Annotated in this window: 56 protein-coding genes, 4 tRNA genes and 1 other RNA gene (1 of these 61 running past the window's edge); 26 read left to right on the top strand and 35 right to left on the bottom strand. The window is 55.6% G+C overall.

Annotated features, from left to right (window positions below):
* On the bottom strand, nt 1-628 hold the 5' portion of the coding sequence (locus SynMITS9220_RS03100) for a response regulator transcription factor (protein ID WP_186990644.1). The gene continues 113 nt to the left of window position 1, outside the view; only the first 628 of its 741 coding nucleotides appear in the window; its start codon is at nt 626-628; the stop codon falls past the left edge of the window.
* A 173-nt stretch (nt 629-801) separates the two neighbouring features.
* Here SynMITS9220_RS03100 and SynMITS9220_RS03105 point away from each other — a divergent pair, with 173 nt between their 5' ends.
* Complete coding sequence (locus SynMITS9220_RS03105; protein WP_255483200.1) at nt 802-1,377, top strand: prepilin-type cleavage/methylation domain-containing protein; 576 nt, start codon at nt 802-804, stop codon at nt 1,375-1,377.
* Between the two features lie 129 nt (nt 1,378-1,506).
* Here the strand turns inward: SynMITS9220_RS03105 and SynMITS9220_RS03110 are convergent, their stop codons facing one another.
* Nucleotides 1,507-1,875 carry a hypothetical protein gene (locus SynMITS9220_RS03110; RefSeq protein WP_186990646.1) on the bottom strand — a complete coding sequence of 123 codons (369 nt, stop codon included), beginning with the start codon at nt 1,873-1,875 and terminating at the stop codon, nt 1,507-1,509.
* Nucleotides 1,872-3,293, bottom strand: a complete 1,422-nt coding sequence (locus SynMITS9220_RS03115) for a sensor histidine kinase KdpD (RefSeq protein ID WP_186990648.1) — start codon at nt 3,291-3,293, stop codon at nt 1,872-1,874. Before SynMITS9220_RS03115 ends, SynMITS9220_RS03110 begins: the two co-directional genes overlap by 4 nt.
* A 119-nt stretch (nt 3,294-3,412) precedes the next feature.
* On the opposite strand from SynMITS9220_RS03115, the gene SynMITS9220_RS03120 reads away from it, so the two are divergent.
* Nucleotides 3,413-4,231 (top strand): ABC transporter permease, encoded by an 819-nt coding sequence (locus SynMITS9220_RS03120; protein ID WP_255483268.1) that lies wholly within the window; start codon nt 3,413-3,415, stop codon nt 4,229-4,231.
* 21 nt (nt 4,232-4,252) lie between these two features.
* Nucleotides 4,253-4,513, top strand: a complete 261-nt coding sequence (locus SynMITS9220_RS03125) for a hypothetical protein (RefSeq protein WP_067094117.1) — start codon at nt 4,253-4,255, stop codon at nt 4,511-4,513.
* Between the two features lie 27 nt (nt 4,514-4,540).
* On the opposite strand, the gene trmH is transcribed toward SynMITS9220_RS03125, so the two are convergent.
* Nucleotides 4,541-5,230, bottom strand: a complete 690-nt coding sequence (gene trmH / locus SynMITS9220_RS03130) for a tRNA (guanosine(18)-2'-O)-methyltransferase TrmH (RefSeq protein WP_186990652.1) — start codon at nt 5,228-5,230, stop codon at nt 4,541-4,543.
* Between the two features lie 181 nt (nt 5,231-5,411).
* Between trmH and SynMITS9220_RS03135 the strand changes: the two genes are divergently transcribed.
* On the top strand, nt 5,412-5,735 hold the full coding sequence (locus tag SynMITS9220_RS03135) for an AIR synthase (RefSeq protein WP_186990654.1): 324 nt from the start codon (nt 5,412-5,414) through the stop codon (nt 5,733-5,735).
* 77 nt (nt 5,736-5,812) lie between these two features.
* Here the strand turns inward: SynMITS9220_RS03135 and SynMITS9220_RS03140 are convergent, their stop codons facing one another.
* Nucleotides 5,813-6,007: a hypothetical protein gene (locus SynMITS9220_RS03140; RefSeq protein ID WP_186990655.1), complete on the bottom strand. Its 195-nt coding sequence runs from the start codon at nt 6,005-6,007 to the stop codon at nt 5,813-5,815.
* Between the two features lie 67 nt (nt 6,008-6,074).
* The gene (locus tag SynMITS9220_RS03145) at nt 6,075-6,614 is read right to left on the bottom strand and encodes a hypothetical protein (RefSeq protein ID WP_186990657.1); all 540 of its coding nucleotides are present in this window, start codon (nt 6,612-6,614) and stop codon (nt 6,075-6,077) included.
* 41 nt (nt 6,615-6,655) lie between these two features.
* Between SynMITS9220_RS03145 and SynMITS9220_RS13495 the strand changes: the two genes are divergently transcribed.
* Nucleotides 6,656-7,156, top strand: a complete 501-nt coding sequence (locus tag SynMITS9220_RS13495; protein ID WP_370594358.1) for a glycine zipper 2TM domain-containing protein — start codon at nt 6,656-6,658, stop codon at nt 7,154-7,156.
* Nucleotides 7,156-7,527, top strand: coding sequence for an MGMT family protein (locus tag SynMITS9220_RS03155; protein ID WP_186990660.1), 372 nt, complete (start codon nt 7,156-7,158; stop codon nt 7,525-7,527). The genes SynMITS9220_RS13495 and SynMITS9220_RS03155 overlap by 1 nt, the downstream gene beginning before the upstream one ends.
* Here SynMITS9220_RS03155 and SynMITS9220_RS03160 read toward each other — a convergent pair.
* Nucleotides 7,506-8,285, bottom strand: a complete 780-nt coding sequence (locus tag SynMITS9220_RS03160; protein WP_186990662.1) for a phycobilisome rod-core linker polypeptide — start codon at nt 8,283-8,285, stop codon at nt 7,506-7,508. The genes SynMITS9220_RS03155 and SynMITS9220_RS03160 overlap by 22 nt on opposite strands.
* Nucleotides 8,286-8,590: 305 nt before the next feature.
* Between SynMITS9220_RS03160 and SynMITS9220_RS03165 the strand changes: the two genes are divergently transcribed.
* A complete protein-coding gene (locus SynMITS9220_RS03165; RefSeq protein WP_186990664.1) occupies nt 8,591-9,934 on the top strand; it encodes a 16S rRNA (cytosine(967)-C(5))-methyltransferase in 1,344 nt (447 codons plus the stop codon).
* Here the strand turns inward: SynMITS9220_RS03165 and SynMITS9220_RS03170 are convergent.
* The 3 genes from SynMITS9220_RS03170 to SynMITS9220_RS03180 are packed head-to-tail and all read right to left on the bottom strand — an operon-like array spanning nt 9,912 to nt 13,131.
* On the bottom strand, nt 9,912-11,921 hold the full coding sequence (locus tag SynMITS9220_RS03170; RefSeq protein WP_186990666.1) for a transglycosylase domain-containing protein: 2,010 nt from the start codon (nt 11,919-11,921) through the stop codon (nt 9,912-9,914). The genes SynMITS9220_RS03165 and SynMITS9220_RS03170 overlap by 23 nt on opposite strands.
* A complete protein-coding gene (gene chlG, locus SynMITS9220_RS03175; protein WP_186990668.1) occupies nt 11,918-12,871 on the bottom strand; it encodes a chlorophyll synthase ChlG in 954 nt (317 codons plus the stop codon). Before chlG ends, SynMITS9220_RS03170 begins: the two co-directional genes overlap by 4 nt.
* An 11-nt stretch (nt 12,872-12,882) precedes the next feature.
* Entirely contained in the window at nt 12,883-13,131 is a 249-nt protein-coding gene (locus tag SynMITS9220_RS03180) for a DUF2862 domain-containing protein (RefSeq protein WP_067094487.1), read from the bottom strand.
* 77 nt (nt 13,132-13,208) lie between these two features.
* Between SynMITS9220_RS03180 and hisF the strand changes: the two genes are divergently transcribed.
* The 9 genes from hisF (at nt 13,209) to SynMITS9220_RS03225 (ending at nt 19,930) form a co-directional block, all read left to right on the top strand.
* Nucleotides 13,209-13,988, top strand: coding sequence for an imidazole glycerol phosphate synthase subunit HisF (hisF, locus tag SynMITS9220_RS03185; RefSeq protein WP_186990670.1), 780 nt, complete (start codon nt 13,209-13,211; stop codon nt 13,986-13,988).
* Between the two features lie 47 nt (nt 13,989-14,035).
* A complete protein-coding gene (locus tag SynMITS9220_RS03190) occupies nt 14,036-14,293 on the top strand; it encodes a hypothetical protein (protein ID WP_255483201.1) in 258 nt (85 codons plus the stop codon).
* Nucleotides 14,290-14,991: a bifunctional demethylmenaquinone methyltransferase/2-methoxy-6-polyprenyl-1,4-benzoquinol methylase UbiE gene (gene ubiE / locus SynMITS9220_RS03195; RefSeq protein WP_186990672.1), complete on the top strand. Its 702-nt coding sequence runs from the start codon at nt 14,290-14,292 to the stop codon at nt 14,989-14,991. Before SynMITS9220_RS03190 ends, ubiE begins: the two co-directional genes overlap by 4 nt.
* A gap of 85 nt (nt 14,992-15,076) precedes the next feature.
* On the top strand, nt 15,077-15,424 hold the full coding sequence (locus SynMITS9220_RS03200) for a hypothetical protein (protein ID WP_067094159.1): 348 nt from the start codon (nt 15,077-15,079) through the stop codon (nt 15,422-15,424).
* A 53-nt stretch (nt 15,425-15,477) separates the two neighbouring features.
* Complete coding sequence (glyQ, locus tag SynMITS9220_RS03205) at nt 15,478-16,386, top strand: glycine--tRNA ligase subunit alpha (RefSeq protein ID WP_186990674.1); 909 nt, start codon at nt 15,478-15,480, stop codon at nt 16,384-16,386.
* Between the two features lie 39 nt (nt 16,387-16,425).
* Nucleotides 16,426-18,378, top strand: coding sequence for a ComEC/Rec2 family competence protein (locus SynMITS9220_RS03210; protein ID WP_186990676.1), 1,953 nt, complete (start codon nt 16,426-16,428; stop codon nt 18,376-18,378).
* Nucleotides 18,379-18,402: 24 nt separating this feature from the next.
* Nucleotides 18,403-18,489 (top strand) — tRNA-Ser (locus SynMITS9220_RS03215).
* A gap of 477 nt (nt 18,490-18,966) precedes the next feature.
* Nucleotides 18,967-19,269 (top strand): hypothetical protein, encoded by a 303-nt coding sequence (locus SynMITS9220_RS03220; protein ID WP_186990678.1) that lies wholly within the window; start codon nt 18,967-18,969, stop codon nt 19,267-19,269.
* A gap of 511 nt (nt 19,270-19,780) precedes the next feature.
* On the top strand, nt 19,781-19,930 hold the full coding sequence (locus SynMITS9220_RS03225; RefSeq protein ID WP_186990680.1) for an AlpA family phage regulatory protein: 150 nt from the start codon (nt 19,781-19,783) through the stop codon (nt 19,928-19,930).
* A 99-nt stretch (nt 19,931-20,029) separates the two neighbouring features.
* On the opposite strand, the gene SynMITS9220_RS03230 is transcribed toward SynMITS9220_RS03225, so the two are convergent.
* From SynMITS9220_RS03230 to SynMITS9220_RS03240, 3 genes are all read right to left on the bottom strand, one after another.
* A complete protein-coding gene (locus SynMITS9220_RS03230) occupies nt 20,030-21,241 on the bottom strand; it encodes a hypothetical protein (protein ID WP_186990682.1) in 1,212 nt (403 codons plus the stop codon).
* Between the two features lie 338 nt (nt 21,242-21,579).
* Entirely contained in the window at nt 21,580-22,854 is a 1,275-nt protein-coding gene (locus SynMITS9220_RS03235) for a glycosyltransferase (RefSeq protein ID WP_186990684.1), read from the bottom strand.
* A gap of 154 nt (nt 22,855-23,008) precedes the next feature.
* Entirely contained in the window at nt 23,009-23,266 is a 258-nt protein-coding gene (locus tag SynMITS9220_RS03240; RefSeq protein WP_186990686.1) for a hypothetical protein, read from the bottom strand.
* Between the two features lie 281 nt (nt 23,267-23,547).
* On the opposite strand from SynMITS9220_RS03240, the gene SynMITS9220_RS03245 reads away from it, so the two are divergent.
* The gene (locus SynMITS9220_RS03245) at nt 23,548-24,222 is read left to right on the top strand and encodes a sugar transferase (RefSeq protein ID WP_186991809.1); all 675 of its coding nucleotides are present in this window, start codon (nt 23,548-23,550) and stop codon (nt 24,220-24,222) included.
* Here SynMITS9220_RS03245 and cbiB read toward each other — a convergent pair.
* From cbiB to SynMITS9220_RS03270, 5 genes are read right to left on the bottom strand one after another with little or no spacing between them, the layout of a single operon-like run.
* Nucleotides 24,216-25,220, bottom strand: a complete 1,005-nt coding sequence (gene cbiB, locus SynMITS9220_RS03250) for an adenosylcobinamide-phosphate synthase CbiB (protein ID WP_186990688.1) — start codon at nt 25,218-25,220, stop codon at nt 24,216-24,218. The genes SynMITS9220_RS03245 and cbiB overlap by 7 nt on opposite strands.
* A gap of 28 nt (nt 25,221-25,248) precedes the next feature.
* Nucleotides 25,249-26,244: a ketol-acid reductoisomerase gene (ilvC, locus tag SynMITS9220_RS03255; protein ID WP_186990690.1), complete on the bottom strand. Its 996-nt coding sequence runs from the start codon at nt 26,242-26,244 to the stop codon at nt 25,249-25,251.
* A gap of 56 nt (nt 26,245-26,300) precedes the next feature.
* Nucleotides 26,301-26,903 carry an ATP-dependent Clp protease proteolytic subunit gene (locus SynMITS9220_RS03260; protein WP_067094172.1) on the bottom strand — a complete coding sequence of 201 codons (603 nt, stop codon included), beginning with the start codon at nt 26,901-26,903 and terminating at the stop codon, nt 26,301-26,303.
* A 53-nt stretch (nt 26,904-26,956) separates the two neighbouring features.
* Nucleotides 26,957-27,628: an ATP-dependent Clp protease proteolytic subunit gene (locus SynMITS9220_RS03265; protein WP_067094175.1), complete on the bottom strand. Its 672-nt coding sequence runs from the start codon at nt 27,626-27,628 to the stop codon at nt 26,957-26,959.
* 29 nt (nt 27,629-27,657) lie between these two features.
* Entirely contained in the window at nt 27,658-28,812 is a 1,155-nt protein-coding gene (locus SynMITS9220_RS03270) for a PIN/TRAM domain-containing protein (protein ID WP_186990692.1), read from the bottom strand.
* A gap of 71 nt (nt 28,813-28,883) precedes the next feature.
* On the opposite strand from SynMITS9220_RS03270, the gene SynMITS9220_RS03275 reads away from it, so the two are divergent.
* Nucleotides 28,884-30,146, top strand: coding sequence for a coproporphyrinogen-III oxidase family protein (locus SynMITS9220_RS03275; RefSeq protein WP_186990694.1), 1,263 nt, complete (start codon nt 28,884-28,886; stop codon nt 30,144-30,146).
* On the opposite strand, the gene panB is transcribed toward SynMITS9220_RS03275, so the two are convergent.
* A complete protein-coding gene (panB, locus tag SynMITS9220_RS03280; protein WP_186990696.1) occupies nt 30,058-30,876 on the bottom strand; it encodes a 3-methyl-2-oxobutanoate hydroxymethyltransferase in 819 nt (272 codons plus the stop codon). The genes SynMITS9220_RS03275 and panB overlap by 89 nt on opposite strands.
* 44 nt (nt 30,877-30,920) lie before the next feature.
* On the opposite strand from panB, the gene ffs reads away from it, so the two are divergent.
* Nucleotides 30,921-31,017, top strand: an RNA gene (ffs, locus tag SynMITS9220_RS03285) — signal recognition particle sRNA small type.
* 65 nt (nt 31,018-31,082) lie between these two features.
* On the opposite strand, the gene ftsZ is transcribed toward ffs, so the two are convergent.
* The 5 genes from ftsZ to miaB form a co-directional block, all read right to left on the bottom strand.
* Complete coding sequence (gene ftsZ / locus SynMITS9220_RS03290; RefSeq protein ID WP_067094187.1) at nt 31,083-32,243, bottom strand: cell division protein FtsZ; 1,161 nt, start codon at nt 32,241-32,243, stop codon at nt 31,083-31,085.
* Between the two features lie 72 nt (nt 32,244-32,315).
* Nucleotides 32,316-33,161 carry a cell division protein FtsQ/DivIB gene (locus SynMITS9220_RS03295; protein ID WP_186990698.1) on the bottom strand — a complete coding sequence of 282 codons (846 nt, stop codon included), beginning with the start codon at nt 33,159-33,161 and terminating at the stop codon, nt 32,316-32,318.
* Complete coding sequence (locus SynMITS9220_RS03300) at nt 33,161-33,571, bottom strand: hypothetical protein (protein WP_115125256.1); 411 nt, start codon at nt 33,569-33,571, stop codon at nt 33,161-33,163. The genes SynMITS9220_RS03295 and SynMITS9220_RS03300 overlap by 1 nt, the downstream gene beginning before the upstream one ends.
* 25 nt (nt 33,572-33,596) lie before the next feature.
* The gene (locus SynMITS9220_RS03305; protein WP_186990700.1) at nt 33,597-34,658 is read right to left on the bottom strand and encodes a D-alanine--D-alanine ligase family protein; all 1,062 of its coding nucleotides are present in this window, start codon (nt 34,656-34,658) and stop codon (nt 33,597-33,599) included.
* Nucleotides 34,659-34,697: 39 nt separating this feature from the next.
* Entirely contained in the window at nt 34,698-36,110 is a 1,413-nt protein-coding gene (gene miaB, locus SynMITS9220_RS03310; protein ID WP_370594388.1) for a tRNA (N6-isopentenyl adenosine(37)-C2)-methylthiotransferase MiaB, read from the bottom strand.
* 79 nt (nt 36,111-36,189) lie between these two features.
* On the opposite strand from miaB, the gene SynMITS9220_RS03315 reads away from it, so the two are divergent.
* The 3 genes from SynMITS9220_RS03315 (at nt 36,190) to SynMITS9220_RS03325 (ending at nt 39,373) form a co-directional block, all read left to right on the top strand.
* Nucleotides 36,190-37,278 carry a dipeptide epimerase gene (locus SynMITS9220_RS03315; RefSeq protein ID WP_186990703.1) on the top strand — a complete coding sequence of 363 codons (1,089 nt, stop codon included), beginning with the start codon at nt 36,190-36,192 and terminating at the stop codon, nt 37,276-37,278.
* A gap of 839 nt (nt 37,279-38,117) precedes the next feature.
* Nucleotides 38,118-38,261: a hypothetical protein gene (locus SynMITS9220_RS03320; RefSeq protein ID WP_186990705.1), complete on the top strand. Its 144-nt coding sequence runs from the start codon at nt 38,118-38,120 to the stop codon at nt 38,259-38,261.
* A 41-nt stretch (nt 38,262-38,302) separates the two neighbouring features.
* Entirely contained in the window at nt 38,303-39,373 is a 1,071-nt protein-coding gene (locus tag SynMITS9220_RS03325) for a DUF1611 domain-containing protein (RefSeq protein ID WP_186991811.1), read from the top strand.
* Between the two features lie 3 nt (nt 39,374-39,376).
* Here SynMITS9220_RS03325 and SynMITS9220_RS03330 read toward each other — a convergent pair.
* Nucleotides 39,377-39,449: transfer RNA gene (locus tag SynMITS9220_RS03330), tRNA-His, on the bottom strand.
* Nucleotides 39,450-39,493: 44 nt separating this feature from the next.
* Between SynMITS9220_RS03330 and SynMITS9220_RS03335 the strand changes: the two genes are divergently transcribed.
* The 3 genes from SynMITS9220_RS03335 to SynMITS9220_RS03345 are packed head-to-tail and all read left to right on the top strand — an operon-like array spanning nt 39,494 to nt 42,516.
* Nucleotides 39,494-39,922 (top strand): DUF4359 domain-containing protein, encoded by a 429-nt coding sequence (locus tag SynMITS9220_RS03335; RefSeq protein WP_186990707.1) that lies wholly within the window; start codon nt 39,494-39,496, stop codon nt 39,920-39,922.
* Nucleotides 39,919-41,166, top strand: coding sequence for an amidohydrolase family protein (locus SynMITS9220_RS03340; RefSeq protein ID WP_186990709.1), 1,248 nt, complete (start codon nt 39,919-39,921; stop codon nt 41,164-41,166). The genes SynMITS9220_RS03335 and SynMITS9220_RS03340 overlap by 4 nt, the downstream gene beginning before the upstream one ends.
* Nucleotides 41,167-41,184: 18 nt before the next feature.
* Nucleotides 41,185-42,516: an FAD-binding oxidoreductase gene (locus SynMITS9220_RS03345; protein ID WP_186990711.1), complete on the top strand. Its 1,332-nt coding sequence runs from the start codon at nt 41,185-41,187 to the stop codon at nt 42,514-42,516.
* On the opposite strand, the gene SynMITS9220_RS03350 is transcribed toward SynMITS9220_RS03345, so the two are convergent.
* From SynMITS9220_RS03350 to murA, 5 genes are all read right to left on the bottom strand, one after another.
* A complete protein-coding gene (locus tag SynMITS9220_RS03350) occupies nt 42,506-43,033 on the bottom strand; it encodes a pentapeptide repeat-containing protein (RefSeq protein ID WP_186990713.1) in 528 nt (175 codons plus the stop codon). The two genes, SynMITS9220_RS03345 and SynMITS9220_RS03350, sit on opposite strands and share 11 nt — an antisense overlap.
* Before the next feature lie 23 nt (nt 43,034-43,056).
* Nucleotides 43,057-44,226 (bottom strand): folylpolyglutamate synthase/dihydrofolate synthase family protein, encoded by a 1,170-nt coding sequence (locus SynMITS9220_RS03355; RefSeq protein ID WP_186991813.1) that lies wholly within the window; start codon nt 44,224-44,226, stop codon nt 43,057-43,059.
* A 66-nt stretch (nt 44,227-44,292) separates the two neighbouring features.
* Nucleotides 44,293-45,513, bottom strand: a complete 1,221-nt coding sequence (locus SynMITS9220_RS03360; RefSeq protein ID WP_255483203.1) for an aspartate aminotransferase family protein — start codon at nt 45,511-45,513, stop codon at nt 44,293-44,295.
* A gap of 112 nt (nt 45,514-45,625) precedes the next feature.
* Nucleotides 45,626-45,707 (bottom strand) — tRNA-Leu (locus SynMITS9220_RS03365).
* Nucleotides 45,708-45,745: 38 nt separating this feature from the next.
* Nucleotides 45,746-47,044: a UDP-N-acetylglucosamine 1-carboxyvinyltransferase gene (gene murA / locus SynMITS9220_RS03370; RefSeq protein WP_186990715.1), complete on the bottom strand. Its 1,299-nt coding sequence runs from the start codon at nt 47,042-47,044 to the stop codon at nt 45,746-45,748.
* Between the two features lie 144 nt (nt 47,045-47,188).
* On the opposite strand from murA, the gene SynMITS9220_RS03375 reads away from it, so the two are divergent.
* A tRNA-Leu gene (locus tag SynMITS9220_RS03375) sits at nt 47,189-47,272 on the top strand.
* Nucleotides 47,273-48,048: 776 nt separating this feature from the next.
* Here SynMITS9220_RS03375 and SynMITS9220_RS03380 read toward each other — a convergent pair.
* The 5 genes from SynMITS9220_RS03380 to SynMITS9220_RS03400 are packed head-to-tail and all read right to left on the bottom strand — an operon-like array spanning nt 48,049 to nt 54,692.
* Entirely contained in the window at nt 48,049-49,548 is a 1,500-nt protein-coding gene (locus tag SynMITS9220_RS03380; protein WP_186990717.1) for a hypothetical protein, read from the bottom strand.
* A gap of 11 nt (nt 49,549-49,559) precedes the next feature.
* Nucleotides 49,560-50,801, bottom strand: a complete 1,242-nt coding sequence (locus SynMITS9220_RS03385; protein ID WP_186990719.1) for a hypothetical protein — start codon at nt 50,799-50,801, stop codon at nt 49,560-49,562.
* A 4-nt stretch (nt 50,802-50,805) separates the two neighbouring features.
* The gene (locus SynMITS9220_RS03390; protein ID WP_186990721.1) at nt 50,806-51,978 is read right to left on the bottom strand and encodes a glycosyltransferase; all 1,173 of its coding nucleotides are present in this window, start codon (nt 51,976-51,978) and stop codon (nt 50,806-50,808) included.
* Complete coding sequence (locus SynMITS9220_RS03395; protein ID WP_186990723.1) at nt 51,975-53,195, bottom strand: glycosyltransferase family 4 protein; 1,221 nt, start codon at nt 53,193-53,195, stop codon at nt 51,975-51,977. Before SynMITS9220_RS03395 ends, SynMITS9220_RS03390 begins: the two co-directional genes overlap by 4 nt.
* A gap of 51 nt (nt 53,196-53,246) precedes the next feature.
* Complete coding sequence (locus tag SynMITS9220_RS03400; RefSeq protein WP_186990725.1) at nt 53,247-54,692, bottom strand: oligosaccharide repeat unit polymerase; 1,446 nt, start codon at nt 54,690-54,692, stop codon at nt 53,247-53,249.
* Nucleotides 54,693-55,318: the final 626 nt, after the last annotated feature.

Raw genomic sequence — 55,318 nt, forward strand, 5'->3', positions numbered from 1 at the left:
AGCCCATGTAGACATCCAGCGCGTTGGGGTCACCCACGAATGGTGCTCCCCAAACCGCCTCCAGAATTTGCTGCCGGGGCAGTACTTCGCCTTTGTGCTTCACCAGGTAGGCGAGCAGATCGAATTCCCGCTGCGAGAGAGACAACTCAAGATCTCCCCGTTTCACCTCTCGTTCGATCAGGTCAATCTGCAGATCTCCAAGACTGAGGCAGTCTTTGACGCGTACGGAGTTCGCAAATTGGCCCCGGCGTAATCGGGCCCGCACGCGGGCGTGCAGCTCCTTCAGTTCGCAGGGTTTAGTGAGGTAATCGTCGACACCCAGATCCAGCGCTTGCACCCGGTCGTCCACGTCGTCGTGAGCTGTGAGCATCAGCACCGGTGTGGTGTCGTCGCTGCTGCGCAACCGCCGACAGATCTCGGTTCCATCGAAATCCGGCAGGTTCCAGTCGAGCACGACCAGATCAAAGCTCTCCTGCCTCAGCATCAGCAGAGCATCACTGCCGCAATTGGCACTGCTGCAGTCCAGCCCCTGCTGGCTGAGCTCATCCTTCAGCAGCAAGAGCAGTTCAGGATCGTCATCAACAACCAGCAAGCGGCTGCTGCTGGTCTCCAAGCTTGCGCCGCGCATATCTGCTTCCCCCTCTCTTCTGTATCTGCATCATTTCCGAAGCACCCTGAATCCACATCACCCATCCGGGGGAATGTTCAGTGCAGTCGTGAAACACCGCTGTGTTGTTCCCGGGATTTCGACAGCGTCTCTCAGCAACGCGGCAGCTGCACGCGACAGGGTTTGCTCTTCCCTTGGCCCTGTCTGCGTCTGCGGTGTTGTTGCTTAGCAGTGCTTCGATTCACACCCTCAGCCTGCAGGGACGCCTGCGCTTGATTGGCGCTGAACTTCAGCTCGGTCGGGCAATGGCCGTGCGTCTGAGTGAAATGTCTCGCCAGCGCCGCAGTCTGCAGCTGATTCGCGAGGAACTGGGATTGGCCCATGGCTGGATCGTGAATCCACCCGTCTCCAATCGTTGGTCCTGCCGGATGAGCGGTCGTCGTCCGGTTCTGGCCATTGCAACGCAGCTGGATGACCCACAGGCGCGCGGTGCGGGCGCGATCGTCTACTCGGTGGGTTCTGCTCCGGATGCGATTTGGCGCGGCCAGGTGTTGATGCGTTGTGGTCCGGCCTACAGCCTGGATGGCGTGCCTAATGTCCGGGGTACTTTCCAGAATCGTGTCCTGCTCGATGCGCTCCCCCTTACTAGGGGGTCTGGATTTACGGCAAGCCCACACCCGCAGTTGCCCGTCCTGCAGTTGGAGATCGAACAGCAGTTGCCGTCAGGGTCCGGTGAACAGCAAACACTGCGTAGTCGATTGGCGGCTTGACGTCTTGAGAACGTTGTCGATCTCTCCCTTTTGTGGAGTGAATGAATATCGCGTGCTGGTTCAAACCTGATTGGCTTTGGCATCAGGCGCGGTTCAGATGTTCGCCGGCCGTTATGAAGACGTCGTCCCTCAGGAGGTGTGCGCCTCCTGCTCCGCAAGTTCATCCTCCGCATCATTAAGTAGATAGAAGGCCAGCATGGCTAGGCAGGCGATCGCCAGAAACAGGTGATCAATCCAGCCATAGCGAACACCCATGCCAACGGCGGCGATGTGGGTGTTGACCACGATCAGCACCAGGGAGAAGCTGGTCAGCAGCAGGGCGGGTAGCCGTTGAATCTGCCGGCGTTGATGCCACATGCTGAACAAGGGAGGCATCAACACCAGCGTCGAGACGCCGTGCAGAAGACGCATGCTCAGATCGCTATGCAGATGTGGTGTGATCGAGGCCCAGAGATTGGCCGGCACCAGCAGCGAGATCAGGATTAGGTAGGGAATCAAGGGGCTCGCCTCAATTGAATACGAAAGCAGCTGCCCATGCCGGGTTCACTCTTCACCTTGATGCTGCCACCCATCGCCTCCAGCAGCAGTTTCACCACGGAGAGCCCAACGCCGCTGCCGCTCTGCCCCGTGGTGTTGGCCCCCCGGTGGAAGCGATCGAACACGTAGGCCTGGTCCTGCAAGGGAATGCCGATGCCTCGATCTTCCACCTCAAGCATCAGGGTGTTGAGGCCCGATCGCAGGCGCAGCTGGATGGGCTGTTCTGGGGGTGAGTACTTGTGAGCGTTTTCGATCAGGTTGAGCAACACCTGGCGCAGCCTGGCTTCATCGCCGAGTGCTGTGGTGGAGATCCCATCTGCTGGTAGCTCCAGGCTGAGTTCACGATCCAGCACTGTTCCCTGGGCGCGAACCACTTCATCCAGCAGAGGGTGCAGATCCACCGGCTCTTGTTTGACCTGCAAACGCCCTGAATCACTGCGTGAGAGGTCGAGCAGGTCGTTGAGCAGTTGCTGCATGCCGATCGTCTCCTCTTCGGCGTCATGAAGGCGTTGAACCAGTTGTGCCTCCAGCTCCGGTGCCTTGCGGATCACGCGTTTGAGAGAGCCCGACACCAAGGTCAGCGGCGCTTGTAATTCATGACTCACCGCGCTCACGAACTGACGTTGTTGGCTCCAGGACTGGGCCAGTCGTTCGGTGAGGGCGTTGTAGGTGCGTGTGAGTTGGCTGAGTTCCTGTGGTCCCTTGGGCACTGGCAAGGCGGCAGTCTGCAAGCCTTCGGCAGTGAGCTCGGCGCTGCGGTTGCTGAGCTCCTGCAACGGTTTGGTGATGCGCTTCACCAGCAAGCTGACAAGCAGCAACGAGGCGCTGAGGGAGCTGCCCCAGATCAAGATCATCCAGGCCAGAAATTCGCCCTGGGCTGAGCCAAGGCCGGAAATCTCCGTGCTGCTCCAGAGCAGATCACCCGACGGCAGACGTCGGTCCAGCAGCGTGAGGTACTCGCGCTCTTGCAGCACGATCAGATGCGACTGGCCTCGCTTCCGCAGCGGGTTTGCCGAGACGGCGGCTTTGAGTAGATCCGCTGGGATGGGGCGATGAGCTCTTCTGGGAGTGATCACCTGCCCATTGGGCTGTTCCAGCCAGAGGTTGGTGCGCACGCTGGAGTGATCTCGCAGTTGCTGCACGATCAAGGGTTCGCTTGGATCGCCCTGATCGTTTTGGTTCTCCAGGCGATCAGCGAGTGATGCCGATGCGGCCAGCAGCTCCGCTTCACTCACGCGCAGCCGGCTGCGTTCGCTCAGCAACAGCCCTGTGCTGGTGGCACCGGTGAAGCCGAGCAGCACCGCGGCATAGGTGGCAAGTTGCAGCTGGCCGAGCATGGTGCCCGTCAGGCGAGAGCGCCAGTGGCCGGAACGGTTCATGCTCCAATCCTGCTCTCGGTCGGGGAGTCGGGCAAGAATGCGCTTGATCAGCACTGCGCTCCTCTGTGAGTTTTGCCGCCTCGCCTCTGGGCACTGCCCGTCCCAGCCTTTCGGCTCGCATGGCCCGCTGGGGCCTGGTGATCGTGGCGATTTATGGCCTGGTGGCCCTGCTCACACCTGTGTTATTGGCGGCTGACCTGCTGCCGGATCCCAATGCCGGCCTGGACAATCCCATCTACGCGCCTCCCTCGATGGCCCATTGGTGCGGCACCGATCGTCTGGGACGTGACGTTTGCGTTCGCACGTTGCAAGGCAGCGGTGTGGCCCTGCAGGTGGTGCTCCTGGCCGTGACCTTCGCGCTGGTGATCGGTGTGCCCTTGGGCATGGTGAGTGGCTATCTGGGGGGAAGCGTGGATCGCGTGCTCGTGCTGCTGATGGACACGCTGTACACCTTGCCGGTGTTGTTGCTGTCGGTGGTGCTGGCCTTCCTGCTGGGGCGGGGTGTTCCCAATGCGGCCGCAGCGTTGTGCGTGGTTTATATCCCCCAGTACTTCAGGGTGGTGCGCAACCAGACAGCCCAGGTGAAAGCTGAGTTGTTTGTTGAGGCAGCGCGCACTCTCGGCGCCGGACCGGTCTGGATTCTGCGCCGTTACCTGCTGCGCAACGTGATCACCTCGGTGCCGGTGCTGCTCACGCTCAATGCCGCCGATGCGGTGCTGGTGCTGGGTGGCCTCGGATTTCTCGGCTTAGGTCTTCCGGAAACGGTGCCGGAATGGGGCAGTGATCTCAACCTCGCGCTTGCTGCTGTGCCCACTGGCGTGTGGTGGACGGCTCTGTACCCCGGCCTGGCGATGTTCGTGCTGGTGCTGGGTTTGTCGTTTCTGGGTGAGGGGCTTGAAGCTTGGGTGAGCAGCACGGGGCGGGACGCGGCAAAATAGAGCAACGGAACCGATCAGACCATGCCGTTCTGGGCCACGCTCGCTCTGCTGACGCTGATGGTGACGCTGTGGATTTCTGGCCGCAGTAACCCTGATGACGTGATCGGTCTGCTGGAGCAGATGTTGGCGATCGCTCTTGGGCTTGTTGTTCTGTTTATCGGCCGCAGCCTGCCGCTGGAGCTGCTGGCTCTGGTGTTTGCCCTGCGACTGCCGGCAGCGCGTCGCAACCATCCGGTGATGGAGCGCAGGCAAGGCAGCAAAGACGTGTTGATGCCGTTCTGAGCCAGGTCGTTGAGATCTGGATTCGATTCAGCAGCGCAGCTTGGCTGTGCGTGGCAGCTCTTCGAGAATCTCACCGTCTTCTGAGAGCGGCGGATAGCTGCGGCCCTGCTCACGGCACCAGCTCGCCACCTCCGGGTAGCACCACTCAAACAGCAGTTCGGCGTATTGATTTGCAGGAATGCCTTCGCCTTGAAGGGGGGCGAGTCCAGCCGCCTGGCGTTGTCTGATCGCCTCAAACAGCAGTGTGGCCGTGGCCACTGACACATTCAGCGACTGCACCATGCCACGCATCGGAATGAAGACTGCCTGATCCATCAACGCGGTGGCTTCTTCGGTGAGTCCCCATTTCTCCGCACCGAGAACGAAGGCGCTGGGGCCAGTGAAGTCGCAGTCGCGGTAGTCGCGCGCGTTCACGCCCAGGTTGGTGCCGTACAGCCGGAACCCTTTGTTTTTGAGGTGGCGTACTGCGCTGCTGATGTCGGCATGGTCATGTAGGGGCACCCAGCGCTGGCTGCCCTGGGCAGTGCTGTTGAAGGTGCGGGGCCGTCCGCTGAAGCTGACGGCATGGGCTTCCAGAACTCCCACGGCATCACAGCTGCGCAGGATGGCCGAGAGGTTGTGGGGCTTTTCCACGTGCTCCACCAGAACGGTGAGATCCGACATCCGGCAGTCCAGGACCTGCTTCAGACGCTGAAATCTGCGGGGAAGGATCGGCATCGCTGAGATCGCTGCAGGCGCGGAGGCATGCCGGCAGCCATGGGGGCATTGCTCAGATTTGCATGCAAGCCGAATTGGCATCCTGCGGACACGACATTGCATTTGCTACGCAAACCCATGTCATGGCCACCGTCTGAAGGTGGCTTCAGCTGATAGCACTGATCAGAGCCAGGGATCTGGGATGGGCACGATCTTGACGTCGAATGCGGCTTTGGAGCTCATGCGTCAATCCGCTGTTGCTGGCATTCCCGGTGAAATGCATGCCGAAGTGGTGTCTGGAGGCTGCTCGGATTACGCGATTGTGTTCAAGGCAGGCCGCAATTCGGGCGAGCCCATTTCCAGGGAATCTGGAGTGACGCTCTACTCCAAGGCGGAACAAGTGCGGTTGTTTTCTGGAATGGTGATCGACTATCAGGAGTCACTGTCCGGTGGCGGATTTTTTCTATCCGGCAAGACGATTGATGTGTCTTCCTGTGGAAATTGCTTCGCGTTTAGGACCGAATAAAATTGTTACTAAGGGTTGAACTCTTGTTGTTTAAGCTCAACCCTCAATCGCCTGATTTGCTCGGCTGATCGACGTGTTTATCCGCAGCAACTGCTTTGCTGCAGTGGAGTGACGGTGACGCCGCTCACGACTTGTGGATCCATCAAGACGCGCACTTTGATGCCGCCATCTGGGTCATCAGAGAGTTCAATGCCAAGGCCCAAAAGTTCCTTGCCAGCGTCGTTTTTGTAGTTAATCAACTCGACGCGTTGGATATTGCTTGCTTCGGGCATTGCTGAGGCTTGTGTTGTTGTCAACCATTATGCCTGTGTGATGCTGAAACGTTTTCGACTGATGCAATCAGAGCTGTGTATCAGTACTCCCGTCGGTATCGCAAAGGTTGTGGGCTGTGCAGGCGTAGCGCTGCCTAAAGCTATTCACCATGGCCTGTTCTCCAAATCGCAACGCCTTGTTTTGAACCTCCCGCCAGACAGGTCTGTCGTTGAGGTAAGACTCCAGATGTTGACTTGCTTCCGAGTCGCTGCCGAGGGGTGGCAGTCGCTCGCCCATGGCGACTCGAGCTACCAGATTCCACTCCTGTGGGATGCCGTCGATGTTCACAACAGGTACGGCTTCAAGCTTGCAGGATTCGCTGCTGCGAAAGCTGTGTTCAGTGCCATGGCGTCTTGCACGCAGCCAGAGCTCGCTCTCCTGATTGCGAACTTGCAGGTAACGCAGCTCAGCGGCTCGGAGGCCATAGGTGGCCATCAACTGGAATGCGAAGCCATAGCGGCGACCCATCGTTGATTGCGGCAAGGCAGCAAGCAGCTCCAGGATTTCCGAATCCTGCAAGGCATAGATGCTGCTTTTGGGCTGGCTGTTTTTGGGTTGCTTGCTCAATGCCCCTGTCCTCGTTGCCTGGTGCAAGCTGATGGCGTGGATTGGATCGCTGTTTGGAGCATGTGGCTGAGCCCAGTCATATCTGGATGCAGGGTCGCCGATGTTCAGTCACCTCTTCAGAGGTGGGCCTCAACAGGATGGCTCTGTCCATGCATGAAGTCACCATGAATCAGCCTGTTCCGGTGAGACTCTCGGCGCTGCTGACGCTGGCTGCCCTGTTGCCAATCACGACAACTCCTTTGTTGGCGCATGAGTATCGCGGTGATCACGGTCGCGACTACTACGTCCGTCGTGCTTATGACAATGGTCATCACTACGACAACAGACGTGAGTATCTGTATCGACCGAATGGTGTGGCTCGGCGCGCTGCATGGGAGGAACCCAACGCAGATACCAACAGTTGCGTTGAGGGCAGCGTGATCGGCGGTCTACTCGGAGCCGGTCTCGGTGCTGCCCTGTCGCGTGGCAATGGGCGTTGGTTCGGTGTGCCGGTTGGGGGTGCCGCTGGTGCTCTGATTGGTTGTCAGGTCGACGGCGGTTGATGACGGCTCCACGGCGCAACGCGTTTGATCAGCGGGTGAGAGTTGTGGTTGCCTTCATTCCTGAGGGGCGCCTGTCCACGTATGGCCAGGTCGCGGACTGGATTGGTGCCTATGGCTGTGCACGCCAGGTGGGTTGGGCCCTGCGCCGTTTATGTCTGCCGTCGCGCATTCCCTGGCAGCGTGTGGTCAATGCCCAAGGCCGTATTTCGATGAGCCTGAGTCGCGAGGGATCCGACTGGATGCAGCGGGAGCTTCTGATCGCTGAGGGGATTCCTGTGGATCAAGAAGGCCGTTTGCCCCTCAAAAGGTTCCTGTGGTCACCTGATGAAGGGCAGCTCGCTGAGATGGGTCAGTTGCTCAGGGCGCTGTAGGCCACGGTGACCACCAAACGCGTGACTTCGATCACGCCTGCGATCACGAACACCGTTGCAACTCGGGTGGCCCAGCGTGGTGGCTGATTGCCTCTCCAGCTGTTGGAGATTCGCATCAACTGGAGCTTGGCGGAGGCAGGAAACGCGATTCTGCTGGCGCGCCCAGTCGCCAGTTGATTGCCAAGCCTGGAGCCTGTTCCGATGGCTTTGTCGCTATAGGCGTAACCCAGAGAGACTGCGGCAGTGCGGTTGAAGGCCGACTGGGCTGATCCAGGTTGGTTTTGCCAGGAGCGCACGAACGGAACGCCGTGCTCTCCGAAGGCTTGGCTGTATTCCTCTGAATCAATCAGAGAGTCCACAAGCGCATCGTGTCCGGCTGCTGCCTGAATCTGAATGGATTCGGACACTTCGCTTTGGTCATGAGGCGGCCTGCCCAGCAGATGTTTGAAATCCAGTTCGATGGTTCGCTGGGGAGAGCAGGAATCGTAAAAGTTTTTGCGATAGAAGTCCGACTTGGCGAGGCCTCGGATGAACTCCTGCACGCTGATCCGTCCATCGCGCAATTCAGCCTCAAGGGAGATTGAGCGCTCACAATCCATGACATGTGCATTGCCATAAACATGCTTGTAGGCCTCTTGAATCGCCGTATCGACATCTGCTGCTTCTGCAGAACCTGAAAACCCGGACCGCAGTTTTACGGGTTGCTTGGTTGCACGTTCACCGCCGAATTGTGTCGCGACAGAGGTGGACGAAAGCATGGCAATTTTTGGACGTGACCTTGGTATCAAAGAGAGTCTTGAGCGGAACTAAGATTGGATTCAGTGATTCTTATGTTTTCGCAAATAAACAAGATCTTTTTTCAAATTGATCGACGTTTTTAGTGAAATTAGATTTCTTTTTTGAGCGATTTTCAGTATCTCTGCTATTGCGTTGATTTCGTTTGGCGGCTTGTGGGCTTGCCTTTGAAGCCTGTTGTCTCAGGCTGAGTGCTGCCTTGTTGTTGGCGCATGACCCCAGGCTCTGGAGGTTGCTGGCCGATGATTGAAGCCAGCGAAGCCCATCTATGGCTCAACCTGCTGATCCGTCTTCCCGAGATGCTCTGCTCTCTCGTCGTGTTGCCTGGGATGTGCTTGAGGCGGTTGCAGCAGGGGCTTACGCGGACGTCGCTCTGGAGCGGGCTCTGCGGCGCCGGCCTCTGAATGCTCTCGATCGTGGATTTGTCACGGAGCTGTCCTATGGCGCGATTCGCTGGCGGCAGTGGCTGGATGGCTGGCTGGATCGCTTGGGCAAGGTGCCTGCCCGCAAGCAGCCACCACGTTTGCGTTGGCTGCTTCACATCGGCCTTTACCAGTTGCTGCGGATGGAGCGCATTCCTGCCTCGGCTGCCGTGAATACCACCGTGGAACTGGCCAAGCAGGGCAAGTTGGCGCGTTTGGCACCGGTGGTGAATGGACTGTTGCGTTCAGCCTTGCGAGCCCGTGAGGCTGGCGAAGCGTTGGCTCTGCCTGCGGAGCCGGCGGCTGCTCTGGCCCAGGAGCAGTCGCTGCCGTTGTGGCTCAGCCGTGGACTGTTTCAGTGGTGTGGCCCAGAACAGGCGGAGCGCGTTGCCAGAGCTTTCAATCAGGTTCCGCCCCTCGATCTGCGCGTGAATCGCCTGCGTTCAACGCCCGATCGTGCCGAAGCCCTGTTCGCCGAACGCGGCATTGCAACAGCTGCGATCGCCGGTTGCCCGGATGGACTTCAGGTGCTGGAGCCATCCGGTGATCTGCGCCAGTGGCCTGGTTTCAGCGAAGGCCATTGGTGCGTCCAGGATCGTGCGGCTCAGTGGGTGGTTCCGTTGCTGGATCCATGCCCTGGTCAGCGCGTGCTGGACGCTTGTGCTGCCCCAGGTGGCAAAGCCACTCATTTGGCCGAGTTGATGGGAGATGAGGGAGAGATCTGGGCTGTGGACCGTTCACCCGGTCGCTTGCAGCGGGTGGCCGCCAATGCGGCACGGCTGGGCTGCAGCAGTATTCAGGCACTGGCGTCCGATGCGTCGCAGCTCGCCCAGGAGCGACCGGAGTGGAGAGGGCGATTTGACCGGATTCTTGTGGATGCACCCTGTTCAGGTCTAGGCACGTTGGCGCGCCATCCCGATGCTCGCTGGAGAGTCACCGAGGAGTCGGTGGCTGACTTGCTGAAGCTGCAGATCGAGCTCCTGGATGGTCTTCGATCGTTGCTGGCACCGGGTGGACGTCTGGTTTACGCGACCTGCACGATCCACCCCTCAGAAAACACTGAACAGATCCACGGCTGGCTGCAGGACCATCCTGATCTCGTGCTCAACTCAGAGCAGCAGCGCTGGCCTGATCCCAGTGGGGGCGATGGCTTTTATGCCGCAGTGATCACTGCACCGGCAGCGGCATGAAGTTTTCATCCACAGGTGGCCCCCCGGGTGGAGCGATGTAGCGCCTAGGGGGTGTGGCTGGCTTGTCGGTTGTCGGTTCTTCGCCGCTGCTGAACGGCTGGTCCCCATTTTCATCGGTGGCTGTGGCGCCCGTTGTGGTGCGGCTTTGCCTTTGCGGACCTGTGAAGGGGCGGTTGAGGACTGGTTTAGGAGGGAAATTCTGAACGTTGTAGCTGCCCTTCACTTGGGTCATGAATTGCTTCCAGGCCCAGGCGGCCTCGCCGCTGCTGCTGTTGGTTTCGGCGTTGTTGTCATAGCCGAACCAGACAGCGGTGGTGAGTTGTGGAATTGAGCCAATGAACCACAGGTCTCGGGCTCCTTCGGAGGTGCCGGTTTTGCCAGCCACAGGGCGATCATCAAGCCGTGCTGCAGCACCCGTTCCTCCTGTCACCACCCGTTGCAGCATCCAGTTCATGGCATCGGCCACCTCGCTGTCGAGGGCCCGACGGCCTTTCTCGCCATCGATGCGCCTGCTCCAGAGAACGTTGCCTTCCGGGCCGCGGATTTCTTCGAAGGCCATGGGTTTGACGTACACCCCGCGATTGGCCACGGCGGCATAGGCGGTCGTCATCTCGAGCACGGTCTGCTCATAGGCACCGATGGCCATCGGGTAGTACTTGCCAAGAGGGCGCTCGTTGCCAATGCCCAGCTTGTTGGCGGTGCCGATGATCGCTTCGAAGCCGACTTTGTCCTGAAGCTGCACGGCCACCGTATTGAGCGAATTCTTGAGGGCGTCAGCCAGTGAGATCTTGCCGAAGTATTTGTTGTTGAAATTCTTGGGGCAGTAGCCCGACCAGCAGCGAGGAGCATCCATAAAGATGTCTTCCGGTTTCACTCCCGAACTGAGGGCGGCGGCATAAGGAAACAGCTTGAAGGTGGATCCCGGCGAGCGCAGGCCCTGGGTTGCTCTGTTGAATTGACTGCTGCTGAAGTTCTTGCCACCCACCATCACTCGCACCAGGCCCGTTCCTGGTTCCATCGACACGATCACCCCTTCGGTGTTGAACGGGGCAAACTTCCTCACCACTTGCTGGGCTTTCTTCTGCCAGTCGAGATTGAGGCTGGTGCGGATCTTCAGACCTCCAACTTCAATCTGCTCAGGGGTCAGCAGCTGCGGCAATTGCTGAGCCACCCAGCTGGTGAAGTACGGCGCTGAGCTGTTGAAATATTTGGGAATGGCTGGTTTGAGATCGAGCGGGCTGTTGCGAGCCTGCTCGGCTTCGCTGGCGGTGATGAATCCAGCCTGTTGCATCCGATTCAGCACGATGCTGCGTCGCTCCAGGGCCAGGTCAGGGTTCACCAGCGGTGAATACACCGATGGAGCAGGGGGAAGGCCGGCAATCAGTGCGGCTTCCTGCAGGTTGAGTTGATTCGGTGTCTTGGAGAAATACACCCAAGCGGCATCGGAGAGCCCGTAGGCGCTGGCTCCGAGATACACATAATTCAGGTACTGCTCGAGAATCTGCTCCTTGCTGAGCTGGCGTTCGAGTTTGTAGGCCAGGGCAGCTTCTTTGAGCTTGCGCGTGATCGTGCGGTCCTGACTGAGGAACACCGTTCGTGCCAGTTGCTGGGTGATCGTGCTGGCGCCTTCTCGCACGGCTCCCTGGCGCACGTTGCGCACCAGAGCCCGGCCGATTCCCCAGATATCAACACCGTTGTGCTCGTAGAAGCGTCGATCTTCCGCGGCGATGAACGCCTGCTTCACCAGCAAAGGCATCTCCCCGGGTTTGATTTTTTCGCGGGTCGCAGGTCCCAGCTTCTGGATCACCGCGCCATCACTGGCCAGCAGGGTGATCGTGCCGGGTCGATTGAAACGGCTGATGCCGCGTGCATCGGGGAGCGTGGCGTCGAAAGCACTGACAACGGCGGATTGCGCCAGAGCCACACCACTGCCGATCACAAGGGCTGAACCGCCGATCAGAATCCAATGACGACGGGTGCGAATCACATGCCTTGGGTCAGAGGGCTGTGACCAATCGCTAAGGCGGTGACCAGCATTCCCAGCACCAGAAAGGGTTGCGCGCTCGCCTGATATTTCACGTCATAGGCCACGGGATCGCGCAGCAGCCAGATGTCCTGAAAGGTGATCTGGGGCACGATCAGCAGAACAAGAAGAACAGCAGCAAAATGCTGCCCGATCGCGATCAGCACCGCAACCATCAGCAGCTGAAACAGATCAATCATCCCAGCGCTGATCCAGCTTGCGGGGCCAATTCCGAATGCAACCGGAAGTGACTGAAGCCCGAGGGCACGATCACCTTCCACACTTTTGAAGTCGTTCACCACGGCGATCCCCAACCCTGCAAGGCTGTAGGCCAGGGTGAGCAGAGCGGTCGCCCAAGTGAGTTGACCGAAGAGTGCCTGGCCTGCCCACCAGGGAAGCGCGATGTAACTGGCGCCCAGGGCGTAGTTACCAAGCCAGCCGTTTTGTTTGAGCTTGAGGGGAGGAGCGGAATAGATGTAGCTGACGAAAGACCCGCCGATAGCCAGCAGAAAGAGCACAGGGGTGGTGTGCTGGGCCCATTGGTCAAGACCCCAGGCCACAGCTAGTCCGCTCAGCAGCAACACCCAGATCTGCAGCCTGACCTGTCCCAGTGAGATCGCGCCGGATGGGATCGGCCGGTAGGGCTCATTGATCGCGTCGATGTCGCGGTCGTAGTAGTCGTTGATGGTTTGGGTGTAACCCGCCAGTAGGGGGCCACTCATCAGCATGCAGGCGATGGCGGCGAGCACGTGATCAAGACGCCATTCGTAGTTCCCACTTGCCGCAGCGCCGCAGACAACGCCCCAAATCAAGGGGATCCAGGTGACCGGCTTCATCAGCTGCAGACGCAGCTTCCAAATGTTGGTGGTGCCACTGGCACCCTTCATGCCGAGCAGCTGTCGGGCGTCACTCACGGAATCAGGCCTCAGGCAGCGACGATCTCGTCTTCAAAGAACCAGGAGCTGGATCCATCGCTCAGCTCGACGACCACTCCAATGCCTTTGCCATCGACCGTACGGAATTCAGTAACGGTGCCGAAGGCATCACTTTTCAGGAGGTCAACCATGCCCTGGGGAATGCGATCACGAACCCGGGTGACGCGAACTTTGCTCCCAACCTCAATGGACTCGAGTTTCGGTGTTGGAAGAGGTTCTGAGCCGGTTAATCGTTTGATCAGATTGAGAACATTTCCCAGCATGACCTGCAAGGCTTGGAAAGACGTTGCACCTTAACAGCCGTGTATCGAATGCCATGGTCGCCCTGCGCTTGATTCCCTGTCTTGATGTCGCCAAGGGGCGCGTGGTGAAGGGGGTGAATTTCGTCGGACTTCGCGATGCGGGAGATCCTGTCGAGCTGGCCTGCCGTTACAGCCAGGCCGGTGCTGACGAACTGGTGTTTCTGGATATCGCGGCCAGTCATGAGGGCCGAGCCACCCTGGTGGAGATGGTCCGCAGAACATCGGAGCAGGTCACCATTCCCTTCACCGTTGGCGGTGGCATTGCTTCGGTAGAGGGCATTACCGAGCTCCTGCGGGCTGGAGCTGACAAGGTCAGCCTCAATTCCTCAGCAGTGCGAAGGCCGGAGCTGGTGAAGGAAGGAGCGGACCTCTTCGGTTGTCAATGCATCGTGGTGGCGATTGATGCTCGCCGCAGGGAGGCAGGCGGCTGGGATGTGTATGTGAAGGGTGGCCGTGAGAACACTGGCCTGGATGTGATCGCCTGGGCACGCCGAGTGGCTGAACTCGGAGCCGGTGAAATCCTGCTCACCTCCATGGATGGTGATGGCACCCAGGCGGGATATGACCTCGAGCTCACGCGGGCGGTTGCACAAGCCGTACCTGTGCCTGTGATTGCTTCCGGCGGCGCTGGTTGCCTTGATCACATCGCTGCGGCACTCGATGAAGGCCCGGATGGCGGACAGGCATCTGCTGCACTATTGGCATCCCTGCTTCATGACGGAATCCTCACCGTTGAGTCGATCAAGGCCGATTTGCTCAGCCGAGGCCTGATGATCCGGCCCCTTGAGGCTTGACTTCTCTTAATGTGTAAAGAAGTGTTCTGCGCGGTTGGATTCCCTTAGTGCATCTCCTGCTTTCCACGATTGAGGCACTGACGGTTTCTTCAGTTCACCCACTGATCCCAACGAGCTGGGTGCTGCCTCTTGGCATTCTTTTGGTGTTCGTGGTGGTCGCCCTTGTGGGCTGGGCACTTCAGTTGATGCAAGCCGCCATGGATCAGGGCGAGTTTTCGCTCATGTTGGCTGGCTGCATGGTGTGCTCAGCCGCCGTCGGACTCGCCACTGTGATGGTGATGACTCTGAGCGACCTGCCGCTTTGAAGCCCGGCGATGCTGAAGCCGTTGAACAGTTGTTCAACGATGCTGCGCCCAGTTACGACAAGCTCAACGATTGGCTCAGTCTTGGGCTGCATCGCCAATGGAAGCGAGAGATGGTGCTGCAGCTCTCACCAAAGCCGGGAGAGCAATGGTTGGATCTTTGTTGCGGAACGGGTGATTTAGCCCTCTCTTTGGCACGCCGTTTGCGACCTGGAGGGAGTGTGGTTGGTGTGGACGCGGCCGCTGCACCTCTGGCGATTGCGGCCCAACGATCAGCGTGCGAACCCTGGCTGCCGGTGCAATGGCAACAGGGTGATGCTCTGAACCTGGAGATGCCTGATGCCTGTGCCGATGGGGTGTTGATGGCTTATGGATTACGAAATCTTGCTGACCCAGCGGCAGGTCTCAGGGAGCTTCGGCGCGTGCTGCGTGAAGGAGGCCGGGCCGGTCTGCTGGATTTCAACCGACTGCCCTCTGGCACTGCTGCGGCACTGTTCCAACGCACTTACCTGCGCAGAGTGGTGGTTCCCATTGCATCTCGGGCCGGTCTTGCTGAGCACTACGCCTATTTAGAGGAGAGCCTCAAGCGTTTTCCTGATGGAGCCGCTCAGCAGCAGCTGGCTCTCGATGCCGGTTTCCGCGAAGCGTGCCATCGCCCAGTGGCAGCAGGCCTGATGGGCCTTCTCACAGTTTGGGCCTGAGCCATTCATCTTTCGAAGTGCCTCGCTTGCGACAGGTGAGACCGATGAACTATGAAGGAATGATTAAGAAGCGGGGGAGAAACGCATGGCCTTTCCATTGCCGTCTCTGCTGTCCTCCATTGAGGATTTGCTGGATGAAGTCCAGTGGCTGGACGGGATGATCCTGGTTACCGACTCACAAAAGGCCACTTTCGTTTCGTTCTCTCAAGTGGATCCGGTTCTGCGCCGTCTGCGCTCTCGCCCAAGGGGTGCGGAGGTGGCCGAAAAGCTCTGTATGTCGCTGCTGGAGACCCACGGCAAAGGCGCCAGCAAACCCGTTCTGGTTTTTCAGGGTGATGGCAGTTTCTGGCTGGGCACCATGGGCCCGGGACGCAGTCATCCCCATCGCCATCACGCGATCGCCCATCTGCGTCGCTGCCTTTCCCTGAGCTGAGCTGTCCAGGCGGCTCTGGCGCGAGAATGCATTGGATTGGCTCCAGCGCACGGATGCATTTTCAGGACATCATCAGCACTCTCAACCGGTTCTGGTCCGAGCAGGGGTGTCTGCTGTTGCAGCCCTACGACACGGAAAAGGGCGCAGGAACCATGAGTCCGCACACGGTGTTGCGAGCGATCGGACCGGAGCCCTGGGCCGTGGCTTATCCCGAGCCTTGCCGTCGCCCCACCGATGGTCGTTACGGCGATAATCCCAATCGAGCACAGCATTATTTCCAGTACCAGGTGCTGATCAAGCCTTCGCCGGATGGCATCCAGGAGACCTACCTCGCCTCATTGGAAGCGATGGGGATCCGTGCTGCTGATCACGACATCCGCTTCGTGGAAGACAACTGGGAGTCACCGACCCTCGGCGCCTGGGGCGTGGGCTGGGAGGTGTGGCTCGATGGCATGGAGGTGACCCAGTTCACCTATTTCCAGCAGTGCGGCGGCATCGATTGCAAGCCGGTGTCGATTGAGATCACCTATGGGCTTGAGCGTTTGGCGATGTATTTGCAGAACGTTGAAAGCATCTGGGATCTGAGCTGGAATGCCGACCGCAGTTATGGCGATATCTGGCTTCCTTTTGAAAAAGGACAGTGCCATTTCAACTTTGAGGCCTCCAACCCTGAGCGCCTCAAGCAGTTGTTCGCGATCTATGAAGCGGAAGCTGCTGATCTCATTGAAAGCAATCTGCCTGCGCCCGCCCTGGATTTTGTGCTCAAGTGCAGCCACACCTTCAACTTGCTTGAAGCTCGAGGGGTGATCTCGGTGACGGAGCGCACGGCCACCATCGGTCGGATCAGAAACCTGGCCCGCAAGGTTGCCGAGGCTTGGCTGGCTGAGCGGGAGGCGCTGGGGTTCCCATTGCTGAAGCAACCCGCTGCTGCTGCTGCTGCCGTAGCAGCCACCGCCGTCTGATCACGGGGGGAACTCTCGCAACAACTCCGATCCTGCTGAATGAAACCGGTGTTCAGTGCCGGGTTGTTGCTGTTCATGGCCTGCATGGGGGCGACCTCTGTTCGCTCCCCAGTGCAGTGGCTGAGTCTGGTGGCGCTTCTGGTCGGCGGACTGGTTGCCTGGGGGCGAGCCAGTCATTGGCCGAGAAAGGTCATGGCGGGTCTCGCTTTGATGCTCTGTCTGGTTAGCGCTCGCTGTGGAACTGGGGTCATGCCCCAGCCCCAGCCAGGAGATCCCAGCCTGTTCATTCCTCGTGATGGCACGTCACTTGCGGTGCGCCTCGTGGGCCGCATCCATGCTGACGGTGCTGTGACCAACGGTCGCTGCCGGTCTCTGCTGGATGTCAGCAGCCTTAATGGCCAGTTCAGTCGAGGCCGAACGGAGCTCACCATCGACCCGTGCACGACACCTTTATTGACTGGGTCATGGCTCGAACTTGAGGGCGAACTGCGCCGCCCTCAACCTGGCTCGCACCCGCTATTGGCCCGTGGTGATGAGCGACTGGCTTTGCAACGAACGTGGAGTCGTCTGCGCACCGATGCCATGCACGTGTTGCGGCAGGACTGGACTCCTCTGGCTGATGCACGCCGCACGATTGCTGAGCGTTTCACTGATCTTGCCGGGGAGCAGTCGGGAGGTTTGCTCGCGGCTCTGGTGCTCGGAGCTGCTCAGGTGTCCTTGCCGCAAAGCCTGCGCGAGGGATTCCGGGTGGCTGGCTTATCGCATGCTCTGGCGGCATCCGGATTTCATCTCTCCGTGCTGTTGGGCAGCGCACTCGCTTGCACCAGGACCTTGCCTGCCGCCTTGAGGCTTGCTGCGGGGAGTGGAGCCATGGCGTTGTTTCTTGCCCTTGCGGGCGCGCAGCCATCCGTGGTTCGCGCAGTGTTGATGGGTGCTGCGGCACTGCTGATTCGTGAGAGCGGACATCGCAGTCGCCCGCTGGGGGTGCTCCTGGTCACCCTGGTGCTCATGCTGCTGGTGCATCCAGCCTGGGGGCGTTCCGTCGGCTTTCAGCTCAGTGCAGCGGCGACGGTTGGCCTGATGATTTCGGCGGGCCCCCTGGAGCAATGGATCGTTCAGAACTGGCCCCAGCAATTGCAACGACTGGCTCCGGCGCTTTCGATTCCCCTTGCTGCTCTGTTCTGGACCCTGCCGTTGCAATTGCTGTATTTCGGAGCAGCGCCGCTTTACGCCTTGCTCAGCAACCTGCTTGCTGCTCCGTTGTTAGCTCCACTCACCCTGGCCGCTATGGCACTGGCAGTGATGGTGTTGCTGTTGCCGGCTGCTCTGAGCGCTGCTCTGTTGCCTTGGTTGATCTGGCCTGTGCAGCAGTTGAGTTGGTGGCTGATCATTTTGGTGAATTGGATCAGTCAGTGGCCAGGGGCTCAGCTGCTCACAGGGCCGGTGCATCCCCTGCTTGTGTTGTTGTTTGCGCTGGGGCTGCTCCCTTGGCTACTGCCTGCTCAGCAGCGCTGGCGTGGCCTTTCGCTGCTGTGGCTTCTGTTGGCGGTATGCCTGCAGGTTCACTTGCAGCTGCGGGACGACTTGATTCGTGTGGAGCAGTGGGGTCGTCAGTGGTTGGTGTTGCGCCACCGAGGTCGGGCGGCCCTGTTGAGCAGCCATGGTGATGACCTCAGTTGCAGAATCGCGACGCGACTGAGTCATGGGCTCGGCCATCAACGGCTGGATTGGATTGCGGTCCTCGATCCGGTGGGTACGGATCAGCAGGTGTGTTGGAACGCATTGGCGCGCACGCTTCAAGTGGAACAGAGAGGCCGGCTCCCTCTGACGCCAGGGCAGCGTCTCCAGAGCGATGGACTGAGTGTTGGCGTCGCTGACCAGCGGGGTCGCATGTTGAACGTCCGCTTTGGAACTCAATTTCAACGACTGCGTCGCAGTGATCTTCGTCCCCAATCGGCTGAGTGCTCAGGGTGTGAGAAGGCTGCCTACTAAAGTGGGAAAGCGCTTCAAGCGCTTGGAGAGGTGGCAGAGTCCGGTTGAATGCGCACGACTCGAAATCGTGTAGGGGTAACACCCTCGTGGGTTCGAATCCCACCCTCTCCGTTTTCAGCAAGTGCAGAGAAAACCCGTATCGTCCCAAACCCTTTTGCGGTCGAGGAATGTTCTAGTTCTTCCTAGTCCTGGATAGTCTCGCCGAACACCAGGATGTATCCCGATTGTGTGGGTGGAAATCTTGTCTCAGTCAAGAACTTTGCCATAAAAGATCTTTCTTAGTCCTATTTGGAACCTAGTTAGAAGTTGACACTCCTCATTTTGATCACTCAGAAAGAAAGTTGACGGGTCAAGCATTAAGAGAGGGTGCGACATCTGTGGGGTTGGAACCTAAGGCGTTTGATTTTGATTAGGAACATGGCGCTGATCCTTGAGTTTTGTTCCCTTTACCCGTTGATCATGGCCCTTCTCAATGTCTACTCTTCACTTGGTAGTAGGGATTTGCTCTGATGAGTCTGCGTGTCGCTTTCGTTCTTGCTGGTGCGATCTCGGTGATGGGAATGCCTAATTCCGCAAACCAGATGTTTCGTGCTGGAGGCAGTAGTGGGACTGCTTGCCCTTCTGGGTCGCAATACAAGGGCGGCGGGTTCTGTAAGGCGAGTAACCCTGGTGATCAGTTTTTCCCTGCTGGAGGCAGCAGTGGAAATGCTTGTCCTTCTGGGTCGCAATACAAGGGCAGCAGGTTCTGTAAAGCGAATAATCCTGGTGATCAGTTCTTTCCTGCTGGTGGGAGCGGCAGGACCTCTTGTCCTGGTGGATCCCAGTACAAGGGCAGTGGATTTTGCATGGCGAAGTGATCGCCTCAAACCAGTCGATACCCACCTCGGATGAGTTCGAATCGTTTCCCATGCGTGCGCTTGGTCACATCAGGCATCAGGCTTCGCATTCGCATCCTTTGTTTGCGCTCTATTGCTAAGAGGATTTGTCTTGGTTGGGTCTGCTTAGAAATCAGGAAGACCTGAGGAACACCTGCCTTTGGAGAGGACAGAGTTCTCACGGGTAGGAGTGGGAAGTATCGCCCTCCCCCTAAACCCGTCCTCTATTACTAACCACCTCAAGAATCTTGGATACTCAGGCGTCCTGGTTGGTCATGGAGTGCGCTCCATCTCTTTGACAGAAGGACAGCAGGTTCTGTAGTTCCCTGACGAAGTGATCCAACGTCAGATGGCACACGTCTTTGGCGACAAGGTGAGGCCTGCGTACGACCAATCTCAGATGCTTGATGAGTGAAGGAAGTTCATGTTCGATTGGTGTGATGCTCTGCTCACTCTGGGAATGAAGGTCTTATGCATCAAAGGGGGGTCGCTTAAAACGTCCAAGAGGTTTAGATATGCCTGAAACGATGAAACCGGAAGTTCAGTTGTTACGTCTGCCTCAGATCAAGGAAATCACTTGTCTCTCTAAATCCTCCCTCTATCTCCTGATGGATGAGGGGGAGTTCCTGAAACAGACTTCGTTGGGTGCTCGTTCCGTTGCCAGGATTCACGCTTAGGCTTAGGAAAGGTGCGCTCTGAATGTCTCTACTGCTTTTGCCGGACTCCATAGATTATTCGCTGAAATCGTCCTCAAAGATGACAAATTGAAAAACAGTTCACCTATTGAAGTGGATATCTAGTGATCTGCGTGCAATTTCACTGGTAAGAATCTTGTTGCCTAATCGATTCAGGTGGCAGCAGCTATCTGAGTAAACAGGCTCGTTTACATTCTTGAATATGTTTCTTGCGTCAAGAATATGATGGAGAGGTATTCCGAACTTTTCGAGATCTATACGGCTAAAGGCGGTTCCGACTATTTCATAGTGTGGCTCTGAAGCGATTTCTTTTCTCTCTTCTGGGGTCATCGGCTTGGACCCAGCTAGATACTGGCTAGGCTGTATTACCTCAAGGTAGGTAGAATCGTTGGCTTTGGATATATGGTATGCAGCCATTGATGATTTTTGCCAGTTCAAAATAGCATTTTTCAGCGCATTGTTTTCGTCTCTATGGCTGCCTCTATCAAACTGCATGAGAGATATGAATGCAGGCCACTCCAGTTCGTTGTTTCCCCTGCCCTCTATAAAGTCTCTCTGGCATCTTATTGATAAAAGCTGTATCAAGGCAAGCCTCATCGCCCAAGGCGATTGCTCGCACCTTTCTACAACTCCTGCTCCATTTGCGATAACTTTTGAAGCCATCCTCAATCTATTGGGATGATGAGTAGGGACAATGGGATTAATTCCTTCCTTGTAGAAGTAGTTCATGGGACCATCTATTTCATTGTGGCCCGCTACATTTATAACAATGTCGAATTTCCACCCCATTGCATATAGTGCGTTTGCAGTTTGTGTCTGGATAGGCTGCTTTCCTCCGCCTCTAGCAGCATTGAATATTGCGATATCATCATTTTTACCTCTAGATGCAAGTTCGTTCCTGAATGCAGTAGTAATTGCATTCCCATCTTCCAGGAAATTTGCGACTGAGCCTCCTAGGATTAGGATCTTAATGCGGTTTATTGCTTCGGCTTGATTGAAAGTGCTTCTGAAGCCCCACAGCTTATCCTCTTCGCATAAATCATAATATCCAAAGACTGGATGAGGGTATATGCAGTTTGATGACGTGGTGGCATTAGTTTTACCTACTATTCCATTTAATCCATCCACTAATCCATCTTTTGATCCAGCCTGTGCAATTGCTTTCCTTTCGCTTCTGGTTAGTCCAAGCGAACCGTATCTATGTAAGATTATGGCTCGTGAAGCTGCCTCAACAAGGAGAATCGATAAAGCTGCATTGACTAGTAGAACCTTCAGGATGGATTTTCTAATCACGGAATTCTGCGGGCAGTCTATTGAGGATTAATCTGAATGGCACCTTAAGGTGTCTTGTGCTTTATTTAATTGGTTTCCAGATTAGCACTAGTGTCCCTGGACGGTTTCCGAGCAATTTTTCATCTGCACTTCCTCCCATTGATTAGGACGTAGTCCTCTTGAATCTTTTCCTATAGGCATTCCTTCGTTCTCAACCTAAATCTCTTTGGGATTTCTTTCGGCATCGCTTCGTGAATACTATCTACTTTGATATTGACATCAACTGCATTTTTTCTTGCTTTCGGTTCTGATTTAAGTACTGAAGGGAAAGCTTGTATGTGTTGCAACTTGTAGTGCATTTATCTTGTTTTTCGCAGACAGTATTTGGTTGCGCTTTTGATGCTTGTCCTTAGGACGCCATTGACTCTTCTGTAATTCAGTTTTGTTATGGCCTTGAGAGTGCTGCTGTTGAAGCCAGGGTAAATAATGCTGTCCGCAGTTATTTCGCATTTCTCTGTTTGAAGAACTCTGATCCATTTCCACGTAGCTGCTTCTGAATTCAGAGAAAACAATTTTGCAACTGCTATTGATCTGGATTGTAGTTCTTTATACTGATCGGTATTTGAGCAGGCTCTTCGAATTGTTCCAACGATTTGGCTGGGTCTCTGGATTGCTAATTCAGGAAAATACTGCATGGCTTCATGCATTCCATAATCTCCGGATGCGATAACTGGTGTGCCAAGCGCCATGCATTCAAAAGTCGCTGCGCCAAATGATTCGCGAATGCCAGTTGGGTTTTGAAGAGCAAGATGTGATGATGTGATGATTTCATCTTTCTCCAGGCCAAGGTTGCCATGAAATCTGCAATGACCTTCGGCAATATCGGACTCTGGTATGTGCTTCAAAATTTGGTTTGCGTAACTAGGGCTTGCGGGTACTAGCTGATGAACATCATTCCAAGAGTTGTAGGTCAATGCTGAACCGATTACATTCAGCTGAGCATTTGGGAATACTTTTTTTAATCTTTTCCATTGTTTGGCAATGTGAAGCAGGCCTTTGTCTGGAACTAGTGCGCCCAGGTGGACCAGTCGAAGAGGGAAGTCTTGTCTTGTTTCTATTGAACTCTCTATGTTGGCTTTGTTTGCTGGCGAAAAAATGTTTTGTATGATTATGCATCTTGGGTAAAATCTGCAATTGGATGAGTGCTGATAAGATCCTTGGTTTATGTATGCCAAGAAATCTGCTTGTCGAAGCTTGTGCTTGAAATGAAAGGGGTGATGTAGCCAGCAAAATACTCTATTGGATATGAGTTTCAGCTCTGCAAGCTTGCATGTTTCCAGGAGTAATGCGGTTATTATTGCGCGAGAGCCGGTCTCTTGTGGGCTGCTTAGGAATTGACAAAAATACTCTAAGCTCGAGAAGCTGACTTGTTTTAAGTTTTGACTTGCATTTAAAATGTTGATTGGAGAATAGTTGACTAAATAGATGGTCCATTGTGGCTTCGCTCTTGCCAGCCTTGAGGCAAGTAGGACTGTGACGTGCTGTGTGCCTCCGATTCCGGGGTTGTGCTCTGTGTTGAGGTCAAATGTTTTGCATGAGGCTGAATAAGAAAAGACCGGCAGATAAATCTTCATCGTCAAATTGCTTGATTAAAGTACTTTAGCAGTTAGCCCCTGATTTGCGCTTCTAATGCAGGGTGGAATGAGATATTTTCGTGATGGCGGATTGATTTTGTAAGTATTGCTCTCCTTGATGCTGTTGCCTCTTTAGGTGCTCGATTTTGCTCTCTTATGAGTGGAATAGCAGCACCAATCCTTCCTTGACCTGGTGGAACTCCCTCTCCTCTCTACTCAAATCCAGGCCGACCTCTAGGCCTTCGCTGACTGCTTGATCGAAGGGAGGGGTGTTCGGGGGCTTTTCCTCTCTCCACAGTGCGGCGATTCCCACGGCTGTGGCATGCCAGTGGAAGTGATCGGTTTCTCCAATGGAGGCTTCCTGGAGAGCTTCCTCTAGGAGGCCGTTGAGAGCAGTGCTGGTGGTTGCCATACCTCAAGCTTCGGGAGTGGGGCGTGAGACGGCAATCGCCTGAGAGACTTCTTGATCAATCTTCTGCGCTTTTAGGCGCATCTGGATGTCACCGGTTGGGCCGCGATGTGCTTGTATGCCGTTGCGGTTACTGGCACTTTGCAGCTGACGAATGCTTGGCCTTCAGGTTGATTGGTCTGATATGGGAGGGGTATTCCGTGGTTGATACTCCTCGTCAGACCCTCCTCTCAGCATCTGCATCGGCACTGCGCCTTCGCCCATCACGTCGTCACCTGAAGTTGATGACAGCTCCGCCTTCGGAGCTTCCTACTAGCACCATTGTTGGTGCTCAGAGCAAGCTTGGCCGATCGCTCAAGCGCTCTGGTGACCTTGCGTTTTCAGCGGCAGTGCTTGGACTGGGCTTTCCGCTATTTCTGCTGCTGGCTGTGTTGGTGAAGCTCAGCTCACCGGGCCCAGTGTTTTATGTGCAGAAACGGGTCGGCCGCGGCTATCAACGCTTTGGGTGCATCAAATTCCGCACGATGCGGCCTGATGCTGATGCCGTTCTGGCTCAGGTGTTGCAGCGTTCACCAGAGTTGCGCGCTGAATTTGAAAGAGATTTCAAACTGCGTAACGATCCACGCATCACGCCAATCGGCAGGTTTCTCCGTCGCTCAAGTCTTGATGAGCTGCCACAGTTTTTGAATGTTCTGCGTGGTCAGATGAGTGTGGTCGGACCACGGCCGATTGTGAACGAAGAGATCTTTCGCTATGGCGACTACATGGATGAAGTTCTGGCGGTCCGGCCTGGTTTGACTGGCCTCTGGCAAGTGAGCGGCAGAAATAATCTCAGCTATGACAAGCGGGTCAGGCTTGATCTGGCTTACGCCCGCGGACGTTCATTCTTGCTTGACATGGCCATCATCCTGCGCACGTTCGGTGTGTTGTTGCTGCCAATGGATCGTGGTGCTTACTGAGCACGCACTTGCAGGCTCCAGCTCAACATGGCTGCCATCAAGATCCAAAGCAGTTCAAGTCGTCTAGTCAGCTCCAGGATTCTGCTGATCCCTCGCGGGTCTGCAGTGGGCTGATCAGCTCCAAGCAGTGGTTTATCCACCCAACGATCGCCGTAACGGTTCCTGCCGCCTAGTTGCACGCCTGCACAGTGCGCATAGATCGCTTCTGAGCGTCCTGCATTCGGTGAAGCATCGAGCTGGCCTTCGCATTCAGCCGATCTGATCAGAGCTGGCCACTGGCGCCAGGGCATGCTGACCAGCGGCAGGCTCAGCATCACTAAGCGGCAGGGCAGCCAGGTCAGCAGGTCATCGAGTCGTGCGCCTGCCGTGCCCAGCCAGCGCAGCGTTCCTCTGCGGTACCCGAGCATGGAATCCAGGGTGCTGGCCGCCTTGAATCCCCAGGCCAGGGCTAGTGGCCCTGGCGCGTCGCTCAATCCAAGGCTCCAGAGAGCTGCACCCGCCAACATCCAGAACAGCGGTGCGAACAGCCCGTCCACCGCATTCTCACTGGCGGTTTCGGCGGTGGCGCGCAGGATCTCGTCTCGACTGAGTGAGGTCGTGTCGCGGCCCACAATCCAGCTGAGCTGCTCTCGTGCCGTTGAGAGACTGCCTCTCTCTTCGCGGGGGAGGGTTGCGATCACATTCAGCACGCTTTTTTCAAGGCTTTTGGCTGCCAGAGCACTGGCAAGGCCAGCGACCAGTGCCAGCACAGCGACGTTCTGGAGTATGCCGTCCGTTTCCAGGGCCATCCGTTCGATCAACCAACCGATGCTGGCGCTGCCAAGCGTGAGAACCAGCGTGATGGCTAGTCCACCCAGACGCAGCCACCGCGGGTGCCCACCGCTCCAATGTTCAACGCTGCGCCGCAGTGTGCTGATACAACGGCCCATCCACACCACAGGGTGTGGGGACCAGAGGGGATCGCCGATCAGCCGGTCGAGACCGGCCGCGGCAATCACCAGGAGAAAGGGCTGAATGATGCCCTGATTAGGAGGCCTTCAGCCAGCTGAACATCGAACGCAGCCCTTTGCCCACTTCCTCGATCTTGTGGTCACCGTCGCGCTTGCGGATCTTGTTCATCTCGGGCTTGCCGGCTTCGCACTCAGCCACGAAGTTCTTGGCGAAGGTGCCGTCCTGGATGTCAGAGAGAATTCGCTTCATCTCCGCCTTGGTGTCGGCGGTGATCAGGCGGGGGCCACTCACGTAATCGCCGTACTCGGCAGTGTTAGAGATCGAGTCGCGCATGGCTGACAGACCACCCTTCACCATCAGATCCACGATCAGCTTCACTTCGTGCAGGCACTCGAAGTAGGCCAGCTCAGGCTGGTAACCCGCTTCGACGAGAGTCTCGAAGCCGGCTTTCACCAGTTCGGACAGGCCGCCACAGAGCACGGCCTGTTCGCCGAACAGGTCGGTTTCGGTTTCTTCCTTGAAGTTGGTCTCCAGGATGCCGGCGCGGGTGCCGCCGATTCCCTTGGCATAGGCCATGGCCAGGCCACGGGCATTGCCGGAGGCGTCTTTCTCAATCGCGAACAGTGCAGGAACACCCTGACCGTTTTGATATTCCCAACGCACGGTGTGACCTGGGCCCTTGGGGGCGATCATCACCACATCCACATCGGCGGGAGGCTGGATCAGGCCGAAACGGATGTTGAAACCGTGGGCAAAGCTAAGAACCTTGCCAGCGCTTAGATGTTGCGCGATTTCCTTGTCATAGACCTCTTTCTGGAACTCATCAGGCAGCAGCACCATGATCCAGTCCGCCTTGGCGGCAGCATCCGAGACGCTCAGAACCTCCAGGCCGTCGGCCTTGGCTTTGTCAGCGGAGCGGCTTCCTTCGTAGAGGCCAACCACCACGTTCACACCGCTGTCCTTGAGGTTCAGAGCGTGGGCATGGCCCTGGGAGCCGTAGCCGATGATGGCAACTGTCTTGCCGTTGAGCAGCGAGAGATCGGCATCGGAGTCGTAAAAAAGCTGAGCCATCCGGACGATGAACGTGGAGCTTGGTAACGACCGAGCTTACGCAAGTGCCGGATCGATCAGGCCTCGTTGGGGTGGGCGATCACTCGGTCGATCAGTCCATAGTTTTTGGCCTCCTCGCTGCTGAGGAAGTAATCGCGGTCAGTGTCCTTCTCGATTTTCTCGAAGCTCTGGCCGCTCATGTCAGCCATCGAGCGGTTGAGCATCTCCTTCATGCGCAGAATCTCGCGCGCTTCAATTTCGATGTCGCTGGCCTGCCTTTGGGCAGTTCCGCCCAGAGGCTGGTGAATCATGATCCGGCTGTGGGGAAGGGCCAATCGCTTGCCTTTGGTGCCCGCCGCCAGCAGGAAGGCTCCCATCGACGCCGCAAGACCTACGCAGATGGTGACCACGTCGCTCTTGACGTATTGCATGGTGTCGTAAATCGCCAGCCCTGCCGTGACCGATCCGCCCGGGGAGTTGATGTACAGATAGATCGGCTTGCTGCTGTCCTCGGAGTCGAGATAAAGCATCTGGGCAACCAGGCTGTTGGCGACTGCGTCATTGACCTCGGAACCGAGGAAGAGGATTCGCTCCACTCCTAATCGGGTGTAGATGTCTACCCAGCGCTCCATCTGGCTGCCAGGGAGGCGGTAGGGCACGCTGGGGGTTCCGATCGGCATGAGTCCTGGTGGGGTGAAGAGAAAGCAGTGAAACGTGAGGGAGGAGGCCCGGATCAGCCGGCCGGAACGGGAGCTGGAAGCTCTTTGCGACTGGAGAGAACGCGATCAATCAGCCCGTAGTCCTTGGCCTGGTCTGGAGTGAGGTAACTCATGCGATCGGAATCCTTCGAGAGTTCCTCCACGCTGCGGCCGGTGTTTGTCGACAGGATTTCAAGCATCGCTCGCTTGTTGTGCAGCACTTCCTTGGCACGGATCTGAATGTCCGTTGCCTGGCCTTGGGCTCCGCTGCGGGGTTGATGCAGCACGATCGAGGCGTGGGGCAGGGCAGCGCGGTGTCCCTTGGTTCCGGCAGACAAAATCACAGCTGCTGTGCCCATCGCCTGACCGATGCAGATGGTGTGGACCGGCGGTTTCACGTAGCGGAGGGTGTCGCAGATCGCGAAAGCTTCCGTTTCAAAGCCGATGGCATCACCGGTGTACCAGCTGGTACCCGTTGAATTGATATAGAAGTAAATCGGTTTGTCAGGGTTATCAAATTCCAGGAAAAGAAGCTGAGCAATGATCAGTTCAGTGACATCGAGTCCGACCTGACGTTTGGTGTCGTCATCGGAAAAGAGCGGTAGTCCCAAATAGACAATGCGCTCCTTGAGCAGCAATGACGGCAGATCCGGGGGCGGAGTCCGCATCACCGACGAATCGCCGTAATAAGGAGCTGATGTGGTCATCCGCGTCGGGCTGCCGTGGTCGGTGGAGCCTAGCGGGACTCTGGGGTTGGACGCTCATTGCGTCGGTTTTTGCGGGGCGGTTTTGCTCCAGGAATGCTCTTGCTGGTGGCGGTTGTTTCGCCGTCTTTGTCGAGCCGACCGAACACCATCCGGCCGCTTGGATTTTGTAAGGCTCCCGTGATCACCACGGCCCGTCGTTCACCAATTGCAGCTCGTGCGTTTTCAATCACCACCATCGTGCCGTCTTCCAAGTAGGCCACTCCCTGGTGTTCCTCCTTGCCTTCGCGAACGATCTTCAGGTTGAGTTCATCCCCGGGTTGCACTTCAGGGCGCAGGGCGATCACCAGTTCGCTGAGGTTCATCACCTTGAGCTCCTTCACCCGCGCCACCTGAGCCAGGTTGAAGTCCGCCGTCACCAGCGTGCCGCCGGTGTCTTCCGTGAGCTGCAGCAGGCGATCATCGGTGCCTGCCCCGTCGTAGCGGGTTGTGTTGATCACCAAACGTTTGTCGTAGGTCTCGCGCAGCGCATTGAGCAGCTTCAGGCCACGTCGACCCTTGCCGCGTTTCTCGATGTTGTTGGAATCGGCGAGTTGCTGCATTTCGTTGATCACCGTCTGGGCCACGATCACCTTCCCCTCCAGCAGTCCGCAGCCGATCATTCCCTGAATACGGCCGTCAATGATCACGCTGGTATCGAGGATTTTGGCTGTGGCCGGCGTGAGCACACCATCCGCCACCAGCAGGGCCTCCGTGGAGGTTGGGTTGAACAGCCTCAGCAGCGTCCGTCCATGCACCTCGGCGAGGTTGTAGCCCAGCACGCCGAAAAACACGTTGCTGAGAATCGCTGCTAGGGGTTTCACTAGAGAGCTGGCGCCGGCAAGAGGCAGCAACAGAATCGGTGCCAGCAGCAGGTTGGCCACCAGCAGGCCAAGGATCAGTCCAACAGCCCGGCTCACCAGGAGATCGGTGGGCATGGTGCGCACCTGATTCATCAGTCGCTGCCGCAGCCGTCGGAACACCACCCCGGCCACCAGGCCGATGACCGCACCGCCGGCGCTCAGGCCCAAACGGACCTGCTGGGCGTTGGTGTCATCGAGCAATTCCTGCGGGAGCAGATGCACGCCCATCCAGCCGGTGGCCGTCCCGGAGATCAGGAACAGGATGATGATGAGCGCTTCGACCATGAGGTTGGGTTCTCACTGCCCAGTCCAGTTGCAGGCAGCATGCACCATTCTCACTCTCCTGGCTCGGGCTGATGACCGCACCCGCGCCCCGCAGCGCTTACATCCATATTCCGTTTTGCCATCGGCGCTGCTTCTACTGCGATTTCGCGGTGGTGCCGTTGGGAGACAAGGCGGATGCCCAAGGTGGGCCTGGGAGTCGCTCAATCGAGACCTATCTCGGCCAGCTGCTGCAGGAAATCGAGTGTTCTCCAATCGGGCCGCCTTTGGCCACCGTCTACATCGGAGGAGGCACACCCTCGCTGCTGGCCCCTGAACAGGTGGGGCGTGTGCTCAATGCTCTGAGGGTGCGTTTCGGCTTGCAGAGCGGATCTGAGATCACCCTGGAAATGGACCCCGCCAGCTTTGAGCGGATGGATCTCGAGGCTTTGCTGCGCTGCGGTGTGAATCGGGTGAGTCTGGGTGGTCAGAGTTTTGATGACCAGGTTTTGGCAGCCCTCGGTCGCCGTCATCGCCGCTCGGATCTGCTGGAAGCCTGTGAATGGCTCCATGGAGCGGTTCTAAACGGTGCTCTGCGGAGCTGGAGCCTTGATCTGATTCGCAATTTGCCTGATCAGAGCGACGACGCTTGGGCCGTTCAGCTGGAGCGTGCAGTTGCGATGGGTGCTCCTCATCTCTCCATTTATGACCTCAGCCTGGAACCTGGCACGGTGTTCTCAAAGCTGGAGCAACGCGGTGAGCTGGAGTTGCCCGATGAGGACGGCGCTGCCGATCGGATTGCCGCCACCAGTGATCGCCTGGCTAGGGCTGGCTACTGCCGCTACGAAATCTCCAATTTCTCCAGGCCAGGCCATGCCTCCAGGCATAACCGTGTGTACTGGAGCGGAGCCGGTTGGTGGGCTTTTGGTTTGGGCGCCACCAGTGCACCCTGGGGTGAGCGCTTCGCGAGGCCGCGCACCCGTGAGGCCTATGGACAATGGCTCGACCAGCAGCAGAGGGACGGTCCGCATTCGTCTTTGCTGAAGGGGTTGGCCCTGCCGATGAGCCTGGAGGACCGTCTGCTCGTGGGGCTCAGGCGACATGAAGGCGTTGACCTGCTGGAACAAGCCCTGAGTTGCGGCTGGTCATTGCAAGCTTGCAGCCGCTGGCTGCCTCAACTGGAGGATCGCTGGGCAGGATTTCTCGCAACAGATCTGCTGCGCAGGCGCGGCACTCGCTGGCAGCTCACCGATCCTCTGGGGATGGCTGTCAGCAATGCGGTTCTGGTGGAGCTGGTGGAGTGGTGGGAGGAGCTGAGTGCTGACGCTGATCATCCAACCAGCTGCTCAAAGCCTTGACCCCAAGGCCTCGACCATCCATCCGAGCTTGGCTGAAGGGTGGTTGTGAGCGGGTGAGCCCAAGTAGGTCGGCGGTCACGCTCACTTGCCCATCGCAGTCATTCCCTGCTCCGATGCCGATCACCGGGATGGCCAGACGCCGCCTCACCTGGCTTGCGAGTTCGGAGGGAACGTGCTCGAGCACCATCGCAAAACACCCCACCGACTCCAGTTCCGAAGCTTGCTGTAAGAGGCGTTCCTGGCTGCGTGGATCCCTGGCCTGACGGCGGTAGCCAAGGCTGTGGACCGCTTGAGGCAACAACCCCAGGTGCCCCATGACAGGGATTCCCGTGCGAACTAAGCGTTCAATGACCGCCAACACCTCGGGTTCGGCGCCCTCAAGCTTCACTCCCGCTGCATCGGATTGTTTGATCAGGCTTCCTGCTGCGGCCACCGCGCGATCCAAGCCGCACTGGTAGCTAAGGAAGGGAAGGTCGGTGATCACCAGCGGTTGTTGGGCCAACGGCTTGCTCAAACCGCGGCAGACCGCCTGTGTGTGCAGCAGCATCTGCTCCAACGTGACGGGAAGGGTTGTGCTGTGACCGAGGCTGACCATGGCGAGTGAATCCCCCACCAGCACCACATCAGCGCCGGCGTCCTCCACGAGGGAGGCGCTCAGAGCATCCCAGGCGGTGAGCATGGTGATCGGTTGGCCGGTCTGCTTGAACCGGATCAGGTCAGAGGCGCGCAACCGCTTTCTCGAATCAGCGGACTTCCATTGCTAACATCGCAGGTGACTCGGACCTATGCGGTTCAGACGCCCAAACTTGGTCAGAACCGGAAGGCAGCAGCCACACGGGATGCTCTGGACAGGCGTGGACTCCGGGTCACCACATTGCAATAGCCGACTCCGGAAAACCAGAGTCGGGCAACACATTCAGTGCACTGCAATCTGAGTCAGTTGTTCTGGCCGCCATCCTGGCGTTGCTGACGCTGTCTCAGGAATTCAGGAATGCGAGCACCGGAATCCTGAGATTCAGCGGGGCTGAACGCTGAGGTGGCAGCACGCGGGACGCTTCTCTCGGTGCGATAAGGCTGACCATTCTCAAACCCTGTGGCGATGACGGTCACGTGGATCTCTCCTTCCAGACGTTCATCCACCACCGCTCCAACAATGATGTTGGCCTCGGGATCCACCACGTCGTAGATCACTTCGGAGGCGCTGGTCATGTCCTCAAGGGTCATGTCGCGGCCACCGCTGATGTTGATCACACAACCCTTGGCACCATCGATCCGGGCAGCCTCCAGCAGAGGGCTGTTGATCGCGGTCTGGGCGGCTTCGATCGCACGCGATCGGCCGGATCCGACGCCAATGCCAAGCAGGGCAGTGCCGGCTTCCGTCATCACCGAGCGCACATCAGCGAAGTCAACATTCACCAGGCCTGGACAGGTGATGATGTCGGTGATGCCCTTCACACCCATGCGCAGAACATCATCTGCGCTGCGGAAGGCTTCCTGAAGAGGTGCACTGCCAATCGCATCACGTAGACGGTCGTTGGGAATCACGATCAAGGTGTCCACATGCTCGGCCAGCCGGGCGATGCCCTCATCGGCCTGGCGCATGCGACGACGGCCCTCAAAGCCGAAGGGCTTGGTGACAATGCCAACCGTCAGGGCGCCACTTTCCTTGGCGACCTCGGCGACCACGGGCGCCGCACCGGTTCCCGTGCCCCCACCCATGCCGGCTGCGATAAAGACAAGATCCGCACCCTGAAGGGCCTGCTGCAGGTCAGCGCGGGATTCTTCAGCTGCTTTCTGACCGATGCTGGGATTACCGCCGGCCCCGAGGCCACGTGTCAGGGTCTGCCCGAGCTGAACGCGATGTTCTGACGATGATTGCAGCAGGGCTTGTGCATCGGTGTTCAGAACTCTGTAAGCAACCCCTTCAAGGTCACTTTGAATCATGCGGTTTACCGCATTGCTGCCGCCGCCACCAACGCCGATGACTTCAATTCGGGCGGATTGAGAGGGAAGAATTCCTGCTGAATCAGGAGAAGGGGACATTTGACCGCTCACCATCTCCATCGCCGTCGTCGAACCATTGAGGTGCGTGTGCATTATGTCCCTGCGAGCCACGATCGCCGAATTCAAATAACACTCGTTGTGGTTTCAGCACGCTGCAACCTCTGGTCAGGGTTTGCTCGTTTTCTGTTTCGGATCCGCTTTCAACTGCAATTCGGGTTTGGAAGGGTCTGAAAGATCGATGCCGCTGCTGGCTTTGCCTCGCAGGGTTTCGGGAAGACTTTTTGACAGCAGGGCGATGGTGCTGAGCTGTTGATCCAGCAGCCGTTCATTGGAGCCCAGCCGCACCAGACCCAGCGTTTGCGTGCGCAGGCTGAGATCACCATCTGGGGCGATATGGATCACCGTCAACGGACTGCCCAATAGATCTCGTTTGTCCAGCACCGTCGCAATCATCGAACGCCGGCTGGGAATCCACCCCTCCACTCGCACCGCACTGGCGGGGGCTTCCCCTTGGCGCGCAACGGTGAGTGGCATCCAATGGCCTTCAACGTCGACCATGCCCTGTTCCTTGCCGCGGGCCCCCATGCGGCTGGCCGCCGCGATTGGACGACGATCCTTCAGCTCGATCTCCAGCCCAGGTGGGACAAGACGGCGCTGCACTGACACGGACTGCACCGGGAGTTCGGCCAGCAATCGACGCTCGAGTCGTCCTGGTTCCAAGGTGATTAAGGGTCTTGGGAAGCGCAGGCCGGCTGCTTTGACCACCGCATCACTGCCGAGGCGATCGCTGCCTCGGACTGTCAGCTGCTGCTGCGAGCGCAAACTCCAGCCGGCACTGAGCAGAACCCAGATCAGTCCGCTTGAGACTCCGCCAAACAGCAAGATGCGCCAGCTCTGAATCAACCGCTCCTGGCGTTTTTCCTGGCGCAGCCTGCGACGACGTTCGACGCCCGGAGGAAGGGGAGCGCTGCTGTTGCTTCTGTCCTGTTTGTTGAGTTTCGAGCGGGCCATCACAGGTCGCAACGAGCCTTCGCCATCAACTGATTCATCCAGCGGCGGGCCCGTTCCGCATCCGAGAAGGGCACGTCCATCTGTTGGCCTTCCCCGATCAGCCTCAAGCGGCAGCGACCCTGCGACTCATGGGCCAGCGGCGCATCACCCGAGGAGAGCGACATCAACTCCACCAATTCCAGTGTCTTGATCACAAAGCGACCTTCATCCTTGAAGCTGCCGGCATGGAAACTGCTCCAGCACAGCTCACCGTTCTTCAGTCGTGCTGCGCCGCAGCCATCGAGTTTGGCCAGCTCGGATGATTCGCTCCAGACCCGAAACAGATTCTGGCGTCGTCGTTCCAGCCAGCCCAAGGACGCCAGCAGCACGAACACCAGCAGCAGCGGGAACCAGAGCAAACCGTGCATCATCGCGGCAGCAGCGGAGGCAGAAGGCTCATTCTTGCGCTGTAGCCACCAGCTCCGCCACCAGCTGTGGCAAAGGAATACCGGAGGCTTCCCAGAGAGTGGGATACATGCTCTGAGAGGTGAAGCCCGGCAGTGTATTGATCTCATTCAGCCAGATCTGCCCATTCGCTTCGTCGTAGAAGACATCCACACGTGCCTGTCCGTAGGCGTGAACGGCGCGGCAGGCAGCAATGGCCATGGCCTGAATCCGTTGGCTGACGGCATCGGGCAGGGGTGCCGGGATCAGCGTTTGACTGCGTCCTTCGGTGTATTTGGTCTCGTAGTCGTACCAATCGGCGTCGAACCGCACCTCACCCACCACGGAAGCCTTCAGATGCGTACGTCCAAGGACGGCACATTCCAGCTCCCTAGCTTTGACGCCCTGTTCCACCACCAAGCGTGGATCGAGTTCCGCTGCCAGTCGCAGGCCTGCTAGGAGTTCATCGCGATTGCGCACCTTGCTGATGCCCACGGATGAGCCGAGGTTGGCGGGCTTCACAAAGCAGGGATAGCCAAGCTCCTTCTCCAGCCTGATCAGCACACGCTCCAGCTGTTCTGGATTGTTGAGGTCTGCCGCGTTGACTTCGATGTGAGCAACCTGGGAGAGGCCGGCGTCGGCAAAGGCTGCTTTCATCATCAGCTTGTCCATGCCCACGGCGGATCCGAGTACGCCTGAACCCACGAAGGGTTGTTGCATCAGCGTGAACAGACCTTGCACCGTGCCGTCCTCTCCGTTGGGTCCGTGCAAAACGGGATACCAGACATCGATTTGATCGGGATCCAGCGGCAACTGGCGCAGTCCTCGTGTTGGCAGTGGTTGAGGCAGCTGGTCATCGGCCAGCGCTGCCATCTGTTGCAGCACCCTTTGGGCAATGGTGTCCGGCCACCAGCGCCCCTCACGGTCGATGTAGAGGGGGGTCACCTGGAACCTCTCCCGATTGCTGGGGTCGCCCAGGGCTTTGATCACCGTTGAGGCCGACCGGATTGAAACGTCGTGTTCCCCGGAAGCACCTCCGAACACCACGCCAACGCGGAGAGGGGAAGTCGGCATGGGGGGAAGATCTGTAAGAAGGTCTGCGCCGCAAACGTATCAGCCGTGCACGGGAGTGCCACTGAGAGAGAACGAACGCACCGCATTGATCCGAACCTGAACCAGGTCGCCCGGCTGATAGTTCCGGCCATCGGCGCCCACTGCACTGAAAAACGTCAGGCGGTTCGTGCGCGTTCGTCCCATCAGCTGCGTGGGGTCCTTGGGATTGATGCCCTCGGCCAGCACCTCTTCGATCTGGCCGGCATAGCGGTCGTTGCGCTCCTTGGCGCAGCGCTCCACCAGGGCATTGATTTCCTGAAGGCGTGCCACCTTCACGTCCTCGGGAAGCTGGTTCTCCCAGTTCGCAGCTGGGGTGTTGGGCCGTGGTGAATAGGCGGCCGTGTTTACCAGGTCAAAGCAGATCTCCTCGATCAGCTGCAGGGTTCGTCTGAACTGGGCGTCGGTTTCGCCGGGGAACGCAACGATCACATCGGCGCTGAGTGAGGCCTCAGGCATGCGTTCACGGATGTAGTCGATGATCTTGCGATAACGCTCGATGGTGTATCCGCGCGCCATGGCCTGCAGCACGTCGTTGTCTCCGCTCTGGAAGGGGATATGGAAGTGTTCGCAGAGCTTGGGCAGATCGGCGCAGGCATCAATCAAACGCCTGGTGAAGTAACGGGGATGGCTGGTGGCGAAACGGATCCGTTCAATTCCCTCAACGTCATGAACGTGATAAAGCAGGTCGGTGAGTGTGTTCTTGCGCCGTCCTTCGGCAGTAATGCCAGGGAGATCGCGGCCATAAGCATCAATGTTTTGACCCAGCAGGGTGATTTCCCGGTACCCCTGCGCGGCCAGACCTTCCATTTCCAGCCTGATCGCATCCGGTAGGCGCGACTGTTCCTTGCCACGCACGGAGGGCACAACGCAGTAGGTGCAGCGTTCGTTGCAGCCATAGATCACGTTGACCCAGCCGCAGATGCTGCTGTCGCGGCGCGCGGTGGTGATGTCTTCAAGAATGTGGTGCTCTTCAGTCGCCACCACCTGCTGACCGCTGTCAACTTGCTGCAACAGGGTTTCCAGCCGATTGGCGTGTTGCGGGCCCATCACCAGATCCAGTTCGGGCACGCGCCGCAGCAGTGATTCACCTTCCTGTTGGGCAACGCAGCCCGCGACCACAAGTTTGAGATGGGGGTTGATGCGTTTCCGGCGTGCCTGGCGCCCGAGGTAGCTGTAGACCTTTTGCTCCGCGTTGTCGCGGATCGTGCAGGTGTTGTAGAGCACCAGATCGGCGTCCAGCTCGGCCGTGGCCTCCCGATACCCCATCGACTCCAGGATGCCGGCCATTCTCTCGGAATCAGCCTTGTTCATCTGGCAGCCGAAGGTGGTGATCCAGTAACTGCCCCGCTCCAGGCCTGGCACTTGAGCGGTTGAGGGAGAGGCGGTAACGGTCAAGGCGGAGGGCCGTCCGATGGACCGCCGACGAGGGAACCTTCCTTCAGTGTGGTTCACAAACGTCCTGTGTCACTTTGAAGTTCGGTGCGCACGTTGCATGGGCTGGTCTCTGCGTCGGTTTCCGCTCACCAAGGCGGTTCCTCTGGCGATCAGCCGAGGCACCACATCAGCTGTGGAACGGCTTGAACTGTGCATTAGCCATAACGGGATCACCGGTCGGGGTGAAACCGGTGGTTTAGACACCGGTCACCGCTCCTATGGATTGGACGGCATCGAGGCTGAACTCCAGGGTGCGCTGCCCGCTCTCAACAGGCTTGATCCTGCCGATCGAAGCGTTGTTGATCCGCTGCTGAGCAGCCTCTCCCCACCGGCGCGTTGTGCTGTGGATCTCGTGCTCTTGGATTGGTGGGGTCAGTTCTTGCAGCAACCGATCTGGCGATTGTTCGGCCTGGATGGACGCTGCGCTGTGGCCACCAGCGTCACCCTGGGCCTGGCTTCGGTGGAGGGTGTGCAGCAGCGGCTCCATCGCTGGTGGACGCAACTGCCCGCCACCCGTATCAAGCTCAAGCTGGGCAGTCCTGAAGGCCTCGACCATGACAAGGCACTGCTGCGGGCGGTGGCGTCGATGCTTCAAACCCGCAGACAGCAGACCGGCGAGGCCCATGAGCTTCAGGTCGATGCCAATGGTGGCTGGACCGTGCAGCAAGCCAGGGAGATGCAAGCAGAGCTCGTGGCTGCTGATGTAGTTCTGCTGGAGCAGCCTGTCGCTGCAAGCCTCGATCCTCAGGAGGATCTGCAGGGTTTTGCGGCGTTGCGAGAGCACTGCAGCATGCCGCTTGTTGCCGACGAAAGCTGCTGGGATCTGAAGGATCTGCTGCGCTTGGCCCCTCATGTGGATGGGGTCAATCTCAAATTGCTCAAAACCGGTGGATTAACGGAGGCCTTGTTGATGGCCAGAGTCGCTGAGCGATTGAACCTGGATCTGATGGTGGGCTGTTACTCAGACAGCACACTGCTCAATGGAGCGGCATGCCAGCTGTTGCCGTTGATCCGCTGGCCAGACCTCGACAGTCATCTGAATCTTGTGGACGATCCTTATCTCGGGCTTCCGCTTGATCAAGACAGACTGTCTCCCCCGATTTCCGCTGGGTTGGGAATCAGCAGCAAAGCGGTGGGTTCAGGCTGATTGGCTGGCCTCTTGTTCCGCTAGCTCACGCAGATAACGACGTCTCTGGGGCGACTCGTAGCCAGTGATTTGATAGGCCTTGGCAGGTTTGCCAGACCTTCTCCACTCCCGATGGGGAGCGATCTCTCTTCGATTCATTTGAATTCGACTTATCGGTTCTCGCGCAGTGGACCCTTCTGGGCTCTTCGGCGTTTAATGATTATTGCATGGTTTTCAAAATCATGCATCGAAGACTGTTCTGCGCAGCCTGATGGACCGCCGATTTAGCTCGAGGTTTCCTGGAAGTTGTGGAGCATTTTCCAGCTCAACTTCGGTCCACAATTAGCTGTTCTATCTCCTTGATCTGCATGCGCAGTGCCATGAAGGTTGGTCCCTGCATGCTGTTCAGGGGATCGTCTGCAGCATCGTCGTTTCGCTTTTCAGTCGAGGTTTAATTGCCGCAATCTCAAATGGATCACCACGATGAAATTGTGTACTTCCGAAAGCACTGGCTGATTCACTCGTGAAGTGTGCTTCAGGCTTCAAAAAAGCTGTTCAGAAGCCAGCGAAATGCAGCAGTGTCTCCAATGTGGCCAGGCCAAGCAGGAATGTGGCGCCGAAAAAACTTGCCTCTTTCAGTCCTTTGGACATGAGTCGTGCCCCCGGAAAAACGCAGCCTTCTGAAGAGAACATTAATCAGCACAGCTGCTCGAGATTGAGCAAAACACAAAAATATTTTTTGCTTATCAATGACAATCAAGTTTCTACAGTGTTCTGTGTCATTGGTCTCCAAAAGCCTGCTTTTGCGGCTGCTAGCGACACAAAAAATCGTGACTTTTCATTGAGTTGATGATTTTTTGTTGCGTGGTCGCGTTGTGCGTCAGGTCAGTGATCGGAGTTCCTTGCCGTTGATTCACGCTTCAGGGTCGGTCTTCGCTTGCTGGGCGCGCATGCTGGTGGGCGTTGCTAGATCCATGGTCACTGCTGTGGCCGCGATCACTTGAGTTTTGAATCCATCACTCAGTGCCCTTCAGGCTTTGCTGCCATGCCTCTGGTGCTGATGCAGCACGGGGGGTTGGCGTCGCTCACTGGCAAGACCGGATTGGCGATGCTTCGCCATCGACCTGGTCCGATCGTGGCTGTGATTGATCCTGAGCATGCTGGAGAGCGGCTGGACCATGTCACAGGCATTGCCAGGCCAGTGCCCTTGGTGCGCGATCTGGCGGAGGCGCTCCCCTACGGACCAACGGTTGCTGTCGTTGGTCTGGCGCCATCAGGAGGGGGTTTGCCCGACGCTATGCGGACCGATGTGTTGGCGGCACTCGATGCCGGCCTGTCTATCGCCAGTGGTCTGCACAGCTATCTGAACGATGACCAGGAGCTGCAAGCAGCGTTGCAACCCGGTTGCTGGATCTGGGACCTGCGCCGTGAGCCGGCCGGACTCGGCGTGGGCAAAGCTCGCGCTGCGGCGCTCCCCTGTCAGCGCATTTTGGCCGTGGGAACGGACATGGCTGTCGGCAAGATGAGCGCCTGTTTGGCTGTGCACGAGGCCGCCACTCGGGCAGGAGTTCCCTCCGCTTTCGTGGGGACCGGTCAGGCAGGGATCCTGATCAGTGGCCAGGGGGTCCCTCTGGATGCGGTTCGGGTTGATTTCGCTGCTGGTGCTGTGGAAGCCGCGGTGCTGTCAGCGGCGAAAACTCTGCCGCCCAAGGGTCTGCTGCTCGTGGAGGGTCAGGGATCGCTCTGCCATCCCGGTTCCACGGCCACCCTGCCCTTATTGAGGGGAAGTCAGCCAACGGCGCTGATGATGGTGCATCGCGCTCAGCAGTCCACGATTGATCGGCTGCCGGACATCCCGCTGCCTTCTCTGGAGGAGCTGGTGGTGATCTGCGAAGCGCTAGCAGCGATCGGCCGCCCTGCCGGCAGCCCTGCCGCTCCCAGGGTGCGGGCATTGGCACTGAACACAGCCCGGCTGGATGATCAGCAGGCGTTGAAGGTTGTCGAGCAGGTGGGCGAGCGTCTCGGGATTGTTTGCAGGGATCCCATCCGGCATGGAGCCGATGATCTGCTTCAGGCATTGATGAGCCCTGAAACAGAACACCTGTTCAAAGGTTGAAAGGGCGAGCGAGGGGATTCGAACCCCCGAATAGCGGCGCCACAAGCCGCTGCCTTAACCACTTGGCGACGCCCGCCGCGTCAGTAAGAATCTATCAATTCGCCCTGCAGTGACACCCACATGTCTTCGCCTCGTTGGCGCTGGCCTTCAGCAACGGTGGCTGCAGCTGTGCTGGTGGTGGCAGGAAGCTGTGTTGCTCTGTTCGTGACCAATCCCACCAGGGACGATTACCAGGACTTTGCCGGGGAAACATTGGTGACTCTGGCCACCAAGGAGGTCTGTGAGCGTCAGACCTTGCCGATGGTGCTGCGGCTTTGGATCAGTGATTGTCCTCGCTTGATCGCCGATCAAGAGCCGGCGCTGGCCTTGCTGGCCGACCAGTTCACCCGTCGCTGGAACCTCGGGCTGGCCAGTGTGTATGTCACGACTGTGGGGGGTCAGAACCTCTTGCCCGCCTTGCGATTGCCGCGCTACTCCGTGACCAGCCTCGGACTTGCAGGCCAGTTTTGGGTGCTCAACGCTCATTCGGATGCCGGCAAGCTCGAATGAGCACAGCAGGGTTTTCGTTGGCATCCGGTGAGCTAAGAGCACGTTGTCCGCGCTCTTTGCTCGATCTGGGCTCTGATCCGTCGCCAACGGCTGATGTGGATGGGCTGATTCCCGTGGTCCTGTCCTGGTCTGGCAGCAGGATCCAGTCGGTGAAAGCCACATCGGAGGCCACGGGGCTGGTGCTACCCCGACTGGTGGAACCCCATGCCCATCTGGATAAGGCGTTCTCCTGGAACGAGTACCCCAATCCAGCTGGGACTTATTCAGGAGCCTTGGCGGCCAACTTCAGGGAACACGAGACCCGCTCGGCCGAGCGGGTTCAGCAGCGTGCGGAACGTGCTTTGCAACTGGCTTGGGACCATGGCCTGAGGGCCGTGCGCAGTCACATCGACAGCCTCGGGCCTGGTGCGGACTGCAGCTGGGAGGTGTTGTCGGCTCTGAGAGCTCGGTGGCGTGAGCGCATCGAGCTGCAACTTGTTGCGCTGGTGCCAGTGGAGCACTGGTCGACGCCAGAGGGTGAACACCTGGCGGCTGAGGTGGCCCAGGCCCAGGGCGTGATCGGCGGTGTTCTTGCTCCTCCCTGTCGAGGTCGAGCGACGCGCCAGGCCCTGCGCCGACTGCTGGAGCTTGCCGATCAACATGGCTGCCCTGTGGATCTGCATATCGATGAAGCGGCCTCCCATCCGGCGGCTGGGGTGCGACAGCTGCTGCGTGTGCTCGAGAGCATGAGCCTGTCTGTTCCTGTCACTTGCAGCCATGCCAGCAGCCTGTCGCTGCTGTCAGCGGGTTCATTGCAGCGGTTAGCTACCCGTATGGCCCGTCAGAACCTGCAGGTGGTGGCGTTGCCGCTCACCAATGGCTGGTTGCTGGGTCATCGAGACAACGAGACGCCTTTGCGCCGGCCGTTGGCACCGATTCGGCAGCTGCAGCGCGCAGGTGTTTCCGTCGCTGTGGGTGGTGACAACGTTCAAGATCCCTGGTTCCCAGGAGGGCGGCTCGATCCTCTGGCTCTGATCGCCATGTGTCTCCCCCTGGCCCAACTTGCCCCCTGGGATGACCATGGGATGAAGCCGTTCGGCACCGATGCGGCTCGGCTGATGGGCCTTGCCTGGGACGGGTGCCTGCGGGCCGGAGCACCGGCGGATCTGATTCATCTGCCCGAGGCTGGCTGGCCTGAGTTGCTGGCGATGGCTTGTCCACGCCGGGTTCTTGCCGGTGGACATTGGGTGCAGGATTGGTCGTAACGCCTTTCAGACCGACCAATGCTTCCTGATGCCCTGCGAACTGAGCTGGCAGCAGTCCCTGGCCTCAGGTTGTTGTCGCAGCCGGAGGAACTGGAACGGTTGTCTCGTGATGCCTACGACTACTCGCCGGTGCTGTCGCAGCGGTTGGCTCACTGCCGTGCAGAGCTTGTGGTGAGGCCGGACAGCGTGGAGGCGGTTGTTCGCGTGGCGGCAGCCTGCCGGCGTCATGCCGTACCTCTGACCCTGCGTGGATCAGGCACGGGCAATTACGGCCAGTCCGTGCCGCTGGAATCTGGGGTGGTGATGGTGATGACCCAGCTCAGGGCCGTGCGCTCCATTGATCAGGTCAGCGGCGTTGCCGAGGTTGAGTGCGGATGCCTGCTGAAAGATCTCAACCGGGAGCTGGCCGGTTTTGGCCGGCAGTTACGTCTGATGCCAAGCACCTGGCGCAGCGCCACGATCGGTGGATTCATTGCCGGTGGTTCCGGTGGAATCGGCTCCGTGCGCTGGGGCTTTCTTCGCGATCCGGGGCACCTGCTCGGACTGGAAGTGGTAACCATGGAGCAGGAGCCGCGGGTCCTTCAGCTCGATGCCAGCGATGCCGAGGCGTTGAACCATGCCTACGGCACCAATGGCATCATCACGGCACTGCGGTTGGCCACGGCACTGCATGTTGATTGGCAGGAAGTGGTTGTGGATTGTCCCGACTGGGCGACGGCAGTGGAGCTGGCAAGACGTTGCAGTTCAGCAGCGATTGACCTGCATCTCTGCACCGTTCTTGAGGCAGCGGTGGTTGAGTTGCTGCCGAAGTGGGATCTGCCTCAGCGCCGTTCTGATCGCTTATTGCTGCTGGTGGCTCCCGATGCGGTGAGCACGGTTCAGCGGCTGGCGGCAGATATGGGGGCTGTTCTGACCCATCTCGGGGCGGAGTCCGACCGCCAAGGCAATGGTCTGCGAGAGCTGAGCTGGAATCACACGACGCTGCACCTGCGCCAGCGCGATCCTGACTGGACCTACCTACAGATGCTGCTGCCCCAACCGGAGATCGACTGTTTGAGCACACTCAAGCAGGCCTGGGGTGATGATCTGCTCTGGCATCTGGAGGCTGTCAGGCAGCAGGGCGTTCAGCGGCTTGCATCACTTCCACTGGTGCGCTGGCGCGGCGTTGAAGCACTGGAGCGATTGATGCAGGAGTGTCGAGATCTTGGCGCACTGATCTTCAATCCGCATGTGCTCACCGTGGAAGGTGGTGGCCTTGGTGTGGTGGATGGGGATCAGGTGGCCACCAAGCACCGTTACGACCCAGCCGGACTGCTCAATCCGGGAAAACTTGGGGGGTTCAGCAGTTGAGGCTGTCGCGGGTGGAGACACCCGTGCTGGAATTGACGCCTTCAGCAACCTGGCAGAGCCGGCGCTGATCATCCCGGTCCAGCAGCGCGTCGCTGAAGTCAGCGCCCTCCACATCGGCTCCTGCAAAACTGCTGCCGGCAGCGATCACACCGATCAGCAGAGCATCGCGCAGATCCGTGCGCGTGAAGTCGGCCCGGTCCATCAGCGAATCGCTGAGATCGGCTCCATGAAAATCAGCCTCTGCAAAAGCTCCCTGCGTGAAGATCGCCCCATGCAGGTTGGCTCCGCTGAAATCAGCGCCGCGTCCCACGGCGCCTGCGAAGGAGGTGTTGGTGAGTTGCTGGTCGTGAAAGTCAGCATCGCTCTGATTGGTGAGTGTGTAATCCACTCGGTCTTGAAACAGAGCCCTGTCCTGAAGTCCCACCCCAGCAGAGGTATCGAGGGCCAGAACAGTCAACGGCGTCAGCCAGGTCATCACCAGGGTGAGTGCGGCAAGCACCTTCAGCAGCGATTTCATGGTTCCAGCGAGTGGCTTGACGTTCACTCTGCCTCCAATGTGCCGTTTTCCATTAACTGGCCGATCAGGTAAAGCGATCCTGCGATCACCGGGGCGGATGCGGGCCAACCCTGATCAAGCAGCTGATTGAGTGCATCCAGAGCAGTCTCAGCTGACTTCAGTTGTTGGGCCTGCAGCGGCAGCGCTGGCTTCAGTTGCCCCAAGCTCCAGCTGCGATGCCCAGGCACCGGAACAATCCAGGCCTCATCAAGAGGGCCGAGCAGCTGTTGAAGCATCTCCGGTGCCTGTTTCTGCGCCTGGATCGCCAGGATCCAGATCTGCCGGCTGCCAGCGGATGACCAACCGCAGCGCTCTCGTGCTAGCTCGATGGCAGCAGGTGGATTGTGGGCTCCGTCCACCCGCAGCCTCATGCCCCTCCAGCGCATCCACTGCAAGCGCCCGGGCCAGCGTGCCGCTGCAAAACCTTCACGAATGGCTCGGCTTGAGATCACCTCATTGCGTGTGCTCATCCACTGCAGTGCAGCTGCAGCAACGGCCCCATTGCGTTTCTGCAAGGCCCCTGAAAGACCCAGGTTCCAGCTTTCATCCAGTGCATCGACCCACTGCAGGGTGCCTTGCACCTCGTTGACTCGTTGCTCGAGCACCGCAGATACCTCGGGTTCTTGGGTTGCACTGATCACATGGGCACCCTCACCAATGGCTGCGGCTTTCTCTGCTGCAATGGCTTGAAGGCTGGGGCCCAGATGCTCGCGATGGTCCATGCCGATCGACGCCACTGCGATCAGAGGCCGCCAACTGTGGGCTGTGGTGGCATCCAGTCGGCCTCCCAGTCCTGCTTCCAGAACGAGCCAGTCGGGCCTCTGGGCTTCGAAGTGAATCAGCGCGCTGCAGATCAGTTGCTCGAATGGAGTGAGGCGGCATTGTTCGGTCAGTGGTTGCAACTGCTCGAGCGTCTGACGCAAGGCCGTGATCGAGATCAACTGGTTGTTGACGCGGATGCGTTCACACCAACTCACCAGATGGGGCGATGTGGTGAGGCCTGAGCACAAACCGGCTGCCATCAATCCGTAGTGGATGAGGCAGGCGATGGACCCCTTGCCATTGGTGCCGACGACCTGAACGGCAGGAATCGACCGAGCCGGTTGATGTAGATGCTCCAGAGCGATCATCATCCTGTCCAGCGACAGGTCCATGCCACGGACGTCAAAGCCCGGCAACAGATCACTCAGTTCATGGGGGGGATTTCCCTGTGGCGTCACTCAGCTCACACGGTTCAGGGCGCGTTCCAGGCGTGTGAGGAGGACCTGGATCTCTCGGGCATTGATCACCAGAGCGGGCACCATTCGCACCACCTGAGCACCGGCGGGCACCACCAGCAACTGCTCCTCCAGAGCTGCTTTCACAACGTCCACCGCAGTGATCCCGCAGTCTTCCTTGAAGACCAGGCCCTGAAGCAGCCCCCAACCACGCGATCCCTCTAAACAATTGGGGAAATGGTCCACGAGCCTGTTGAGTCCCTCATGCAGCTGGGCGCCCCGCTCGCGCACATTGCGCAGCAGATTGCGCCTTTCGATTTCGCTGGCCACCGTCAGACAAGCCTGGCAAGCGAAAGGGTTGCCGCCGAAGGTGCTGGCGTGGTCGCCCGGTTCAAAAAGATCAGCGTTGTGGCGCACCATCAGCGCGCCGACGGCATGTCCGCCTCCTAGGCCTTTGGCCAGGGTGAGGGCATCGGGACGAACACCGAGCTGCTCATAACCCCAGAGCGTGCCGGTGCGGCCCATCCCCACCTGCACTTCATCGAAGATCAGCAGGATGTTGCGTTGATCGCAGTGCTCACGGATCGCCTGCATCACCTCGGGATCACCGGGATTCACGCCTCCTTCGCCTTGAAGAGGCTCGATCAGCACCGCGGCCACGCGTGGACCGTTCTGTTCCAGGCGCTCGAGCAGCTGTTCGAAATCCGCGAGATCGTTGTATCGGAAGAATTCGAAGCCTTCCACCATGGGTTCAAAACCTTGGTGGTATCTGGGTTGTCCTGTGGCGCTGACCGCGGCCAGCGTGCGTCCATGGAAGCTGGCCGCAGCAGTGATGATCACCGGCCGTTCAATTCCCCGGCGCAGATGACCATGTTTGCGGGCCAGTTTGATCGCCGCTTCGTTGGCTTCAGCCCCTGAATTGCAGAAAAACACACTGTCTGCGCAGCTGTTATTCACCAGCCACTTGGCCAGCGCTTCCTGCTCTGGAATTCGGTAGAGATTGGAAACGTGCTGCAGCTTGCGCAGCTGCCCGGTGAGAGCCTTGCGCATCGCTCTGTTGCTGTGCCCCAGAGTGCAGGTGGCAATGCCGGCAACGGCATCGAGGTGGCGACGGCTTTTGTCATCCCAGACCCAACAACCCTTGCCGCGCTGGAGGGAGAGCGCGAAGCGGTTGTAGGTACCCATCACCGCATCGGAAGGGGGCACTGGCGCTGGCTCCACCATGGATCGTTCAGGGTTGTTGCCCGGAGGACATCAATGACTCACGCATTCTCTCGCAGAGTCCTGCCGCGTTAGCAGTGATCAGATCAATCCTGTCGGAGACCTTGAGGATCAATAGGAGCGGTCGGACTTGAACCGACAAACCCGAAGGCGGCGCATTTTGAGTGCGCTGCGTCTACCAATTCCGCCACGCTCCCACTTTTTCACTTTAGGCGATGCAGTTCAGAGCAGCGTCTTAGGAACAGTGACGTTCCAACTTCGCACCGCTGGCCGTGAGTTTCGCTTCAATGTCGGCGTAGCCCCGGTCGAGGTGGTTCAGACCACTCACTTGCGTTCTGCCCTTGGCCACCAGGCCTGCAAGCACCATGGCGGCTGAGGCGCGCAGATCGGTTCCATTCACAGGAGCTCCACTGAGGGAGGGAACACCTTCGACGACAGCGGCGTTGCCTTGAACACGGATGGCTGCACCCATGCGCTGCAGCTCCGCGACATGCTGCATGCGGTTCTCGTAGATCTTTTCAGTGATCACGCTGGTGCCTTGGGCTGTCGCCAGCAAGGCCATGAATGGTGCCTGCAGATCGGTTGGGAAACCTGGGAAAGGCTGGGTGGTGATGTCAATGCCTTTGATGGTGCCTGGGGTGATGACGATGCCATCGCCATCGAACTCGAGAACGCAACCACAGTCGCGCAATTTCTGAAGCACCGAGTTGAGGTGATCAGGAACAACTGGGGCGATGCGCAGTGTTGAGCGCGTGATTGCGGCAGCCAGCAGGAAGGTGCCTGCTTCGATCCTGTCGGGAATCACCGTGTAGTCGCAACCGTGCAGCCGCTCCACGCCTTCAACGGTGATGGATGGACCGCCGGCTCCGCTGATGCGAGCTCCCATGGCATTCAGTAGGTTGGCGAGGTCCTGAACCTCAGGCTCCTGCGCTGCGTTCTCAATCACGCTGGTGCCTTTTGCCAGGCTTGCAGCCATCAGGATCGTTTCCGTGGCGCCGACGCTCGGGCAGTCGAGAACAATCGAGGCCCCTTTCAGACGTTTGCGATCGCCAGGAACCGTGGCCGAGACCACGCCATGTTCAACAGTCACCACGGCTCCAAGTGCTTTCAGTCCGCGGATGTGCTCCACCACAGGGCGTGCACCAATGCGACAGCCACCAGGTAGAGGAACCTTGGCGTGGCCCATGCGAGCGAGAATTGAACCGATTGCGAAGAAGCTGGCTCTGAGCCCGTTGACGAGTTCGTAGGGCGGTTCTGCGCTGGTGAGGTCGGAAGCCTGAAGTTGGATGGTTTCACTGCTGCGCCGGACCTTTACTCCCATGGAAACCAGGATGCTCTCCATGCCATCGATATCAGTCAGAGGAGGCACGTTGCTGAGGGTCAGCGTGTCTTCCGTCAGTAGGGCAGCTGTCATCAGCACCAGGGCGGAATTTTTGGCGCCGCTCACTCGGAGCTCGCCTTGCAGTCTGTTGCCGCCTTGGATCTCAAGATGGGGCTTGAGATTGTCTTGAGACGCGGGCGCCGCGGCTGTCATCCCTGTTATTTCCTGCCGAATTATTATTTTGACGGCTACGCCTGAGACCGTCTAGACGGCCGGCCTCCAAACTGTCTTGACGTTCGAAGCAACAGCTGAGTGCCGATGTCGTATGTTTCAAGGGTCGCTTAGCGACACACGCCAGCGGATGTGGCGGAATTGGTAGACGCGCTAGTTTCAGGTACTAGTGGCAGCAATGTCGTGGGAGTTCAAGTCTCCCCATCCGCATAACGAATGATCAAGAAACCTGATCAGTAGTGAAGAGTTGTATCCGTTAATCACTGGGGGCAGGTGGTGGCTTATTGAGAAACAGAGGTGGCCCTCTTACCAGTTAATTAATGGTCATTCATGTCCCTGGATGTGGTGCTTAGTGGACGCGATAGTGAAGCGTCTTGAGCTGTCTTTGAGCGCCTTGCTTGTTCATCAGTAGTCATGCCTGGTCGCAACTCCTGCCTGATCGGGATCAAGTGACGACAGCTACATAGCCTGGGCTTATCATTTGGCCTTATTGGATATGCCTCGTCTGCCCGTGTCCAAGTCATTGGTTGTCTTGGGTGGTGTTGTGTCCTTGGTTCAGATGGGCTGGCCGCTTGGCCCCATCAGTGAGCAGTCCAGGAGATGGAACGTGCGTGTGGATGACGTTGTTGAGTACAACGAGAAGGCATGGATGACATGGACAGAATCTGATCGTACGGCTGATGCTGTTCTTAACTCCAACGGGCAGCTAACAGAAAAGGCAACAAGCTGGGCGTAAATACAGATACGGATTCGTAACACACCTAATGATTGATACTCAAAGGCCTCAATCAGATCTCAGTTCCTGTCATCTAGTGATGCAGGCTAGTGGGAGGATCTGCCCCCAGGCAATCCCGGGACTACGCCCCACCTGATGGTGCTGAATGACCCATACCAGGTCCTATTTTTACCCAGGCGGTAAAGCAAAGGGGGCGGATTGACTGGCTGATATCCACGTATCCCATCATAAATTTATCCCAAAATCCAGTCTATAAAATGTTTCCGCTAAGGTTTTGTTTTGACTTATATTCACTTAGCTTTGTTGTTAGAAAATTGAGCGCAAAGCTTACAATTATCCAAGGAAGTATGACCTTGAAAAGGGTCAAAATATCTCCGATCCATGATGCACCAGTTCCAATGACGAATAAAATACCTGCTGGCAATGGCCACAAAAAAGGATATGTTGACGTTAAAAACAAAGTTCCTGTCCATATTAACATAATGAACATCGCAAAAATAATATTGAAAAAGATAATTCCAGAAAACCCTCCTGCAACTAAGGGCTCTAAAAAAGGTGTTTCCATCATGTCGATTACCCAATTATCCTGAACTGACTTGGAAACTCCTGGGATGTTTTTTCCATTTTTCCCTACTGCTAACCAATCACCAATTAATTTTTCAGAGCGTTGATCACCCCAGGCTTTAAAATAAGGCTTTAGGAAGCCTGGAAGAGGTTTGTAAAATTCGACTAATATCCAGTTAAAATTATGCCAGCTTGGATTTCTATTCTGAATACCAAGGGGCACAGACAATGCTGCAGCACCCGCTTTATTATAAGAGAGGTCAGCTACTGCCGAGGAAAACAAATTATGGGGTTGTATACCAGTTAGAAAAGCATGAGCTGACCCTAGGAAGTAATCAGATTTGCTCTCAAATTGACTTGGAGAAAGTCTTGTGTATCTTAGCCCTGAAGGAATAGAATAACCAACAAAAAGTAATAAAACTAAGATCAAAACAATCCTCTTATTTCTGAATTTTGCCAATAGGATAGATCCGTAAAAAGTCACCGCAAGTAAGCTCAAAAATCGTTGCCTAAGCGCAAGAAATGCCAATAACTGAAGTATCGCAACTATAGTAAAAATTTTAAAGTTTTTTCTAGTGCTTTTGGATTGGGCGATTCCTTCAATATTTTTCCAACCTGAAAAGATCAGTGGACATGCTTCAACTAAAAATATACCTTTACCGAACCAACGTATTATCGGCGGGATTGTTTTGTACCACGCCCCATCGTTAGCAGTTATTGTTCCTATTACTGGAGATATCCAAATGGCTAGTCCCAGTATCAAAGCACTGACGCCAATGAGAGCTAAGGGCGGATAATTTTCTTCTTTTCCTTCAAACAATGAAACTCGAATTTGATTTGACTTTATCTTCCACAAAGCCAAGCTAATTATCAATAAAAATGCTAATAATGAAATATACCCAATAATTCCGGCCAGCATCCCCTGTGCAAAAAATAATTTATCAATGACCCATGGGTAAAGATTCTGGTGATCACTCTTTATGAATATAGGGAAAATATTGATTGGACCAAAGAATAAGAGCCAGTGAATTTGAATAGCGACGATAACTGGAAGTAGCCTACTGTTTCTAACAGCTTTACCTAAGAAAGATGTTTTGTTTTTCCAGGAAAAGTAAAATCCTATGTTGGCGCTGACGCTTACTAAAATATATAATAGTGACAGCCAGTTTTCAGCAAAGTAGGACATAAAGTTTATTGTTAGAGCTGAAAAATTGAGGATGTACTTATATATTTGACTCTGCAAATAAGCATGGTAACTTCTGAAGTAAGCAGAATCAAAGAGAAGCCTATAGGCGTGTTTGGCTCAAGTATTGCTAACAATGACCACACTACCATGAGAGGGATCCAGTTATCTATAAGGCTTGGCACTAATTGATTCAGAGACCTCAGTAAAGTCGCTATGGGTTGTTGTAATTGTCGCAAGAACTGAACTAACAGTAGACAAATAAAAAGCAGCATATCCAAAGGATATTGTTTTCCCATCCATGCTGGATAAACTATTGGGAATGAAAAAACCATTGCTGGTATCAGTAAGACTATGTATGTCTGCGTATTTTTAGATACTCTCCAGCAAGATGCAATTTTATCCTTCGAGCGTAACATTTCGGGGTATTTAGGTTCCATTAATGCATTGCTGAATTGACCCAAAAATCCTGCAGCAGTTCGATGAGTGCTAAATATTGCCAAGGCTGATTGACTCACTAATGTTGCCATGACTAGTGAGATACTATTTTGCAGGACAGGAGTAGGAAGTTGAGATGGACAAAGTATTAAGGTTCGGCTAAGTAGCTTTTTACTAGTCCAATCAGAGATCTCATTTGCTTTCCAGATTTGCTTCTGAGGAAATAGTCTTGTAAGCAGTGCAAACTGAAGTAATCCTTGAAGAATTCTGATGAAGCTAGCAATCACCAAGGCTACACCTAGACTTTTCCCTAAAAGAATGGACAAATATGCAGGAAGAAAAAGAAAACTTTGATCAAGTGCTCCCAATACAAAACTTAAGTTCAGTTGACTGTCGCTAAATAGTCTTTTACTCATTGCTCCAGTTATTGGACTAATTATTAGCCGTATAGACGCATAGATAACAATTATCCAATTATTGATTGAATGTTTTTGAATCAATAGCAAAGGCACTAATAAAATCAGTAATAAACTAATGTAAAGTGAGGCTTTGGCTGATGACAAGTAAATCTCATTTCGAGTTCTTTTGTCTGGCTCCTTGAGTAATTCATATCCAGCTATATCTGCAAGAATGCTTGGAAATGCCAGTAATAAATTAATTCCAGCTTCAATAGCGAGAAGTTCACCTAAAAGTGATGGGGACCAGCTTCTTCCAACCAAGCCAAGAAATAAAATGCTTTGTGCAGAGTTGAAAATTACTGTGGTTAAGTTAACAATAGAAGTATTTAAGTCTCTGAACCAAGAGAATAGGCTTTTCATCTTGCTACAAATGTTTGATTCTTTCTATGAGAATGTTTGGGAAGTCCTCTGTTTTAGGTAGAAGTGATATATCAAATAACGCCTGAGAGTTTTTTCCTCTCTTTGCCGCGAGCAGGCAAGATCTCAATTGTGTATATGAACCAGGGCTAAAGCTTTTAATAGGTGCCCCTAATTCGCTTAAATCTTTAACGCAGCCAGCGAGACTAGACGCTACAACATTGCACCTCATTGCCAAAGCTTCGTTAATTACTAAGCCCCATGTTTCCTTATCGTTAGAGGGCAAAATTAGTGTATCACTTGCTGCATATGCTTGGCAAATTTTTGACTGATTCATGAATCCCAGATGATGAAAATTGTGCCCCAGTACTTGATTCATTCGTCTTAACCACTCTCTCTCGAGCGGACCAGCGCCAACACTAATAAAATGAACGTTATTTTCTTGTAGTTCTTGGCAGTTGCAAAATGCTTTTGGTATGCAGAAAATATCTTTTTCTTTACTGTATCTGCCTGCATAGATGAAAACCATTGCATCATAGTTAATGCCTAGCAATTGCCTTAATTCTGTTCTGTACTTGTGATATTTTTTGGACTCATGTTGCAGTAAATTTGTGTCAGGAGAGTAATTGACTATTTGAAGCCTATTGCATTTAACCCCCCTTTTTTCACAATGAATTCTGCCATGCGATGTGATTGGGAAAATGCACTTTGACTTGCTATATAGAGAACGAAGAAGAAGATCTCTGAAGAAACTTATAAGCCAGTTCCTTTGTTTAACCTGGTCCGTGGCTTCTGTTCTGATAAATATATTCTTACCGGTCCAGCCGCATATAATTCCTGCTAGAAGTGTTAATGCAGGTGCGTGGTTAAAGAATAGGATAGCACTGGGCGTGTATGTATTTATTTTTTTGAGTAGTCTCGGCAAATGAGAAAGCCCTCTCAATCCTTCGACCTTCGTTAGTGGCTTATCCGTTAAAAACTCATAGTCAAAACCTTTTAGAATTTGATTATCCCATTCAAGCTCTACACCAAACCCAGGATCTATAGCTTTACTCGCTTTTTGTTTAAATGCATTCTGAGGGCTGATATATAATACTTTGGTGTCAACTGACTTGCTGATCAGTCTTAGTTGTGGAGATACGTATTGGATTGGATGTGTACTAACAACTAGTAATTTCACTGGATGATATCCAAAACTGCTGTTGTCAGATCTGATATGAATGGTGTTGGTTGATTTCTTTTTGTCCAAGGCCACATTGCTAATGCCTCTTTAAGTTTTGCTGCAAGCATTCTGCTTTGTCCAGCTGGAAAGACCCATCCAGCGGAACTAGATGAGACCAGGTCATGACGACATCCAACGTTATCGCTCACTATTACTTTAACCCCTTGGCTTAGTGCTTCGTTCACTACAAGACCCCACACCTCACCTTGTACTGAAGGCAAAATAAGTAGGTCAATCAATTGATAGAAAGCAGGCATTTCTGTTTGATTAAGAAACCCTTCGCTTTGACATTGTATGCAAGCTTTCTTGCATTGGCTCATGAACTCACTGAACAAAGGCCCTGTTCCTGCAGTTTTAATACGGATCATATTTCTTTCTTTTATTGATAGATGCGTTATCGCTTCAATTATCGTTAGCGGGTCTTTCACTGGAGTAAATTTTCCTACAAAGCCAATATTTATAATGTCTTTTCTGTCGTACTGCATATCATTCTTGTAAGTCAAATTCTTTATCGGCTTGATAACTTTTTTGTCTACCGCATAGACTGCAGTGCTTAACTTTTGGGGGCATACTCCTAGCCTTATGTAGTGGTCATACGACTCACTGCCTATAGGGAAAAAGTGATATACAAATTTATAATAAAAGCTTAGTATTATATCTCTTGCAAGGCCTTTGGGTTTGCTTCTTTGGAGAGCGCTATCTGATGTATCAGCTCGTAATAGTATTTTCTTTTTCGCTAAAATAAGCATTAATGAACAGGCTGCGATATAGAAGGGTGAATATGCAAAAATAAAAACATAATCTGGATCGTATTTAATAATTTGCAGGCATGTTTTAATTGCTAATCCAAGAGAGCCAATTTGATTTAAGTCAGTCAAGCTTTTTCTGGATGATGTATACCATTGGTAGCCTTCAAGTATATTGCAATCCCACTTAATGCTTATGCCAAAATCTGGATCATACGATTTCCCTTGTGCGCCATGTAGGCATCCAAAAAATACCTTGCTTTCGATTTTAGATAATTCCCCTAGCTCCCTAAAAAATGGAGCAAAATATTGAACTGGATGAGTACACAAAATAGCCACCTTTTTGCTTCTGGCCTCTGAGTTTGATCTCGATCTTTTCATTGTTATGTCAACTTCAATTAGTTTGAGTTTTTCATTGGTCCTGTGCAAGTGAGCTGCATATCCATAGCAATATAACATTGCCGATACATACTCTGGTTCTCAGGCTTGATTGTCAAGTTTTAAGACCAGCTTTTTTAGGAAAATGGTAATTCCTGCTGTTACTACTGATATTGCAATGAGTTTGATGATTAATTTTGGAAAGCCAAAAATAAAAAATTCAGTATTGTAGCTGGCTGAACCATTCAATATAAATAAGGGAGTTGAAGCAAGCATATACCCATAAATAGGAGGTACTCTGCAGGTTGCATTTGTTATGAGGCTTTCTAGTGCCTTAGCACTTATTCCCATCAACAAAAACCATAGCCCAACTGCTTGTAAGCTACCACGTTGAAATAAATCAGCATATAAATTAAGCGTCTCCCCTTTGGATATTTCTGTTTGCGAAAATCCAAGAAGTAAAATGTTTTTGTTCCATCTATTTTTATCGCTTATTTGTGAAACTCCGCCATCATTGGAGTTAGTCTTTGTTTCCCATATATCATGAAATCCTATATTGGACTCGGCATGATCTATACACCTTTCAATTTCTTTGCTTTCTCGACTTTCTCTATTGGCTTGACTATACTTTTCACTTCTAAGCAGTTCTTTGCAAGTTGATTGATCTAAAAATGCTGCGTCGGAAAACTCGTTTCTTCTGTTATGAGTGACTAATGATTCTACATTTACTCTGAAATCGGTTGATGCTGCTATTGTTTTTATACCATAGATTGGATCGTCTCTGAAAAATGTTGCTTTTGATCTAGCGATTCTTAGTGTTTCGCCGGCTGGTATCAGGATAAGAAGCGTACAAAGCGCTATTGCTGATATCTTAAGTATTTGATTTTTTTTAAATTTTTTAAATATTACTGCTCCGCAGAACAGGCAGCTGAGATGAGCTAGCAGAATGCTGCGACTGCCAGTTTTGACGTCGATACATAAAATCAGAAAGAGAAACAATGTGGTTGTAATTTTTTCTTTTTTGCCAGAATTTTCGTGGCTGTGGGTGAGTGCTGCAATGGAAGCAAAAACGAACGCATTTGAACTCACTTCTCTGATCATGCTTGCAGTAATTGCTTTTGAGATTATTCCTTCCTGTAAATATGAACTGAATCTTGTATGAGCCTCAAAAAAAATACCTGCTATTGATGTGCTGATAGCTATGAAGCCAAGTTCGTTGGCGTGAGTGCGAGCAGCATTCTTGATTTGTATCCTGGTTCGCTTGATTCTTTTTGAAATATGTTTCTGGTTGTCTTTTCTTACTGTCTTGACTATTGCCTTGCTGTAGGTGAATATCCCAATACTAAATAGTATTATTCCTATTGAGATTGCTTCTGTTTGCCTTCCCAAGGATAGGTTTGCCAGTGATCTTGAATGGAATGGACTGACTCCATATATTGATTTTGCAATGGCTGGTATGGCTATGAATGCGCAGTTTGATGCAATCCAAAGAGCTCCAAAGGGGACTAGTGTGTAGTTAAAATTCTTTTCTCTATTCTTTTCCGCCATCCAAATTATTATTGATCCCGCTAGGCATGCGGCGGTGATCGTTATTGCGTTTCCCATGTCTGTCATTTGTTTAATGATTGATTGCTGTCTTTAGAGGTTTTGAATAAAAGATCCGCCGCAATTTGCTGGGATCATTTTCAGTCCTGCATTGGTTCAGTTGCCTAGTTGTTTTGCATGCATGAGTCACGCTCCCCACCAGTGGTTGCGGTACTCAGCTTTCATTAGTTCGTTAATCTCAAGAGTGACCCGCTCGTGTTCGCTAAATATTTTATTTTAGTGCTCAAGCATCATTTTGCCAAGTCGCACTTGTGGCCTCAGGGTTTAAGCGAATAAGCAGTGCCATTCTCAATCGCTCATGGACTTGTAATAGCTCTAATATCCTGGTCTGCCATTTTCTCAATAGTCTATATAACTTGTTGTGGTATTAATAAGTAGTTCAGCTATTCCAATCCATATTGGTTTTAACGAATTCTCGATGTGTCTACAGTCGTGTCAAGGCCGAGCCCAAGCTTAATCATTTGCTTGCGTAGGGCAACATTCACGAAGGATGCCCTCGATAGATATCGGTGCCTTTGCTTGGCACCATTTTTAGCAGCTTGATGTAACGGGCTGAATAACTTTTGCAA

Source organism: Synechococcus sp. MIT S9220 (assembly GCF_014304815.1).
In the GTDB taxonomy this organism is placed as follows: Bacteria; Cyanobacteriota; Cyanobacteriia; order PCC-6307; family Cyanobiaceae; genus Synechococcus_C.

Bases quoted from the DNA above. Each gene is read 5' to 3' on its own strand.
- SynMITS9220_RS03115 (WP_186990648.1), bottom strand. From the start codon at position 3,293: ATGAACCGTTCCGGCCACTGGCGCTCTCGCCTGACGGGCACCATGCTC.
- SynMITS9220_RS03120 (WP_255483268.1), top strand. From the start codon at position 3,413: ATGGCCCGCTGGGGCCTGGTGATCGTGGCGATTTATGGCCTGGTGGCC.
- SynMITS9220_RS03125 (WP_067094117.1), top strand. From the start codon at position 4,253: ATGCCGTTCTGGGCCACGCTCGCTCTGCTGACGCTGATGGTGACGCTG.
- trmH (WP_186990652.1), bottom strand. From the start codon at position 5,230: ATGCCGATCCTTCCCCGCAGATTTCAGCGTCTGAAGCAGGTCCTGGAC.
- SynMITS9220_RS03135 (WP_186990654.1), top strand. From the start codon at position 5,412: ATGGGCACGATCTTGACGTCGAATGCGGCTTTGGAGCTCATGCGTCAA.
- SynMITS9220_RS03140 (WP_186990655.1), bottom strand. From the start codon at position 6,007: ATGCCCGAAGCAAGCAATATCCAACGCGTCGAGTTGATTAACTACAAA.
- SynMITS9220_RS03155 (WP_186990660.1), top strand. From the start codon at position 7,156: ATGACGGCTCCACGGCGCAACGCGTTTGATCAGCGGGTGAGAGTTGTG.
- SynMITS9220_RS03160 (WP_186990662.1), bottom strand. From the start codon at position 8,285: ATGCTTTCGTCCACCTCTGTCGCGACACAATTCGGCGGTGAACGTGCA.
- SynMITS9220_RS03165 (WP_186990664.1), top strand. From the start codon at position 8,591: ATGGCTCAACCTGCTGATCCGTCTTCCCGAGATGCTCTGCTCTCTCGT.
- hisF (WP_186990670.1), top strand. From the start codon at position 13,209: ATGGTCGCCCTGCGCTTGATTCCCTGTCTTGATGTCGCCAAGGGGCGC.
- SynMITS9220_RS03200 (WP_067094159.1), top strand. From the start codon at position 15,077: ATGGCCTTTCCATTGCCGTCTCTGCTGTCCTCCATTGAGGATTTGCTG.
- glyQ (WP_186990674.1), top strand. From the start codon at position 15,478: ATGCATTTTCAGGACATCATCAGCACTCTCAACCGGTTCTGGTCCGAG.
- SynMITS9220_RS03210 (WP_186990676.1), top strand. From the start codon at position 16,426: ATGAAACCGGTGTTCAGTGCCGGGTTGTTGCTGTTCATGGCCTGCATG.
- SynMITS9220_RS03225 (WP_186990680.1), top strand. From the start codon at position 19,781: ATGAAACCGGAAGTTCAGTTGTTACGTCTGCCTCAGATCAAGGAAATC.
- SynMITS9220_RS03235 (WP_186990684.1), bottom strand. From the start codon at position 22,854: ATGAAGATTTATCTGCCGGTCTTTTCTTATTCAGCCTCATGCAAAACA.
- SynMITS9220_RS03240 (WP_186990686.1), bottom strand. From the start codon at position 23,266: ATGGCAACCACCAGCACTGCTCTCAACGGCCTCCTAGAGGAAGCTCTC.
- SynMITS9220_RS03245 (WP_186991809.1), top strand. From the start codon at position 23,548: ATGACAGCTCCGCCTTCGGAGCTTCCTACTAGCACCATTGTTGGTGCT.
- ilvC (WP_186990690.1), bottom strand. From the start codon at position 26,244: ATGGCTCAGCTTTTTTACGACTCCGATGCCGATCTCTCGCTGCTCAAC.
- SynMITS9220_RS03260 (WP_067094172.1), bottom strand. From the start codon at position 26,903: ATGCCGATCGGAACCCCCAGCGTGCCCTACCGCCTCCCTGGCAGCCAG.
- SynMITS9220_RS03265 (WP_067094175.1), bottom strand. From the start codon at position 27,628: ATGACCACATCAGCTCCTTATTACGGCGATTCGTCGGTGATGCGGACT.
- SynMITS9220_RS03270 (WP_186990692.1), bottom strand. From the start codon at position 28,812: ATGGTCGAAGCGCTCATCATCATCCTGTTCCTGATCTCCGGGACGGCC.
- SynMITS9220_RS03275 (WP_186990694.1), top strand. From the start codon at position 28,884: ATGACCGCACCCGCGCCCCGCAGCGCTTACATCCATATTCCGTTTTGC.
- ftsZ (WP_067094187.1), bottom strand. From the start codon at position 32,243: ATGCACACGCACCTCAATGGTTCGACGACGGCGATGGAGATGGTGAGC.
- SynMITS9220_RS03295 (WP_186990698.1), bottom strand. From the start codon at position 33,161: ATGGCCCGCTCGAAACTCAACAAACAGGACAGAAGCAACAGCAGCGCT.
- SynMITS9220_RS03300 (WP_115125256.1), bottom strand. From the start codon at position 33,571: ATGATGCACGGTTTGCTCTGGTTCCCGCTGCTGCTGGTGTTCGTGCTG.
- SynMITS9220_RS03305 (WP_186990700.1), bottom strand. From the start codon at position 34,658: ATGCCGACTTCCCCTCTCCGCGTTGGCGTGGTGTTCGGAGGTGCTTCC.
- SynMITS9220_RS03315 (WP_186990703.1), top strand. From the start codon at position 36,190: ATGGGCTGGTCTCTGCGTCGGTTTCCGCTCACCAAGGCGGTTCCTCTG.
- SynMITS9220_RS03325 (WP_186991811.1), top strand. From the start codon at position 38,303: ATGCCTCTGGTGCTGATGCAGCACGGGGGGTTGGCGTCGCTCACTGGC.
- SynMITS9220_RS03335 (WP_186990707.1), top strand. From the start codon at position 39,494: ATGTCTTCGCCTCGTTGGCGCTGGCCTTCAGCAACGGTGGCTGCAGCT.
- SynMITS9220_RS03340 (WP_186990709.1), top strand. From the start codon at position 39,919: ATGAGCACAGCAGGGTTTTCGTTGGCATCCGGTGAGCTAAGAGCACGT.
- SynMITS9220_RS03345 (WP_186990711.1), top strand. From the start codon at position 41,185: ATGCTTCCTGATGCCCTGCGAACTGAGCTGGCAGCAGTCCCTGGCCTC.
- SynMITS9220_RS03350 (WP_186990713.1), bottom strand. From the start codon at position 43,033: ATGAAATCGCTGCTGAAGGTGCTTGCCGCACTCACCCTGGTGATGACC.
- SynMITS9220_RS03355 (WP_186991813.1), bottom strand. From the start codon at position 44,226: ATGGACCTGTCGCTGGACAGGATGATGATCGCTCTGGAGCATCTACAT.
- SynMITS9220_RS03360 (WP_255483203.1), bottom strand. From the start codon at position 45,513: ATGGTGGAGCCAGCGCCAGTGCCCCCTTCCGATGCGGTGATGGGTACC.
- murA (WP_186990715.1), bottom strand. From the start codon at position 47,044: ATGACAGCCGCGGCGCCCGCGTCTCAAGACAATCTCAAGCCCCATCTT.
- SynMITS9220_RS03380 (WP_186990717.1), bottom strand. From the start codon at position 49,548: ATGTCCTACTTTGCTGAAAACTGGCTGTCACTATTATATATTTTAGTA.
- SynMITS9220_RS03385 (WP_186990719.1), bottom strand. From the start codon at position 50,801: ATGAAAAGCCTATTCTCTTGGTTCAGAGACTTAAATACTTCTATTGTT.
- SynMITS9220_RS03400 (WP_186990725.1), bottom strand. From the start codon at position 54,692: ATGGCGGAAAAGAATAGAGAAAAGAATTTTAACTACACACTAGTCCCC.